At 40.6% G+C, this 47347-nt stretch carries 43 protein-coding genes, 1 tRNA gene, 1 rRNA gene, 5 pseudogenes and 1 other annotated feature; of the genes and pseudogenes, 32 read left to right on the forward strand and 18 right to left on the reverse strand.

Annotation, left to right across the window (positions count from 1 at the left end):
- Both DXB52_RS08080 and DXB52_RS08085 read left to right on the forward strand, forming a co-directional pair.
- Positions 1-95 (forward strand): 23S ribosomal RNA (locus DXB52_RS08080); the annotation flags it as partial.
- A gap of 212 nt (positions 96-307) precedes the next feature.
- A complete protein-coding gene (locus DXB52_RS08085) occupies positions 308-1645 on the forward strand; it encodes a putative ABC transporter permease (RefSeq protein ID WP_238012976.1) in 1338 nt (445 codons plus the stop codon).
- A 62-nt stretch (positions 1646-1707) separates the two neighbouring features.
- Here DXB52_RS08085 and DXB52_RS08090 read toward each other — a convergent pair whose 3' ends face one another.
- Positions 1708-2379 carry a YczE/YyaS/YitT family protein gene (locus tag DXB52_RS08090; RefSeq protein WP_243004766.1) on the reverse strand — a complete coding sequence of 224 codons (672 nt, stop codon included), beginning with the start codon at positions 2377-2379 and terminating at the stop codon, positions 1708-1710.
- A 106-nt stretch (positions 2380-2485) separates the two neighbouring features.
- Complete coding sequence (locus DXB52_RS08095) at positions 2486-2917, reverse strand: MarR family winged helix-turn-helix transcriptional regulator (RefSeq protein ID WP_226871443.1); 432 nt, start codon at positions 2915-2917, stop codon at positions 2486-2488.
- Positions 2918-3217: 300 nt separating this feature from the next.
- On the opposite strand from DXB52_RS08095, the gene DXB52_RS08100 reads away from it, so the two are divergent.
- Positions 3218-4105 carry a YitT family protein gene (locus DXB52_RS08100; RefSeq protein ID WP_117542188.1) on the forward strand — a complete coding sequence of 296 codons (888 nt, stop codon included), beginning with the start codon at positions 3218-3220 and terminating at the stop codon, positions 4103-4105.
- Between the two features lie 142 nt (positions 4106-4247).
- Here the strand turns inward: DXB52_RS08100 and glpK are convergent, their stop codons facing one another.
- Positions 4248-5744, reverse strand: a complete 1497-nt coding sequence (glpK, locus tag DXB52_RS08105; protein WP_117960678.1) for a glycerol kinase GlpK — start codon at positions 5742-5744, stop codon at positions 4248-4250.
- A 307-nt stretch (positions 5745-6051) separates the two neighbouring features.
- Between glpK and DXB52_RS08110 the strand changes: the two genes are divergently transcribed.
- From DXB52_RS08110 to DXB52_RS08155, 11 genes and pseudogenes are all read left to right on the forward strand, one after another.
- Entirely contained in the window at positions 6052-6903 is an 852-nt protein-coding gene (locus tag DXB52_RS08110) for an energy-coupling factor transporter ATPase (protein ID WP_055146362.1), read from the forward strand.
- A pseudogene (locus DXB52_RS08115) lies at positions 6888-7753 on the forward strand (energy-coupling factor transporter ATPase). The gene DXB52_RS08110 and the pseudogene DXB52_RS08115 overlap by 16 nt, the downstream one beginning before the upstream one ends.
- The gene (locus tag DXB52_RS08120; protein ID WP_055146359.1) at positions 7750-8574 is read left to right on the forward strand and encodes an energy-coupling factor transporter transmembrane component T family protein; all 825 of its coding nucleotides are present in this window, start codon (positions 7750-7752) and stop codon (positions 8572-8574) included. The pseudogene DXB52_RS08115 and the gene DXB52_RS08120 overlap by 4 nt, the downstream one beginning before the upstream one ends.
- Before the next feature lie 158 nt (positions 8575-8732).
- Entirely contained in the window at positions 8733-9485 is a 753-nt protein-coding gene (truA, locus tag DXB52_RS08125; protein WP_055146356.1) for a tRNA pseudouridine(38-40) synthase TruA, read from the forward strand.
- Between the two features lie 414 nt (positions 9486-9899).
- Positions 9900-10001, forward strand: a pseudogene (locus tag DXB52_RS16990) (CAT RNA binding domain-containing protein); the annotation flags it as partial.
- A pseudogene (gene licT / locus DXB52_RS08130) lies at positions 9996-10744 on the forward strand (BglG family transcription antiterminator LicT). The pseudogenes DXB52_RS16990 and licT, both read left to right, overlap by 6 nt.
- 212 nt (positions 10745-10956) lie before the next feature.
- Positions 10957-12420, forward strand: a complete 1464-nt coding sequence (locus DXB52_RS08135; protein ID WP_117497704.1) for a PTS transporter subunit EIIC — start codon at positions 10957-10959, stop codon at positions 12418-12420.
- A gap of 203 nt (positions 12421-12623) precedes the next feature.
- Positions 12624-12890 (forward strand) — a binding site (T-box leader).
- A 126-nt stretch (positions 12891-13016) separates the two neighbouring features.
- The gene (gene tyrS, locus DXB52_RS08140; RefSeq protein WP_020436071.1) at positions 13017-14240 is read left to right on the forward strand and encodes a tyrosine--tRNA ligase; all 1224 of its coding nucleotides are present in this window, start codon (positions 13017-13019) and stop codon (positions 14238-14240) included.
- A gap of 83 nt (positions 14241-14323) precedes the next feature.
- Entirely contained in the window at positions 14324-14830 is a 507-nt protein-coding gene (locus DXB52_RS08145) for a flavin reductase family protein (protein ID WP_020436070.1), read from the forward strand.
- Positions 14831-15060: 230 nt separating this feature from the next.
- Positions 15061-15330 carry an STAS-like domain-containing protein gene (locus tag DXB52_RS08150; protein ID WP_015528407.1) on the forward strand — a complete coding sequence of 90 codons (270 nt, stop codon included), beginning with the start codon at positions 15061-15063 and terminating at the stop codon, positions 15328-15330.
- A 94-nt stretch (positions 15331-15424) separates the two neighbouring features.
- Positions 15425-16171: a TSUP family transporter gene (locus DXB52_RS08155; RefSeq protein WP_020436069.1), complete on the forward strand. Its 747-nt coding sequence runs from the start codon at positions 15425-15427 to the stop codon at positions 16169-16171.
- Between the two features lie 59 nt (positions 16172-16230).
- On the opposite strand, the gene DXB52_RS08160 is transcribed toward DXB52_RS08155, so the two are convergent.
- Entirely contained in the window at positions 16231-17013 is a 783-nt protein-coding gene (locus DXB52_RS08160) for a hypothetical protein (protein ID WP_117960676.1), read from the reverse strand.
- Positions 17014-17303: 290 nt separating this feature from the next.
- Between DXB52_RS08160 and DXB52_RS08165 the strand changes: the two genes are divergently transcribed.
- Positions 17304-18017, forward strand: coding sequence for an HAD family hydrolase (locus tag DXB52_RS08165; protein ID WP_117960674.1), 714 nt, complete (start codon positions 17304-17306; stop codon positions 18015-18017).
- Between the two features lie 146 nt (positions 18018-18163).
- On the opposite strand, the gene DXB52_RS08170 is transcribed toward DXB52_RS08165, so the two are convergent.
- From DXB52_RS08170 to DXB52_RS08190, 5 genes and pseudogenes are all read right to left on the reverse strand, one after another.
- Entirely contained in the window at positions 18164-19573 is a 1410-nt protein-coding gene (locus DXB52_RS08170) for a uracil-xanthine permease family protein (protein WP_117542203.1), read from the reverse strand.
- A 237-nt stretch (positions 19574-19810) separates the two neighbouring features.
- The gene (gene xdhC / locus DXB52_RS08175; protein ID WP_020437186.1) at positions 19811-20317 is read right to left on the reverse strand and encodes a xanthine dehydrogenase subunit XdhC; all 507 of its coding nucleotides are present in this window, start codon (positions 20315-20317) and stop codon (positions 19811-19813) included.
- Positions 20310-21196, reverse strand: a pseudogene (gene xdhB, locus DXB52_RS08180) (xanthine dehydrogenase subunit XdhB). Before xdhB ends, xdhC begins: the two are co-directional and overlap by 8 nt.
- Positions 21189-23498 (reverse strand): xanthine dehydrogenase subunit XdhA, encoded by a 2310-nt coding sequence (gene xdhA / locus DXB52_RS08185; protein ID WP_117835380.1) that lies wholly within the window; start codon positions 23496-23498, stop codon positions 21189-21191. The pseudogene xdhB and the gene xdhA overlap by 8 nt, the downstream one beginning before the upstream one ends.
- A gap of 29 nt (positions 23499-23527) precedes the next feature.
- A complete protein-coding gene (locus DXB52_RS08190) occupies positions 23528-24229 on the reverse strand; it encodes a Crp/Fnr family transcriptional regulator (protein WP_117890555.1) in 702 nt (233 codons plus the stop codon).
- Positions 24230-24592: 363 nt separating this feature from the next.
- On the opposite strand from DXB52_RS08190, the gene DXB52_RS08195 reads away from it, so the two are divergent.
- The 3 genes from DXB52_RS08195 to thiD all read left to right on the forward strand — a co-directional run bounded on the left by DXB52_RS08195 (position 24593) and on the right by thiD (position 26822).
- Complete coding sequence (locus tag DXB52_RS08195) at positions 24593-25714, forward strand: PD-(D/E)XK nuclease family transposase (protein WP_020437189.1); 1122 nt, start codon at positions 24593-24595, stop codon at positions 25712-25714.
- Between the two features lie 109 nt (positions 25715-25823).
- Positions 25824-25894, forward strand: a tRNA-Gly gene (locus DXB52_RS08200).
- 118 nt (positions 25895-26012) lie between these two features.
- Positions 26013-26822, forward strand: a complete 810-nt coding sequence (gene thiD / locus DXB52_RS08205) for a bifunctional hydroxymethylpyrimidine kinase/phosphomethylpyrimidine kinase (protein WP_020437190.1) — start codon at positions 26013-26015, stop codon at positions 26820-26822.
- A gap of 38 nt (positions 26823-26860) precedes the next feature.
- On the opposite strand, the gene DXB52_RS08210 is transcribed toward thiD, so the two are convergent.
- Positions 26861-27721, reverse strand: coding sequence for a sensor histidine kinase (locus tag DXB52_RS08210; protein WP_226875726.1), 861 nt, complete (start codon positions 27719-27721; stop codon positions 26861-26863).
- A 49-nt stretch (positions 27722-27770) separates the two neighbouring features.
- On the opposite strand from DXB52_RS08210, the gene DXB52_RS16995 reads away from it, so the two are divergent.
- On the forward strand, positions 27771-27908 hold the full coding sequence (locus tag DXB52_RS16995) for a hypothetical protein (RefSeq protein ID WP_227159267.1): 138 nt from the start codon (positions 27771-27773) through the stop codon (positions 27906-27908).
- 271 nt (positions 27909-28179) lie between these two features.
- Here DXB52_RS16995 and DXB52_RS08215 read toward each other — a convergent pair whose 3' ends face one another.
- Positions 28180-28899: a LytR/AlgR family response regulator transcription factor gene (locus DXB52_RS08215; protein ID WP_118106926.1), complete on the reverse strand. Its 720-nt coding sequence runs from the start codon at positions 28897-28899 to the stop codon at positions 28180-28182.
- A gap of 203 nt (positions 28900-29102) precedes the next feature.
- Here DXB52_RS08215 and DXB52_RS17000 point away from each other — a divergent pair, with 203 nt between their 5' ends.
- The 5 genes from DXB52_RS17000 to DXB52_RS08230 all read left to right on the forward strand — a co-directional run bounded on the left by DXB52_RS17000 (position 29103) and on the right by DXB52_RS08230 (position 35484).
- Positions 29103-29675: an RICIN domain-containing protein gene (locus DXB52_RS17000; protein WP_472520042.1), complete on the forward strand. Its 573-nt coding sequence runs from the start codon at positions 29103-29105 to the stop codon at positions 29673-29675.
- Positions 29676-29818: 143 nt separating this feature from the next.
- Entirely contained in the window at positions 29819-30493 is a 675-nt protein-coding gene (locus DXB52_RS17005; RefSeq protein WP_472520043.1) for an RICIN domain-containing protein, read from the forward strand.
- On the forward strand, positions 30421-33195 hold the full coding sequence (locus DXB52_RS08220) for an MBG domain-containing protein (protein ID WP_270371343.1): 2775 nt from the start codon (positions 30421-30423) through the stop codon (positions 33193-33195). The genes DXB52_RS17005 and DXB52_RS08220 overlap by 73 nt, the downstream gene beginning before the upstream one ends.
- Positions 33196-33391: 196 nt before the next feature.
- The gene (locus DXB52_RS08225; protein WP_055158343.1) at positions 33392-34171 is read left to right on the forward strand and encodes a DUF2238 domain-containing protein; all 780 of its coding nucleotides are present in this window, start codon (positions 33392-33394) and stop codon (positions 34169-34171) included.
- A gap of 20 nt (positions 34172-34191) precedes the next feature.
- Entirely contained in the window at positions 34192-35484 is a 1293-nt protein-coding gene (locus tag DXB52_RS08230; RefSeq protein WP_055146305.1) for a chloride channel protein, read from the forward strand.
- A gap of 4 nt (positions 35485-35488) precedes the next feature.
- Here the strand turns inward: DXB52_RS08230 and DXB52_RS08235 are convergent, their stop codons facing one another.
- Together DXB52_RS08235 and DXB52_RS08240 are read right to left on the reverse strand one after the other, a co-directional pair.
- Positions 35489-35902: a potassium channel family protein gene (locus tag DXB52_RS08235; protein WP_055146302.1), complete on the reverse strand. Its 414-nt coding sequence runs from the start codon at positions 35900-35902 to the stop codon at positions 35489-35491.
- Positions 35899-37265 (reverse strand): annotated as a pseudogene (locus DXB52_RS08240) (MATE family efflux transporter). The gene DXB52_RS08235 and the pseudogene DXB52_RS08240 overlap by 4 nt, the downstream one beginning before the upstream one ends.
- 161 nt (positions 37266-37426) lie before the next feature.
- Between DXB52_RS08240 and DXB52_RS08245 the strand changes: the two are divergent.
- From DXB52_RS08245 to DXB52_RS08270, 6 genes are all read left to right on the forward strand, one after another.
- A complete protein-coding gene (locus DXB52_RS08245; protein ID WP_005341250.1) occupies positions 37427-37633 on the forward strand; it encodes a helix-turn-helix domain-containing protein in 207 nt (68 codons plus the stop codon).
- A gap of 349 nt (positions 37634-37982) precedes the next feature.
- The gene (locus DXB52_RS08250; RefSeq protein ID WP_117497740.1) at positions 37983-38315 is read left to right on the forward strand and encodes a DUF3784 domain-containing protein; all 333 of its coding nucleotides are present in this window, start codon (positions 37983-37985) and stop codon (positions 38313-38315) included.
- Positions 38316-38363: 48 nt separating this feature from the next.
- Positions 38364-38996, forward strand: a complete 633-nt coding sequence (locus tag DXB52_RS08255) for a GyrI-like domain-containing protein (RefSeq protein ID WP_117542213.1) — start codon at positions 38364-38366, stop codon at positions 38994-38996.
- Positions 38997-39089: 93 nt separating this feature from the next.
- Complete coding sequence (locus tag DXB52_RS08260) at positions 39090-39527, forward strand: radical SAM mobile pair system MarR family transcriptional regulator (protein WP_117497744.1); 438 nt, start codon at positions 39090-39092, stop codon at positions 39525-39527.
- On the forward strand, positions 39524-40213 hold the full coding sequence (locus tag DXB52_RS08265) for a radical SAM mobile pair protein A (RefSeq protein WP_117542214.1): 690 nt from the start codon (positions 39524-39526) through the stop codon (positions 40211-40213). Before DXB52_RS08260 ends, DXB52_RS08265 begins: the two co-directional genes overlap by 4 nt.
- Entirely contained in the window at positions 40201-41109 is a 909-nt protein-coding gene (locus DXB52_RS08270) for a radical SAM mobile pair protein B (RefSeq protein WP_117542215.1), read from the forward strand. The genes DXB52_RS08265 and DXB52_RS08270 overlap by 13 nt, the downstream gene beginning before the upstream one ends.
- A gap of 166 nt (positions 41110-41275) precedes the next feature.
- Here the strand turns inward: DXB52_RS08270 and DXB52_RS08275 are convergent, their stop codons facing one another.
- Positions 41276-41629, reverse strand: a complete 354-nt coding sequence (locus DXB52_RS08275) for a cupin domain-containing protein (RefSeq protein ID WP_117495883.1) — start codon at positions 41627-41629, stop codon at positions 41276-41278.
- Positions 41630-41771: 142 nt separating this feature from the next.
- On the opposite strand from DXB52_RS08275, the gene DXB52_RS08280 reads away from it, so the two are divergent.
- Together DXB52_RS08280 and DXB52_RS08285 are read left to right on the forward strand one after the other, a co-directional pair.
- A complete protein-coding gene (locus tag DXB52_RS08280) occupies positions 41772-42104 on the forward strand; it encodes a winged helix-turn-helix transcriptional regulator (protein WP_117497750.1) in 333 nt (110 codons plus the stop codon).
- Between the two features lie 138 nt (positions 42105-42242).
- Complete coding sequence (locus DXB52_RS08285) at positions 42243-42443, forward strand: DUF3990 domain-containing protein (RefSeq protein WP_227159271.1); 201 nt, start codon at positions 42243-42245, stop codon at positions 42441-42443.
- 234 nt (positions 42444-42677) lie between these two features.
- Here DXB52_RS08285 and DXB52_RS08290 read toward each other — a convergent pair whose 3' ends face one another.
- From DXB52_RS08290 to DXB52_RS08305, 4 genes are all read right to left on the reverse strand, one after another.
- Positions 42678-43715 carry a YeiH family protein gene (locus DXB52_RS08290; protein WP_118106927.1) on the reverse strand — a complete coding sequence of 346 codons (1038 nt, stop codon included), beginning with the start codon at positions 43713-43715 and terminating at the stop codon, positions 42678-42680.
- Between the two features lie 122 nt (positions 43716-43837).
- Positions 43838-45424, reverse strand: a complete 1587-nt coding sequence (locus tag DXB52_RS08295) for a response regulator (protein ID WP_118106928.1) — start codon at positions 45422-45424, stop codon at positions 43838-43840.
- Positions 45424-46260: a histidine kinase gene (locus DXB52_RS08300; protein WP_181989183.1), complete on the reverse strand. Its 837-nt coding sequence runs from the start codon at positions 46258-46260 to the stop codon at positions 45424-45426. Before DXB52_RS08300 ends, DXB52_RS08295 begins: the two co-directional genes overlap by 1 nt.
- A 155-nt stretch (positions 46261-46415) precedes the next feature.
- Entirely contained in the window at positions 46416-47222 is an 807-nt protein-coding gene (locus tag DXB52_RS08305) for a cache domain-containing protein (protein ID WP_118106930.1), read from the reverse strand.
- Between the last annotated feature and the right edge of the window lie 125 nt (positions 47223-47347).

Here is a 47347-nt window from a genome sequence, read left to right on the forward strand (position 1 = left end):
AAGACCCCTTGAAGACGACGAGGTAGATAGGGCAGAGGTGGAAGTGTGGTAACACATGGAGCTGACTGTTACTAATAGGTCGAGGGCATAACCAAAGCAGTGATAGGTTTGGATGATGATGTTGGTTTTGACTGTATGTAGTTTTGAAGGTACATGGAATATGGACAGGAATGAGAAGCAGTGCGAAAGCGCTGTTTTTTTTATCAAAATAAAAATCTCTGTAAGTTAGTCTGATCGGAGTATTGATTATTTTTGGATTTATCCCTAGGAAAAAGCACTGATTTGCGTTATACTAAGAAAGATGTGAATGAAAACATGGTACAAAGGAGATGGAGCAATGATTCGTTTTACATGGTATGAACTGCTTTGGCTGTTTTTCATCTATTCTTTCTTAGGATGGGTGTTGGAGACAGCAGCCGCAACAGTAAAACAGAAGAAGTTTGCGAACAGAGGTCTGGTGAATGGACCGTTCTGTGTGATCTACGGTATCGCCGCTCTGTTCATGACATTTGGATTACAGGAGCTAAGAGGAGTCTGGCTTTTTTTATTTGCGGCGATTTATGCGACAGTGATTGAATGGGTTGCAGGGCATTTGATCGAGAAGGCATTTAAAGCCAGATGGTGGGATTACTCCAAGATCAGATGGAATCTGGACGGATATATCTGTATCCCGGCTTCTCTTGTCTGGGGTGCTCTTGGATATCTTGGAATCCGCTGGGGAAACAGATTTGCAATCGTAGTATTTAAAATGTTGCCGCTCTTCCTGATGAAGATCCTTGTGTTGATTCTTCTTGGAATACTTATTGTGGATATCCTTGGATCTTATTTACTTCTGCGTGGAAAAGGAAAGAATCTGGCGCGTTGGGAAGCTACGAATGAGGGACTGGACAGAGTCAGTGATAAGCTTGGTCGTATGATTTCCACTTGGGTTGGAAAACGTATCCAAAAAGCGTATCCAAAGGCAGTCGAACTGATCCGCAAGGAAGAGGAAGCGGAGAAGGGAAAAGTATTTGCCGCAGGCTGTGGGTTCTATAAGATCGTGCTGTTGTTTTTTGTCGGAGCATTTCTTGGAGATATTACAGAGACGATTTTCTGCAGGATCACGGCAGGTGTGTGGATGAGCCGATCCAGTGTAGTCTGGGGACCGTTCAGTATTGTTTGGGGACTGGCGATCGCACTTGTGACAGCAATGCTTTACAAATATAAAGATAAGAGTGACAGTTTCTTATTTATCATCGGTACGTTGCTCGGTGGAGCGTACGAATATCTTTGCAGCGTGTTTACCGAAATTGTATTCGGGAAAGTTTTTTGGGACTATAGCGAGATTCCATTTAACTTAGGAGGCCGAATCAACTTGTTGTACTGCTTCTTTTGGGGAATTGCGGCAGTTGTCTGGTTTAAGAAGATTTATCCGTACATTTCCGCATGGATCGAGAAAATCCCGATGCTGGCAGGGAAGCTGCTTACCTGGTTTTTGATCGTGTTCATGATCTGCAATGTTGCGGTGTCATGTATTGCACTCGTTCGTTATGACGAACGTGGAAAAGGTGTTGTAGCGGAAAATAGTATTCAGAAGTGGGCAGATGAACATTATGATGATGTGAAGATGGAGAAGATTTATCCAAACGCAAAAGCGACAGAATAGAAAAAGTGTTGATGCACAGAAGAGGGTTTGTGTATCAACACTTTTTTGAGTGTATTATAAAATTAGATATTGTCTGTCGTGGAAAGAGAAGCATCTGTCTCAGGAAACAGAAGTGCAGGAACGAAGTAAAACCAGCGACCGAAGAGTCGGGCAATGAATCCAACAAGCAGAGCAGCGATGATAGTTCCTTCACGTACTCCGTTTAATTCTTTTGCAAAGACAAAGGAAAGCAGTGCTGCCATAACAGTCATTGTAACATCGCAAGCAATTTTTGTGCTTCCAAATTCTCGTTCGCATGTCTGTACAACAGCGCGGACGAAGGATTCACCTGGAAGCATTGCAACATCTGCAAGAACTTCGCAGTAGACACCGAATCCGAGAATGATACATCCAATCAGAAGTGCAATGACCTTGAACAGATAGGAATCCGGGTGAACGAAAGATAAGATAAGCATTGTCCAGTCGATAAAGTATCCGAACAAGATTGAAATCGGAATCTGTAATAGGTGTTCTAATTTAAAATCTTTGCGAAGGATCAGAAGCTGCAGTGCGATTAAAAAGAGACTGAAGATAATCGTAAAGTTACCGAGTGTGAGTGAGAAATTCAAGCTCAGTACATAAGGGATAGAGGAAATCGGAGAAGTTCCGAGGTTCGCCTTTGTGACGAGACTAACACCAAGGGAACTGATAAATAATCCGACCAAAAAGATGAGATAGCGTTTAAATTTTTCCATTTGATTCAAGTCCTTTCTTTCACGTGAAGTTTCTACATCTAAGAAATTTCTATATCTAAGAAGTTTTCTGTATTAATAGGTGAGATTAAAGTTTAGACAGATTGTATTACTTGTCGCTGGAATTTTGAGAAGAAAGATTATCCTGTACCTTCTGAAATGTCTTTAGAAAGAAATTCAAATCTTCTTCGGATATTCCTGCAAGAGCAACAGCTTCTATTTCATGAAATTTCTGCTCAACGATCTGCTGCAGCCTGCGTCCGTTTTTTGTGAGAAACACATGAAATGATCTGCGGTTTCCATTTAATATTCGGCGTTCCACCATGTTCTGGTCTTCCATGCGATTCAGGACAGAAGTGAGAGAACCAGCCTCAATATGACAGGCGGCAGCAATCTCTTTCTGATTTGCACCGTCATGATCTTTTAAGTAATCCAAAACCTTTGGCTGTCCAAGGGTCAGACCGTAAGGCTTCAGCTGTTCCATCAGCTGCTTCTGTATCATCATATGGTTTGACATGGAGAGATAGTGAAAGGATTCCATTTTAAATACCTCCAAAATAACTGTTAGAATTCAAACAATTATGATTATAACAATCTGAATGCGAATGTCAAGAGGTTTCATAAAAAGTCCAAGTGATGGTTCCTATAAAACAGGAAAGTAATTCATAAAGTGTGTAAAGAAAGCTTGCTGAAAATGTCAAAAAGTCTTATAGTAGTAGAGGCGAGATAGATAAAAAAGAGCAATCTTTGCTTTTGGGGGATAAAGCATAAGAAAATGCGCAACATTTTAAGGAGTGCTTCAGAATAGTTATCCAAATACATTTACGGAGAGGAAAAAGGTATGATGGAGAATAAAAAAATGCGGGCAGAGCATCCGAAGAGAGAGCTTGCAGTGGATATTTTGTATGATATTATAGGAAGTATTTTGTTTGGTGCCGGAATCTATACATTTGCAGAGGCAGGAAATTTTGCGCCTGGAGGAATCTCAGGTATTGCCTTGATCATGAACAAGTTATGGAATCTTCCGGTCGGTACAATGACGTTGATACTGAATATTCCACTGGTTATCATCAGTTATAAAACAGTAGGAAAGCGGTTTTTGATAAAGACTGCGAGGACGATGATTATTTCAACGATCTTTGTCGATCTTGTATTTCCAATGTTTCCGTTCTATACAGGACAGCGTCTGCTTGCAGCGATTTACTCGGGAGCATTGCTCGGACTTGGAATGGTTCTTTTCTATATGAGAGGTTCTTCTTCGGGTGGAGCGGATTTCCTGACAATGACGATCAAAAAGAAGAGACCGCATATGTCTCTTGGGCGATTGACGCTGCTGATCGACCTGATTATTATCTTGATCGGATGGCCGGTATTCGGTGATGTTGATTCGGTTCTTTATGGATTGATCGCAGTATTTGTCTGCTCTATGGTAATTGACAAGATCCTTTACGGAATCGGTGCAGGATCACTTGCGATTATCGTAACATCGAAAGGAGAGGAAACAGCGGAGGAGATTGGAAGAATCACCGATCGTGGTGTTACTTCTCTGGAAGGAATGGGGACTTATACGAAGAGTAAGAGAAATGTTTTGCTCTGTGCATGTTCTAAGTCAGAAGCGTATCTTGTGAAAAATGCAGTTTACCAGGTAGATGACTCGGCCTTTGTAATGTTTACTGAGACAAGTGAAGTGCTTGGAGAAGGATTCAAGGAAAGTCTGGATGAGTTGTAAATAAAATAGAAGAACAGTTACGAATATGAAATATAAAAAGCTGCTGTCCATCTGTTGTTTACGAGGTTTGTGAACAACAGACGGACAACAGCTTTTCTATATGCTTTATATGTATAGATTTGTTTTCAAAGATTCAAAAATGTTAATCTTCTTTCGCCCAGTCGAAGGAATATTTAACAGCCTTGTGCCAACCCTTCAGTTTCTTTTCACGGATTTCCGGGTCAATTGAAGGTTCAAAGATCTGATCAATCGCCCAGTTCTCTTTGATTTCTTCAAGACTGTTCCAGTAGCCGACTGCAAGTCCGGCCAGATAAGCAGCTCCCATAGCAGTCGTCTCAACGCAGACCGGACGGTGGACAGGTGCGTTGATCAGATCAGCCTGTGTCTGCATCAGGAAGTTATTTGCGCTTGCGCCGCCATCTACTTTCAGGGAAGCGAGATCGATGTCGGAATCTGCCTTCATGGCAGTCAGGACATCATATGCCTGATAAGCGAGAGACTCGAGGGTCGCACGGATGATATGGTATTTATTTACCCCACGTGTCAGGCCTACGATCGTTCCGCGGGCATACTGATCCCAATAGGGAGCACCGAGTCCGGTGAAAGCAGGTACAACATAACAGCCGTTTGTATTTTTCACTTTCTTTGCCATGTATTCGCAATCGTCAGCGGAATCAATCAGACGCAATTCATCACGCAGCCACTGGATCGCTGCACCGGCAACAAAGATAGAACCTTCCAGAGCATATGTAACCTTTCCGTCAAGTCCCCAGGCAATCGTGGTGACAAGGCCGTTGTTGGAAAAGACAGGTTTTTCTCCGGTGTTCATCAGAAGGAAGCATCCGGTTCCGTAAGTATTCTTCGCATCTCCCGGTTTGAAACAGGTCTGACCGAAAAGTGCAGACTGCTGATCTCCGGCAGCACCGGCGATTGGGACCGCTCCGCCAAGGACGGATGGATCTGTCTCTCCGTAAATGCAGCTGGAAGGCTTCGGTGTCGGAAGCATACAGCGTGGGATCTGAAGTTCTTCGAGAATCTCGTCATCCCAGTCTAATGTATTGATATTGAAAAGCATGGTTCGTGATGCGTTGGAGTAGTCTGTAACATGTACTGCGCCTTTCGTCAGTTTCCAGATCAGCCAGGTCTCTACTGTACCAAAGAGCAGTTCTCCGCGCTCGGCACGTTCTCTTGCTTTCGGAACGTTGTCGAGAATCCAGTGGATCTTTGTTCCTGAGAAATAAGCATCAAGTACAAGACCTGTTTTCTGGCGAAACTCTTCTGTCAGTCCTTTTTCTTTCAAAGAATCGCAGAATTCAGCAGTACGACGACACTGCCAGACAATCGCGTGGCAGACCGGATCACCGGTATTCTTATCCCATACGATGGTTGTCTCGCGCTGGTTCGTGATACCGATTGCAGCGATATCAGAAGGTTCCGCGCCGATGATGTTCATAGCCTCCACAGCAACTCCGAGCATGCTTGCCCAGATCTCGTCCGCATCGTGCTCTACCCAGCCTGGTTTTGGAAAATACTGTGTGAATTCTCTCTGCGTGACGCTGCAGATTTCCCCTTTTTTATTAAATAAAATGCAGCGGTTACTTGTGGTTCCGGCATCTAATGCCATAACGTATTTTGACATAATATGTGCCTCCTCATTCTAGTATTACTCAGAACAGTAATCGAGGTTCGTTCTGTTCTATATTCTAATAAGATAAGAATATCATAATCGGAATGGAGGTTCAATGGACGAAAGGTGCTGTAATAACTAAATTTTCGCATTTTACTGTATTTTACTGTATGCATGCTTGCAAATCTTTTTGCGATACCGTAAAATGAATTTTGAATTGCTTTTCAGCAGTTCGCCTTATGCAACTAATAACGATACAGAGACATTAGAAAGTTTTATTTTCTTATGCATTTTTATAATAAGAAAGGCGGTATATTCCATGGGAATGATACGTGCTGAAAAGCTTGTATTTGAGTATGATAAACGAGACGAAGAAGGTAATGTGATCGGATCCCATCGCGCCATTGACGGAGTTGACATTGATGTCCCGCAGGGGTCTTTTGTGGCGATTCTTGGACATAACGGTTCAGGAAAGTCTACCCTGGCGAAGCATATGAATGCGATTCTTGTCCCGACAGGTGGAACGATGTGGGTGGACGGAAGAGATACGAAAGATCCGAATGAGCTTTGGAACATCAGACAGAGCGCCGGAATGGTATTTCAGAATCCGGATAACCAGATTATCGGAACTGTTGTAGAAGAGGAAGTAGGATTCGGTCCGGAGAACTTAGGAGTTCCTACGGACGAGATCTGGAAACGGGTAGAGAACAGTCTGCGTGCAGTCGGTATGCTGGAGCGCAGAAAGGATTCTCCAAATAAACTGTCCGGAGGCCAGAAGCAGAGGGTGGCGATCGCAGGAGTAATCGCGATGGAGCCGAAGTGCATCGTGCTCGATGAGCCGACGGCGATGCTTGATCCGAATGGACGAAAAGAAGTTATTGAAGCGGTAGAGCAGCTTCGAAAAGAGAAGAATGTTACGGTGATCCTGATCACACATTATATGGAAGAAGTGATCGATGCGGATCAGGTATTTGTAATGGATGAAGGGCATGTGGTGATGCATGGTACACCGAAAGAAATCTTCAGCCGGGTAGATGAACTCAAGAAGTACCGTATGGATGTACCACAGGTGACAATGCTGGCAGACGCATTGATTCAAAAAGGAGTTCCGCTGCCGAAAGGAATTCTTAGAAGGGAAGAATTGGTGGATGCCTTATGTCAATTAAATTAGAAAATATCAGTTATGTATATAGCCCGGGAACTGCATATGAGCATCATGCACTGAAGGATGTCAGTCTGGAGATTCCGCAGGGACAGTTTGTGGGAATCATTGGACACACGGGTTCGGGAAAATCAACCTTGATCCAGCATTTGAACGGTCTGATGAAAGCAACATCAGGGAAATTACTTTATGAGGGGCAGAACATTTACGAGGACGGATATGATATGAAGAAACTGCGTACACAGGTAGGACTTGTGTTCCAGTATCCAGAGTATCAGTTGTTTGAAGTTGATGTGTTAAGTGATGTGTGTTTTGGACCGAAGAACCAGGGACTTTCCAAGGAAGAGTGCGAGAAGCAGGCAAGAGAAGCCTTGGAGCTTGTAGGATTTCCGGAGAAATATTATAAGCAGTCCCCATTTGAATTATCCGGAGGTCAGAAGCGTCGTGTGGCAATCGCGGGAATCTTGCAATGCATCCGAAGGTACTTGTTCTGGATGAGCCGACAGCCGGACTGGATCCGAAGGGACGAGATGAGATCTTAGATCAGGTAAAATTGCTTCATGAGAAGACCGGAATGACAGTAATTCTTGTTTCCCATAGTATGGAAGATGTTGCAAAATACGTGGAGCGCCTGATCGTGATGAATGATGGAGAAAAGATGCTTGACGGTACACCGGAAGAAGTGTTCCGCCATTATAAAGAGCTTGAGGCTGTTGGACTGGCAGCACCACAGGTAACATATGTAATGCATGATCTGAAAGAAAAAGGATTTGATGTATCAGCAGATGCGACAACTGTGGAAGAGGCTGCGGACGAGATCTACAACTTCCTGAAGAAGAGACAGGAGGTGCAGTCATGATTAGAGATATTACGATAGGACAGTATTATCCGGCGCAGAGTCCGATCCACAGACTGGATCCGCGTGTGAAGATTGTCTGCACACTGATCTTTTTGGTTTCTTTATTTGTGCAGAACAGTGTGCTTGGATATGCATTGGCATTTGTATTTCTTGCGTGCATGATTCACGTTTCTAAAGTCCCGGCAAAGTTTATTGGAAAAGGACTTAAGCCGATTGTGATCTTGTTATTGTTTACAGTGGCTATGAACTTGTTCCTTACAAGAGGCGGTGCAGTGTTATTCCATTGGGGAATCATTACGATCACAGAGACAGGGCTTCGTACTTCTGTGTTCATGGCAGTCCGTCTTGTACTGCTTGTTGCAGGTTCTTCTTTGATGACATTTACAACGACTCCGAACGGACTGACAGATGGACTGGAGAAGCTGCTTCATCCACTGAACCGAATCCATGTACCGGTACACGAAATTTCGATGATGATGTCTATTGCACTGCGTTTTATTCCGATTCTGCTGGAAGAGACAGACAAGATCATGAAGGCACAGATTGCAAGAGGAGCTGATTTTGAATCAGGAAATATTATCCAGAGAGCAAAGGCAATGATTCCGATTCTTGTTCCGCTTTTCGTGTCTGCATTCCGAAGAGCGAATGATCTGGCGATGGCAATGGAAGCCCGCTGTTATCATGGTGGCGAAGGGCGTACAAAGATGAAGCCTTTGAAATATCATTATCAGGACAGACTTGCTTATGCAATCACATGGGGATATCTGATCGCGATTGTAGTGATCGGAAGATTTGTGCCGTTTAAATTGTGGATTTTTTAGAATAAAATAAATAGAGAAGAGGGACGGAGATTTCTGTCCCTTTTATTTACGCGAGCAACGAGTCAAAGTCCGTGCTTGCACGAGACCTTGGCGACTGCCGCGATAACTTGAGAAACTCGCGGAGCGTGTTTCTCATAGTATTAGGAGAAAGAACAGATATGAGAAGAATCAGATTAAGGGTGGCATATGACGGCACTGCTTATTGTGGATGGCAGGTGCAGCCGGAAGTGCCGACGATTGAAGGTGAATTGAATCAGGCAATCTCTAGACTTACGAAGGAAGAGATTATCGTGATCGGGGCAAGCCGCACAGATGCGGGAGTCCATGCGAAGGGAAACGTTGCTGTATTTGACACAGAGTCTACAATCCCGGCAGACCGATTTGCTTATGCATTGAATCCACTGCTTCCGGAAGATATTGTGGTTGTGGCATCAGATGAGGTGGAAGCAGACTGGCATCCAAGATATTGTGATACGGAGAAAACGTATGAGTACAAGATCTTAAATAGCAAGTTCCCGGATCCGATGAGAAGAAGAGACACGTATCATGTTTCATTTGATCTTGATCTTGAGAAGATGAGAGAAGCAGCAGAATACCTGAAAGGGGAGCATGACTTTAAGAGCTTCTGTAATGTTCATACTCAGGTGGAAGATACGGTTCGCACGATTTATGATCTGGAAGTAGAGAAAGAGGGGGAACTTATTACCATTCGTGTCCGTGGAAATGGATTCCTCTACAATATGGTCCGAATCCTTGCAGGTACGTTGATCGGAGTCGGAAGAGGAGCGATTGCCCCGGAACAGATTCCAGCCATTCTTGAGGCAAAGGACCGACAGGCAGCAGGAATGACAGTTCCTCCACAGGGACTAAGGCTTGTTGAAATTGACTACCTTGAAGAAAAAAGTAAATAATTTTTTGTAAAGGTTGACAATGAACCGTTTCGCTGTTACACTAGACAGTGTGGTGATTGTCAGTAGACAGAACCAAATTTCAGACGGAGACCCGAAGAAAAGAGTATGTCTGAAATTTGTTTTTGTAAAAAATAACGAAAAGAATCGCGGAATACATAAAAATATAAAAAAAGTATAAATATTATTAACAAAATATAAAATATTTGATTGACTTTTATGTGCAGGTTTGTTATACTGAATCACGTAGAAAAGAGATAACATTGACGAACAGTTATCATTAAAGAAGGATTGTTACTGTTAGGCAGGCAAAACCAGATTTTATGAGCGTCACCGGATGAATCAGGGGGATGCCTTAAAGTTTGGCTTTTTTATTTATTAGGGAGATTCTCCCGAAGTTAGAGAAAGGCCAATCGGATGGTTATAGACAAAATAATTAATAACAACATTGTATCTGCATTTGATGAAACAGGCTTAGAAGTTGTTATCATGGGACGGGGAATCGGATTCCAGATGAAGCGGGGGCAGAAAGTTCCGGTGGAGAAGGTTGAGAAGATTTTCCGCATCAAGAGTCAGAGCATAGCAGGGCAGCTCAAGGAATTGCTGGCGAAGATGCCGCTTGAGCAGGTTCAAATCTCCAATGAGATCATTTCTTATGCGAAGAAGACAATGAAGCTGAAATTAAATCAAAGCATCTATGTTACATTGACAGATCATATCAGTTTTGCAATCAGCCGCTGTAAAAGGGGATTCATCTTGAGAATGCGTTGCTGTGGGAGATTAAAAGATTTTATCCACAGGAATTTGAACTCGGAAGATATGCGGTAGAACTTGTGAAAAAGAGACTGGATGTAGAGATGCCTGAGGACGAAGCAGGATTTATTGCATTGCATTTTGTCAACGCAGAGTATGGAACAGATATTCGGGATGCGGTACGATTTCCAAATCAGATGAAAGAGATTCTTGGAATCGTAGCAGATGAACTTGGAATTGAGATGGATGAAGGCTCGCTGCATTATGAGAGATTTCTGACACATGTGAAGTTTCTTCTTCAGAGGATTTATCGTAAGGAATTGCTGGAAGAGGAAGAGAATGAGATCACAGAGATGATGCAGAGAAAGTATCCGAAGGAGTATTCTTGCAGCAGAAAAGTTGCAGATTACATAGAACAGACGGCAGACTGCAAGCTGTCAGGAGAGGAAGTTTTGTATCTGACACTCCATATTCGCCGTGTTGCGATGGCGGATTCGGAGGACGAATAAGGTTGCTTTGAACGGTAACAAAAGTGAAAGGCTGCATTGAGAAATGAACAGCCGCAGATGAACTTGGACTTTAGCGCATTGCGCTTTTGTCATAGATGGTTCTCTGGTTTGTGGAAGACCCGGAGGATCAGAGGTGATTTTGACCGGAGGACTCATTTGCCGGTTAAAATAAAAAGGGATTAAAAATGAGAGATTATTAAGGAGGGAATTCTATGAAATTCGTACAGAAATTAGGAAAAGCTCTTATGCTTCCTGTTGCTTGTCTTCCGATTTGTGGTATCCTGATGGGATTAGGATACGCAATGTGTCCATCTACTATGCAGGGTGGAGATGTAACTGGTGTTGTTGAGCAGATCGGATTTTTCCTTGTAAAAGCTGGTGGTGCCTTGATCGATCATATGGCACTCCTCTTTGCAATCGGTGTTGGTGTTGGTATGTCTGATGACCATGATGGTACAGCAGGTCTTGCTGCACTTGCATCCTGGCTGATGATCACAAACCTTCTTTCTACTGGAGCAGTATCTGTTCTTAGAACACTGGAAGAAGGATCAACAGCATTTATCGCATTCAGCAAAATCGAAAACCCATTTATCGGTATCATCGCCGGTATCATCGGTGCACTTTGCTACAACAGATTCAAATCAACTAAGCTTCCTGACTGGCTGTCATTCTTCAGTGGTAAGCGTTGTGTAGCAATCGTTGCAGGTGTTGTTTCTATTATTGTATCTGCAGTTCTGCTCTTTGTATGGCCGGTACTCTTTGCAGGACTGGTTGCACTTGGAAAAGGAATCGCAGGAATGGGAGCTCTTGGAGCTGGTATCTATGCATTCTTTAACAGATTACTTATCCCGTTCGGTCTGCACCACGCACTGAACAATGTATTCTGGTTTGATACAATCGGACTTGGAGACCTGTCACACTTCTGGAATGGAGAAACATCTGCAGACGTTTCCTGGAGTCTTGGAATGTACATGTCAGGATTCTTCCCATGTATGATGTTTGGTATCCCTGGAGCAGCTCTTGCTATGATTCAGTCTGCAAAGAGCAATAAGAAGAAAGTTGCAATCGGACTTATCGCATCTGCAGCAATTTCCGCATTCGTTTGTGGTGTTACAGAGCCATTCGAGTTCGCATTCATGTTCCTCGCTCCGGCACTTTACGTTGTATACGCATTACTGTATGGTATCTTTACAGTAATCACAGTAGCTCTTGGATTCCGTGCAGGATTCAGCTTCTCAGCAGGACTTACAGACCTTATCTTCTCTGCTCCCCTTCCGGCAGCAGCTAAGACATGGCTTATCATTCCTCTTGGAATCGCAGCTTTCATCGTATTCTACGCTGTATTCCGTTTCGCAATCGTTAAATTCGATCTGAAGACACCAGGTCGTGAAGATGACGATGATGATGAAACAAAAGTTGTTCTTGCAAACGATGACTTCACAACAGTAGCTAAGATCGTTCTTGATGGTGTTGGTGGAAAAGATAACGTAGAGTCTGTCGACAACTGTATCACAAGACTTCGTCTTGTAATCAAAGATTACACAAAGGTTGATGAGAAGAAGATCAAATCTGCAGGTGTTGCAGGCGTTGTTCGTCCATCTCAGAAAGACGTTCAGGTAATCATTGGAACAAAAGTTCAGTTTGTAGCTGACGAGTTCAAGAAACTTTGCAAATAAGTTTAAATGATAATTAGGTTATCCGGGATAATGATGTGAAAGAATACGGATAACACACACATTAATAATCCCTTTTCAAAAGCGGAAGTGGAATCGGCGAAGAGCCGGGGACACTTCCGCTTTTTATATATACAAGACTACTTGACAAAATGTTTACAATAGTCTATCATCAAGGCTACGGGAGTTGCTAGAACTCTTATATATGGAAGGCTGTGAAGGGAACAAGTAACAGACAGAACAGACACACAGAAAGTTGCCGGTTGATGAGAGGCGCGTAGATGACTGACTGCGAATACATCCTGGAGCTTCACACTGAAATCTGAAGATGGGAATTCATAGATCGATATGGGGAACAGATCAGACAGAGAGTAGGCTGTGACGGAGTTGTGCTCGTTATTGCACGAATGAGACTGACAGACATATGTTGTCGGTGAATTAAGGTGGTACCACGGTGATAGATCGTCCTTATTGCATCATGCAGTAAGGTCTTTTTTATACAAAAATCCAGCAAGTTACATTGCCATGATACTTGTATACAAGGCCAGAACTGAATGATGCGTTCGAAAAAATATAACAAAAAGAAAAGGAGAAGAACAATGGGAATTTATGAAGAACTTCAGGCAAGAGGCCTGATCGCCCAGGTAACAGATGAAGAGAGAATCAAAGAACTTGTAAATAATGGAAAGGCTACATTCTATATCGGATTCGACCCGACAGCAGACAGTCTTCATGTAGGACATTTTATGGCACTGTGCCTGATGAAACGTCTGCAGGAAGCAGGAAACAAACCAATCGCACTGATCGGTGGAGGTACTGGATATATCGGAGATCCATCCGGAAGAACTGATATGAGAAGCATGATGACACCGGAGCAGATCCAGCATAACTGCGACTGCTTCAAAGAGCAGATGAGTCGTTTCATCGATTTTTCAGAGGGCAAAGCTCTTATGGTAAACAATGCAGATTGGCTGCTTGACTTGAACTACATCGATGTACTTCGTGAGGTAGGACCTCATTTCTCAGTAAACAGAATGCTGACAGCTGAGTGTTACAAGCAGAGAATGGAGAAGGGACTCAGCTTCCTTGAGTTCAACTACATGATCATGCAGGCATATGACTTCTACGAGTTGTTCCAGAACTATGGATGTAACCTTGAGTTCGGTGGAGATGACCAGTGGAGCAACATGCTCGCAGGTACAGAGCTGATCCGTCGTAAACTTGGTAAAGATGCAAGTGCTATGACAATCACACTGCTTCTGAACTCTGAAGGAAAGAAGATGGGTAAGACACAGTCAGGTGCTGTATGGCTTGATCCAAATAAGACATCCCCATTTGACTTCTACCAGTACTGGAGAAATGTCGGAGATGCTGATGTTCTGAAATGTATCCGTATGCTGACATTCCTTCCGCTTGAAGAGATCGACAAGATGGATGCCTGGGAAGGCGCACAGCTTAACACAGCGAAAGAAATCCTTGCATATGAGCTGACAAAGCTTGTTCACGGTGAGGAAGAAGCACAGAAGGCACAGGAGAGTGCACGTGCACTGTTCAGCCAGGGAAATGCTGACAATATGCCGACAACAGAACTGGAAGAGGCAGATTTCCAGGATGGAAAGATTGATATCCTTGCAGTTCTTGTAAAGAGTGGACAGGCATCTTCCAGATCTGACGCAAGACGTGCCGTAACACAGGGTGGTGTTTCTGTAGACGGAGAGAAAGTAACAGACATTACAACAACATATGCTCCGGCAGACTTTGACGGAGAAGGTAAGATCGTGAAAAAAGGAAAGAAAAACTTCCGTAGAGTTGTTGCAAAATAATGAAATGAATTAAAAATAGTGGCTGTTACTGTAGCATCAGGGTGAATACAGTAACGGCCGCTTCTTATAAGGAGAAAATAAAAATGGCATTTAAAGAAGTAAAGATTGAGGAACTTTCATTTAACCCTTTTACAAAGATCAGCAAGGAATGGATGCTGATCACAGCAGGAGATGAAGAGAAGCATAATACAATGACAGCCAGCTGGGGTGGAGTTGGAATTATGTGGGGGATGAATGTGGCAACAGCATATATTCGTCCACAGAGATATACGAAGGAATTCGTAGATGCAGAAGATATGTTTACACTTTCTTTCTTTAAGGAAGATTACAGAAAAGCATTAAATCTTTGTGGATCCAAGTCAGGACGCGACTGTGATAAGGATAAAGAGGCAGGACTGACACCGTATTACACAGACGGAACAACAGCGTATGAAGAAGCAGATCTGATCTTTGTCTGCAGAAAGCTTTATGCACAGGAGATGAAACCGGAGTGCTTTACAGTAGACGGACCGGATGAGAAATGGTATCCGGGCAAAGATTATCATACAATGTATATGGGGGAGATCGTGAAGGTGCTTGTGAGAGAATAAGTAAAAGATTTCAGCTGGTCAGATTATGAAGTCGAAGAGCCGGAACAATTAAAATAAAGAGTAGTTACACTGCTTGCAAATAATAGGAGAACTCCTTTCAGTTGTGATAAGATGCAGTCTGAGAGGAGTTTTTTGTAGAATAGAGTAAATAAAAATGCTGCAAAACTTGAAAATCTTGATAAAATATGGTAAAAATAGATATAGAAAATACCAGGAAAGCGGGCGGTAGAATGGAAGAAGTAAAAACAATAATACTGAAGGATGTATTGCCTTTTGTGGATCCAGTGGCAAGATCCCATGCAAGAAGAGTTCTGAAAGATGCAGAAGGATACAAGGAGCTTGTGATTGATTTTCGGGGAATTGAATTCATGGGGCGCGGTTTTGCGGATGAAGTGTTCCGTGTGTTTCAGGAAGAGCATCCGGAGATAAAGATTACACCGCTTCATGCGAGTACATCTATGTTAGCGATGATTCGCCATCTCGGAGGAAAACAACAATAAATGATATTTACAGATTCCTTGTAAACCGTTACAATAAGAAGTCGGGGCATTTGTCTCTGATATCTTATTATATAGAAGAAAAGGAACAAGGAAAATGGGGATTTATCTGATTGTATGCCCGCTGGTGTTTCTGGCGGGCTTTGTTGATTCAATTGCAGGAGGCGGTGGACTTATCTCGCTTCCGGCATATATGTTTGCCGGGATTCCGGTGCATAATGCAATCGCGACGAACAAGCTGTCATCTTCAACAGGAACGGTAGTATCGACAGCGAGACTGATTAAGAATAAGAAAGTAGACTGGGGATTTGTACCAGGAACAGTGATCGGAGCGCTGATCGGTTCTGTTGCCGGAGCAAATCTGGCGCTGATCATCAGCGACCATATTTTGAAAATGGTATTGGTTGTTATCCTGCCAATTGTAGCTTTCTGTGTGTTGAAAGACAAGAATATGGATGTGGAAGTTCCGGTCGGAATGACAAAGAACAAGCAGTATCTGATCGCGATTGTATGCTCTTTGGTGATTGGTTGTTATGACGGATTCTACGGTCCGGGAACAGGAACCTTCTTGCTGCTTGTATTTACCAAGCTTGCGAAGATACCATTGGAGAAAGCGACAGGAAATGTGAAGATTGTGAATCTTTCTTCCAATATTTCAGCGCTGATCACATTTATCCTGGCAGGGAAAATCCTGTGGGGACTGGGACTGGCAGCATCCTGTTTTAGCATTGCCGGACATTATGTTGGTGCCGGAATGGTTGTGAATAATGGGGTGAAAGTGATCAAGCCGATTATTCTGATCGTACTGGTGCTATTATTGGTTAAGGTTGTGTCTGGAATATAAAAAGAATAAGGAAATAAAAGAAGCAGAATCATGAGTGGAAAATGATTCTGCTTCTGTGTTTACATTACCAGTCGCAGTATTCTTGTCTTATCCAAAATAAAAATCGAACAGACCATAAACAGATGCGCCAGGAGTGTGCTGACGATCACGCCGTTGGAAGTCAGCAGGAATCCAATGTGGAATCCAAACCAGCAGATAAATCCGGAGTAGCTTGTCATTAAAATCAGAAGTGGAAGTTCTTCCCAAAATCCATGAATCGTGGAAAGAAAATCATCCATCGTAAAGTCAAAGTAAATGAAGCGTCCGACTGCAAGTGTGATGAAATACATCATCAGTGAATCATAATTATCATCATTATAAATGAATTTAATATAAAGCAAAATCAAGATAATATAAAATGAAGACACAAGTCTGATGGAAGCCTTTTGGTTGGAATCTATTTCTTCCAATGGTACAAATACAATATCAAGCCATCCATTTAAGATAACGGAGAAGCAAAGGAAGAGTAAAAGGATAATATCCTGATACTTCTGCCAGTAAACGGATACGCCGGGGATCCTCTCATCAATAATATAGTAAAGAGACAGAAAAATCAGCACGGAGGTGCTGGCGAAGACCATCTCAAAGAAACTTTCGATAATGCTTCTTTTTCGCTCCTGGTGATGGCGGTTGATACGAAGGATTGCTTTGTGAGACAGGGAGTCATCTTGCAGTCGCTGGCGTGTTTTCAATTTGGCTACGCCAAGAACAATACCGATCACAACGGCCAGCCCGATCAGCGAGACGAGCAGGTAGATTCCGATGTATTCAAAGTTAAAATAGTGTGTAACATAAGTTTTCATTAAAATGCCTTCTTTCAAAATCCTTAGCAGATGGTAAATGTTTCTAACCACCTTAATTTTAATTATAGCACGGTGATGCAAGGGATAATCAGGTTTATGGTTAGCGTATACTTATAAGATTTATAAAATAGTGGACAAAATTGAACCTAGTCAAACAAAATAAACTATGTTAGACTATCAATAGATTGATAAAAAGATAACAAGCATGGTATCTGTCAGAATGGATTGCCAGTCGTATGTAGTGCAAGTAGTAACCAAAACAGTTTACCAGGGAGTGGGAAAAGGACAGGATGAGAATAATGAAAGCAATTGTATTCGATGTAGACGACACATTATATGATTTATCAACTCCATTTAAGGAAACATGCAGGGAGGTTTTCCCGGAAGATAAAGATCTGGATCTGGAAGGCGCATTTTTGGCAAGCAGAAGATACAGCGATTCCGTGTATGCACGCTGTTTAAGTGGTGAGATGTCAATGGAAGAGATGTATATCTATCGATTCAAAAATGCATTCCTTGATTATGGGAAGAAGATTGATGCACTCAAGGCATTGGAATTCCAAGCAATTTATGAAGAAAAACAGCATGAAATCAAGATGACAGATGCAATGAGACAGTTGATGCAGAACTTGAAAGAGAAGGTGACTTTGGGAATCGTTACAAATGGTCCGGCGCAGCATCAGTGGGATAAAGTGAACGCACTTGGTGTAACGGAATGGATTCCAGTAGGTCATGTATTTATATCAGGAGCACTCGGGGTAGCAAAACCGGACAAGAGGATTTTCAGTCGTGCGGCGGAAAGAATGGGGATTTTGCCGCAAGAGATCTGCTATGTAGGAGATTCTTTCGAAAATGATATTGTTGGGGCTAAAGCTGCGGGATGGAACGCAGTCTGGTATAATCATCGCGGACATCAGGCAGCAGGTGATGTAAAGCCGGATGCAATGGTAAGAAGTGAGGCAGAATTGATTGCATGTCTGGAGAAGATCAGCACAAAGGAGTGAGTAGAATATGCAGAAGGAAGCCCCAATAATCAAGGTGATGGCTGCTCCGGAAGCTGGATGGTGAAAGAAAACCTTTTAAAAAAAGAAAAATAACAGCTGTAAGAGAAATATTTTTCAATTACAGTTGTTATTTTTCTTCTTATTCGTTATTCTTCTACTTTTTCACTTTTATCTTTCGGCAGGATCAGACTGAGCAGCAGTGATACTACGAACACACCTGCAACAGCATTTCCGTTGAAGATATCTCCCACAGCCTGTGGGAAAGCGCTGAAGAAGTTCGCATCTGTTTGTGTAAGACCAACGCCGACGCAGAAAGCGAGAGATACAATGATCATTGTGCGGTCATTGAACTCACAGTCTTTGAGCATCTTGATTCCTTCGTACAGGATTGAACCAAACATCATAACGGTACATCCACCAAGTACTGACTGCGGCAAGGAGTTAAAGAAAGCTCCAAGCGGCGGGAACAGAGATGCCAGGATCAGGATCAAAGCTCCCATAAGGATCGTGAATCGGTTGATTACGCCTGTCATAGTTACAAGTCCGACATTCTGGCTGAAGGAAGTCAGTGGCAGACATCCGAAACATCCGGAAATTGTACTGGAGAATCCGTCAACTGCAAGAGATCCCTGCAGCTCTTCAATCTTAATGTCACGGTCTAAAGATCCTTTACATACTGCAGTTGTAGCTCCGGTTGTCTCAGCGGCAGAAACCAGGAAGACAATCGCAATTGTAAAGAATGCTCCAAGGTCAAATATCGGTGTGTGACCAGTGAAGAATACAAGTCTTGGAAGGCTGAAAAATCCGACTTCACTGATTGTTTTGCTGATTCCGGAGAAATTGATCATTGGAGCAATACCAGCAACAGTAAAGATTGCGGAAAGGATATAACCGAAGATTAATCCAACAAGAATGTTCAGGTTTTTGTATACACCATGCAGTAAATATCTTGAAACCAGACAGACAATCAGTGTCACAAGACCTACAAGAAGGTGATACCAGGATCCAAATGATTCGGAACCGCTTCCACCGCCCCAGGAATTCATTCCAACCGGGAGAAGAGAAAGTCCGATCGCGATAACAACACAGCTGGATACAACCGGTGTTAAATATTTCTTCCAATACTGGGCACTTAAACCAACAACTCCCTCGAAGATACCACCAAGGATAACGGCACCGACCATGCCTTCATATCCGAGATCCGGATTTGTACAGATCATCAGAAGACTTCCAAGGAAAGTGAAGCTGACACCCATAACGATCGGCAGTTTCGAACCAATCTTCCATATAGGGTAGAGCTGTAAACAAGTACCGATTCCGGCTACGAACATGGCGCACTGAAGAAGTCGAGTGATTTCAACAGCGGTCAGATGATCACCGGTGCCTCTGACAAGAGCGGCACTGCAGACGATTAATACAGGAGCAAGGTTGGCTACGAACATGGCCAGTACATGCTGTAAGCCGAAAGGAATCGCTTTTCCGAGTGGTACGCGGCCGTTCAGGAGATAGATATTTTCTTCGCTGACGGTTGTGATATTTCGTTCTTTATCTTTCATATTTACATACCCGTTCTTTCTAGATATTTCATATAATGGTTCTGTATCTGTTATACAGATCCCCAAACAGAAACCACTATATACTGGTTTGCAGATTGTTGTAAATGAAAATCTGCGAACCTTTTATGTGATTGTAGTTACAACGTTACAATTGAGTGCTGCTTCTGTTACTGGGCACAAAAGCTGTGCCCAGTCATGCTGTCCCCAGGCAGTGTAGAACAGCAACCCAATTCACTTTTAGACAGCGTCTGCTTCTTCATTTTTTCCGAGTCTGCGAAGCATTGTCTTCTTGACTGCACGGAAAATGTTTTCATAACCTGTGCAGCGGCACAGATGACCGGACATCATTTTACGAATCTCATCATCTGAGAATTCTTTGCCGGCATTTAAAAGTTCAGTTGCACTCATGATGAATCCAGGTGTACAGAAGCCACACTGAACAGCTGCTTCGTCAATAAATGCCTGCTGAATATCGGATAACTCACCATTTGGTCCGGCGAGACCTTCAAGAGTAAGGATTTCTTTTCCCTCAGCCCATACACCGAGATAGATACAGGAGTTGAAGCATTCCCCATCAATGATTACATTGCATGCTCCACATTCTCCGACTTCACAGCCTTTCTTTACGCTGGTCAGACGGAAGTCATCTCTTAAAACATCTGTAAGTGATGCACGGACATCGATCATTTTCTCGACTTTCTTACCGTTGATCGTGCAGGTAAGTAATTTGTACTGTTTATTCATCGATCACACCTCCTGCCAATCTGATAGATTCTGTCAGTGCACGCTCTGCAAGAACAGTAGCGATGTGCTGACGGAATGCCTTGGATGCTCTCCAGCTGTCACGTGGATTGATATCTTCCAGAACAGCCTGACCAAATTCATGAACAACAGCTTTTGTAAGCGGTTTGCCCTTTGCTTTTGCCTCAGCAGAAGGTGCACGCATCGGAACAGGTCCTGCAACTCCGTAAGCAATTCTGACATCCTTGATCGTCTTCTTATCTTCAGAGAGTTTTACATTGACAGAACATCCTGTTGTTGCGATATCCATTGCATTACGCATTGCGTATTTAATGTAATGTCCGTGGTAGCCTTCGTATGCTTCCTTCGGATGATGATCGCTGTCTGAATCTCTGCCGGTTTCAGATCAACGACTCCTGCTTTAATATAGAAGTCATGGATCGGGATTCTGCGAACTCCGTCCGGTCCTGTGATCTCAACAATTGCATCCCATGCATGAAGTGTTGAAGCGGAATCAGCGGATGTAACACCATTACATGTGTTTCCACCGATCGTTCCGATGTTACGGATCTGTGGTCCACCAACCATATCAACAGCTTCCCCAAGTACGTTGATATGCTTCTGGATGATCGGATCCTTTGTAATATGAGAGAAGCTGGTCAGAGAGCCAATGCGGATCGCACCGTCTTCTTCATAAGATATGCCTCTCATTTCATCAATTCTATAAATGCTTACAAGTTCTTTTCCTGCGCGACGTCCTTCACGCATCTGTACAAGAACGTCACTTCCGCCGGCAATGATCTGTGCTTCCGGATGTTCCTGTAAAAGCTGTATAGCATGAGCTACGCTTTCAGCTTCATAAAGTGCTTTAAGATCATACATTTGCTTCTCCTCCTTCCTCAAACATATGTTGTTCTTTCATGCTGCGGAACAGATGGTGTGGATTCACTGGTGCATCATTTACATAGACACCTGTTGCCTGATAAACTGCGTTACGGATTGCAGGTGCAATAGAACATGTCGGTGGCTCACCAAGAGATTTTGTTCCGAATGCACTTGTAGGCTCCGCATTTTCTACGAAATAAGCACGTAGTCTCGGGTGATCCATAAATGTGGATAACTTGTAATCGAGCAAGTTATCATTTAATGCTCTTCCGGTCTTCGGATCAAAGAGCAGGTTCTCAGAGAGTCCGAATCCGATTCCCATACTCATACCACCATGTACCTGAGCTTCAGCAAGTGCCGGGTTAATCAGTGTGCCGGCGTCATGTACATTGACGAGATCAAGCAGTTTTACCTTACACATCGGGATGTCAACTTCAACTTCTGCAAATGTACATCCGAAGGAGTAAGCATTGGACTTAATCTGTGCTGTACTTTCAGCTGACAGATGCTCACTGTGTGAAAGGCTGTAAAGTGCTTCTGTTGAAAGATCTCCAAGAGACATCAGAACACGGTTATCTGTGATACGAACAATCTGTCCGTCAATGATATCCAGGTTATATTCAGGCATTCTTGTCAGTTCATGCGCATATTTCAAAATGCGTTCTTTCAGAAGCAGTGCTGTCTGGCGAATTGAGAATCCGGCTGTATAAGTCTGACGGGATGCATAAGCACCTGTTCCGAATGGCGTAACATCTGTATCCTGACAGGAAACAACGTGTACAGCCTCAAGCGGAACGCCAAGAATATCTGCAGTCATCTGTGAATATGCAGTATCAGCACCCTGTCCGATTTCTGTCTCACCAAGCTGAACCTGAAGAGAACCATCCTGATTCAATACCATACGGCAGGAAGATGTCTCAAGTGAGATCGGCCATACAGCTGTGTTGTACCAGAAGACTGCCATACCGATACCTCTGCGGATATCTCCTGTCTGGTTCTGGTATTCTTTGTATTTACGAAGGTAATCAGTAACTTCAATTCCTTTGTCGAGACACTGGTTGAATGTGTCGCTGTATAATTCATTCTTAGAAAATGCATCCTTGTATCCGACCGGCATCAGGTTTTTGCGGCGGAATTCAAGTGGATCCATGTTAAGTTTTGCACAAATGTCTTCTGTATGACATTCTACAGCCCACATTGCCTGTGGAATTCCGTAACCACGCATCGCACCGGCAACGGATTTGTTTGTGAATATTGTATAAGCATCAGCCTCTACGTTATCACAAGGATAAAGCTGCGGGAATGCGCCAACACCTTTTGCACAGATGCTGTGACCATGGGAAGCGTAAGCACCCTGATCGGAAAATGCTTCCAGTTTTCTTGCAGCAAATGTTCCATCCGGTCGAACCCATGAAATGATGTGGCTCTTGATCGCATGACGTACACGAGTAGAAACAAAGGTCTCCTCTCTTGGTACATCAAGTTTAATAAGATGTCCATGAAGCTGCATGGAAAGCCATGCACAAAGTGGTTCATACAAAACATCCTGCTTATTTCCGAAACCACCGCCGATATAAGGCTTAATGATACGGATCTTACCCCATTCAACTCCGAGTGCCTGACCAACAACTCGACGTACGATATGAGGAATCTGAGTAGAACTTACAACCTTGATGCGGTCTCCTTCCATCTCAGCATAGCAGATAAAGTTTTCAATATGACAGTGCTGAACAGTTGGTGTGCTGTACCAGCCTTCTACTTTGATTAGTCCAGGTTCTTTGATAGCTTCTTCATAATTTCCTTTACTGATTGTTGTATGCTTGAGAATATTGTTTGGATATTTATCATGAAGCTGAGGAGCATCCTCTTTCATAGCATCCATAACATCCAGAACAAATGGATATTCTTCATATTCTACTTTGATCGCACGAAGTGCCTGTGCAGCGGAAACCTCATCCTCTGCTACAACCGCAGCGATATCATCCCCATAAAATCTGACGCGGTCTGTAAGTACAAGACGATCGGCAACATCCTGATGTGATTCATCTGTGGACCATGGATGTCCGGCAGTTGGAAAATAATGCTTCTCCTTTAAATCAAAACAGGTAAATACTTTTACAACTCCAGGTATCTTCTCAGCTTCAGATGTGTCAATAGAAAGAACACGTCCGTTGGCAATTGTAGAGTGTAAAATACGTGCAATATAGGCACTCTTATCACAGAGATCATCTGTATATTTTGTACGTCCAATTACTTTATCGTAGGCATCTACACGAGTAACCTTTTTTCCTACATACATGTTATCCCCTCCTTAAACATAAGTTTGGATCAACCGTTTACGTAAAAATCAATATCCTGTTTCATCTGAAGATATTGGGCCTTGGTAATCACGATCTTTCCTTTATTCAGCGTCAGAAGATTCATCTCTTCCAGCTTTCTGATGTTTCTGTCCAGAGTTTTAATAGAAATCCCCACTTCTTCGGAAATGCGCGCTCGTGTCTGGTTGAGTACCAGAATCTCCGGTGCCGGGATCTTTTGTTCATATTTACGGACTAGATGAACCATTAATCGGTCTTTTCCTTCCATAAACAGATATTTCCTGGCTTCCGCAGTTTGCAGAACGAGGCGGCTGATATTTTCCTGTGTTCTCATGAACAGTGCATCAACATCCATATGCATCCACTCCATATAATAAATAGATGGAATGGCAAGCAGCCGGCATTTTGTTGAAGACAGAATGCTGATCCGGTATCTTGGAAGTCCGGCAAAACATTCAATCTCACCAAAGAAGTCACCTGGTCCAAAGTCCTTAAAGAAATAAGATTTCTCATGCATCGGCCATTCGACTCCGGTTACTTTCCCTGATAAAATGATGTATATGTACTTGCATTCTTCTCCGGCTTTGATAAAAGTCTGGTCAGCTTCCACATCAATCACGGACATGTAATACTTGACTTCCTCCGTACAGTTTCTGAAAAGCCGGTTCATATATTCCTGCTTTTTAAGTGGTAAGCTATTAAATAAATCCACGAATCTTCCTCCTCCTTTTTATTCATTATAGAGAGAAAAGGTGATACATTAAAAGGCCATGTGACATTTTTTCTCCGCTTTTTTGAATTATGGCGTTTTGGACAAAAAATGACTATAAATTAACAATATTATAACGTTTATTTGGTGAAAATGACAGTTGGAATTGAAAAAATATTGATTTTTGAAGTTATCTACAGATTATCAACAAAAAAGATGAGTTATAAACAAGAAACACATTGCAATTAAAAGTGAACTGGGATATTCTGAGAACATACCAATTCATGAAGTTGGTGTTGGACATTCTTTATTTTAAACATCGCATCAAAATAAAAGATGAAAAACAAATTACAAAACTATTTTCCAATGATCAGAACCAAAGGACAAGTGCTTGAAGAAATTCGCAATAGCCCGGAAATGTGGAAGACATTTTGTGGATGGGAAGAAAAATACCAACAGGAATATCTTGACATTTGCACTGGGGTGAAAGGTGTAAAACTTCTCTATGATACCTATTTTAAAGTTATTATGAATCCGGACACCAGACCTGAAAGGTTAAATGATTTTCTATCAGAAATATTAGGAAGAAAAATTAGAATCTTAAAAGTACTTCCGAATGAATCGGCGCGTATTGCAGCGGAGAGTTCCTTATTGATTATGGACATTGTTGTTCAGTTTGAAGATGGTAGTATAGCAAATGTTGAAGTACAAAAAATGGGATATTTATTTCCCGGACAGAGAAGTGCCTGTTATTCTTCCGATTTATTGTTACGACAGTATAAACGAGTGCGCGCAGAATTAGGAAATTCATTTACTTATAAGAGAATTCAGAAAGTCTATACAATTGTATTATTTGAAAAGAGCAGTGCTGATTTCCGCAGGTTTTCGAAAGAAATATATATTCATCATTGCGAACAAAAAAGTGATACAGGAGTAGAAGTGAATTTACTGCAAGAATATACTTTTATATGTCTTGACATTTTTGGTGACATCATTCAAAATGAAAACAGAAAGATAAAAAATAGATTGGAAGAGTGGCTCGTATTTCTTAGTCAGGATGATCCGGAGATGATTATTAAACTTTTGAATCAGAATTCGGATTTTCAGAAGATTTATGAAGAAATCTATACACTCTGTCTTAATATGGAAGGAATGATGGAGATGTTTTCGAAAGAACTTGAGATTTTGGATCGCAATACAGTGAAGTTGATGATTGACGAGATGGAAGAAGAATTGGCACAAGTAAAGGCAAGTGTTGCAAAACAGGTCGAAGAACAAGTGGCAGAGAAAGTAGCCGAACAGGTGGCAGAGAAAGTAGCCGAACAGGTGGCTCAAGCGAAGGAGAACATTGCAAGAGAATTAGAAGAAGAGAAGCAGAAGATAGAAGAAGAAAAGCAAAGAACGGAAGAAGAAAAACAAAGAGCTGATAAAGCAGAAGAGGAAAATATGAGATTAAGAAAGAAATTGATGGAATTGCAAAAATTGTAATAAGGTAGATACGAAAAATCTAAAGTATTTAGAAAAATTTAAATTTGTGCTTGCATATCTCTGGCATGTATGATAAGATATAACTCGTGTCAGAGATAACACAAGACACGCGGGTGTAGTTCAATGGTAGAACACCAGCCTTCCAAGCTGGATACGTGGGTTCGATTCCCATCACCCGCTTTTTTTGTACCCATTTTGAACTGTTCAGAGCCAAGCGGATGTTTAGATGAAATGTGCAGCATTTCGGAAAGTGGATCTGGATGGTTTATTTTATTTATAATAGAAGGAGGACGAGAACATGAAAACAGCAATTACAATCGCCGGAAGTGACTCTAGCGGAGGCGCAGGAATCCAGGCTGATATCAAGACAATGATCACCAATGGAGTATATGCAATGAGTGCGATTACTGCATTGACAGCGCAGAATACAACAGGTGTTACTTCTATATTAAATGCAACACCGGAATTTTTAGGACAGGAGCTTGACAGTATCTTTACAGATATCTATCCGGATGCCGTAAAGATCGGGATGGTTTCAGATAAAGAACTGATCAAAGTTATTGCAGCGAAGCTACGTCAGTATGAAGCAAAGAATATTGTAGTAGATCCTGTTATGGTAGCAACAAGCGGAGCGAAGCTGATCAGTGATGATGCGGCGGATACATTGAAGGAAGAATTATTCCCGCTTGCAAGTGTACTGACTCCGAATATTCCGGAGGCAGAGGAGTTGATCGGAAGAAAGATCACAAGTGCAGAAGAGATGATCGATGCGGCGAAAGAAATTTCAGAAAAATATCACTGTGCAGTACTTTGCAAGGGTGGACACAACTTGAATGATGCGAATGATCTGCTGTATGCAGATGGAGTGTATCGCTGGTTTAACGGAAAAAGAATTGATAATCCGAATACTCATGGTACAGGTTGTACATTGTCTTCTGCGATTGCTTCTAATCTTGCAAAAGGATTCTCATTGGAGGAATCTGTAGAGCGTGCGAAAGAGTATATCTCAGGGGCACTTGCAGCAATGCTTAATCTTGGAAAAGGAAGCGGTCCGATGGATCACGGATTTGCAATTAAAAACGAATATATAAAAGAAGCGAAAGACTGATCAAAAGCCCTTCGCTTTACATATTAAAGAGGAGAAACCTAAGGAGTAGCACGAAGCATGATCTTTGCGGTAAAGACTCCATTTTCATAAGTGAAATCACAAGAACCATCGTTCTTTTCTGCTGTTCTGCGGACGGATTGGGTACCAACCCCAAGTCCCGTTCGCTTGGTGGAATGGAATAGATGGTCTTTTTCTTTGATATTTCCATCAAAATTATTCTCAACCCGAATTAAAAGAATAGAAGCAGAATGTTGATAGATTTCCAACGATATCCGCTGCTGCGCAGCGGCAGTTTTGCGACTGGCTTCCAATGCATTTTCTAATAGATTGGAAAGAATAAGACAGAGATCCATTTCATCTACGGAAAGTTCTTTTGGAAGATCAACACGGGCATCAAATGGAATTTCTTCTTTTTGGGCAAGTGCATAATAATATCCGATTACGTTATCAACAGACTGATTTTCACAGAAGTGATAATCAAGGGTGGGAATTTTATCCAATGCATTTTGCAGGTATTTTTTGATCTTTTCTAAATCACCGTCTTTGGCCATAGCAGATAGTTGTATAAAATGATGACGAATATCATGTCGAGCCTGTCTGGCTTCTTCTATCGCACTTCTTAAATTCTCATATCGTTCCTGTTGTACAGAAAGAAAAAGATTTTCCTGCTGAAGTTTTTTGTTTTTATTCAGGATATTAGCCATCATTAAAAACATCGAGTAAAATAATGCAAGGATGAGTAGAAGAGCATAAACAATCACTATGTATCCACGCAGAAAACGCTGTGTGTGCAGGATGGTGTTATATTTTGGAATCAAAGCAAGGTTCAATCCGATGACCAGAACCGGGAGAATCCAGAAAACATACCAGGTCTGAGCAAGATTTTCATCTTCTACCATTTCTTTGACGGAATGGGAGGCTGGATACCATATGAGAAGGACGAAAAGAATGCAGAAAAGATTATACAGGATTCCAAAAGTAGAAAAATCGGAAAATGCAAGGTGTTCAGAACCAAAATTCAACATTGCAGAAGCAGCTCTGGAAAGGCTGTTAAAGCAAGAAAAAACTGCACAGACGGCAAGATAGATGCTGACAGATTTCCAAAGTGAAATTAACAAAGTGCTATGATATAGAATAAATAGAACAAATAAAAGAGGAAGAAGAACAGATCTTGTTGACAAATGAAATCTATGGCATGCAAAACCACAAAAACAAGAACATATAATAAGAAGCGGAAGTATCCAGACAGCCAGCTTCTTAGGTGTTTGCTTCAGAGATGATCTTACCGGCAGATAGGCAAGCAGCATACCAGGAATCAAAACTGTAAATTCTAAAGTCTGGAAAATTAAAGTCCACATCAAAATCCCCCCTTTTGAAATAGATAATCCATAAAGTGTTGTCGTGCAGGTTTGCACAGTTCTCTGCTGACAACAATCTTGCTTCCATCGTCTAAAAGAAACATTGTTCCGTCAAAATCAACAGCATGTTCCATGTTGATGATCGTCCCTCTGTTGCAGATAAAAAAGCGGGAATCTTCTTTTAATGGAGCAGTAAAAGTCCCAAAAGACTGTCGGATGACAAGTTCTTTTTCTTTTGTTGTATGAATATGGATCATATGAGAAAAATGATCCGCGTGAATGATCGTTTTAAATGGTATCTGAAGATCACTTCCATTTACTTTCACTGTCAGTTTTTTCTCCGAAGCCGGAATCCGGGACAGGATTTCATCGATTAAAGAAGCCAGTTCTTCTTCCGTATAAGGTTTTACCAGATAATGCATGGCACGTACTTTAAAACCTTCCAGTGCATGATCCAGAGATGTTGTAGTAAAAATCAACAGACAGTCTTTGTTGGTATTTCTAAATTCACGGGCGATTTCGATTCCATTTGCCCCGTTCATATAAATGTCCAGAAATAAAACTGTGAAGTCATGTTCTTTTGAAGCCTTGAGAAATGCTTCACCATTCTCATATTCATAGCAATGAAACTCTACATTTTTCTGATTTAATATATTTTCTAATCGTGTTCGAAGCAGAATACGCTCTTCGGCAATATCATCAACAATAGCGATTAACATACGAATATCCTCCCTGATTTGTATCTATTCAAAATAAATACAAACGTTTTGACATAGGATTAGTATACCACAGAATAACGATTCGTGCCATTTTCAGACAGTTCATGTCAAAAATATTGAACAATCTGGTATCAAAAATATAATAAGAAGAAATATGATTGCCGATAATATAGCAAAATACAAATGAGGAGGAAAAAACGGATATGAAAACAATAAAAAGGATAATGGCAGCACTCATATGTATGACGATAGCACTTACAGGGATTCCAATCAGTGTAAAAGCGGCGGATTCAAGTGGAAGTATGTCAACAGAGATGGAGACAAATAGTGAATTATTTATTACACTAGAAGAGAACAAAGACTATCGCTGGAACGTAAATGATGATGCAGGGAAAAATAGTGTTGTTCATTTGGATACTTCAGAAGGAAATAATTGTCGTTTCCGTTTAGATCATATAGAAAAGGAATGGTATGGGATTAAACATATTAAAGTAGATGGAACGGATCGTTTTGCAGACGTGGATGGTAAAAGTAAAGACAGCGGTGCAGTACTTCATTTATGGGAGTCTTCAGACAGTGAAGTAAAGGGAAATAATCACCGCCAGTTTGCCTTTTATTATATCGGTAATGATGCAAATGGAAATGCGAGATACTATATTAAGAATAGAAACAGTGGAAAATGGATCGGATATGAAGGAAAACTGAATAATAATAATCCGAAAATCATCCAGACAGATGAGAGCAACAGAAAAGTCTGGCTGATCACAAATCCGTAGTTCCACTCACGGGAAAAGAAAGTCAGGTTTTAAAAGAAGAAGATACAAGTGCTATTTGTGAAATTCATGAAGCAGGAAAACTTGATGCTTTAAATAGAGTAAGCAATCTGTCAGCTCCAGGATCTCATCCAACATTTCAAGTAATGGGAATAACCAGTAAATGGAAATTGAAATGGAAATCAGAGTATCATGCTTATCAAATAGATGCGGTCTCTGATGGTGAAAGCACAACGAATCTATCTTTAGATGTAGAAGGAGAATCAGGAAAACTTAATGCAAGTGTGAACGTCTGGACGACTGAAAAATTTGACAGGAATCAGAATACAAGTCAATTGTGGCGATTTTTTAAGCAGAAAGATGGTACGTATAAAATTCAGAATGCCAGAACTGGATGGTATATCGAAAATAGCGTCCCAACTTTAGTGTTTGGGAAAAAGGGAATGAATGTAGAGTTATCTATTTTAGCAGGTAATACAGCTGCAACAGCTTACAGTTATGCGAATGAATGGATGGCAGGCATTCCAGATGAGGCACTACTGTCTTCTGTTAATATTCCGGCAACACATGATACCGGAACAGCAGGGGTTGTGGATGATTTAGTTCCAAGTGTATCCATTACATCCTGTCAGAATCTTTATTATGATGAACAGTTAAATATGGGAGCACGCAGCTTTGATATCCGTGCAAATGCGACAAAAAATGATGCTTCTGCAGCAGACGTAAAGATTGTACATGGAGGCGAATTATGGCAGTGTCAGGAAAAAATGGAAGTGATCTTACATTACAGTCAATCCTCAATACTTCCCTCGGTTTCTTAGAGAAGCATAAGTCAGAAACAGTCATTCTTACAGTAAAATCAGATGCCGGTTCTACAATTGGATTAGAGCATGCGGTAGCTGAATTTATTGAAAAAAATAAGGACAAGGTCTACAGTGGAGGGGATATCCCATCAATGAAGGAAGCAAGGGGAAAAATCATATTTCTTCGAAGATTTAATCTAACCAAGAACTACGACAGTTCGGTTGAACGTGCGATGGGATTTAACCTTACGAATTGGGATGACATAAAATATAAAGATTATAAATATGCGTACAAGTTATATGATGATGGAAAAAATCATGTGTATATTCAGGATGCATATAATACATATGGAAGTGAGAAGTGGCCGTATATATTAGAAACGATGAAGCAGACAACAGGACAGAATACAAGCCATCCGATCGAGTACAATTCTTGGGTATTTAATTATACTTCTTGCTCACGAGGAGCACCGTTAGGATTGACACAGGAAATTAATCCGAGATTATTTAAAGACGAAGACAATTGTATTGATAACCGATTCCTTGGAACAGTAATGCTTAACTTTATTGATGATCCAATGTCACGGTTGATCTATGAGACAAACAGTAACATGATATTTGAACCAAAACTTCCGACACCGGAGGTAGAAGTTGAATACGGTCAGACATTGGCAGAAGCTACATTGAAAGGGATTGAAAATGCACCGGCAGGAACCTGGAAATTTGAAGATGCAGCTCATGTTGTGACAGATCAGGAAATAGCAGATCAGACCAAATTTGAACTGACCTTCCAGCCGGCAGATAATAAAAAATACAAAACTGTTACTATGTGGGTTCCGGTAAAAACAGTGAATAAGTCAGAAGTGATCACAGCCTATCTCGGATATGAAGAAATTTCCTATGGTGAAATTCCGAAGATGTCATACGTTGTTTCACCAACGGAAACACTGAGCGTAGACGAAGTGGAAGAACTTTTTGCAAATGTTACGGATGAAATGAGAATCCGGGAGACAGGACAGTCATTAAATGAGACAATCGATGCAGGAAGCTATAAGATTGATTGTCCGGAAACAGTAGGCGGATTCAAGGTGAACTGGATTCATTTGAAAGAATATGATCTTAATATCAATCCAGTGAACACAACAGAAGCAACAGGTTCCAAAATCAGTACAGCAGAAAATACGACATTAGAAAATGGCGCAGTTAGTAGTTCACAGAGAATCGTTGTTCGTGCAGAAAAGAAAACAAAGACATATGGAGATGCGTTGACCAGTGCAGATCTTACATTTACGATCAGTGATTCAGAAAGGGCGAAACTTCTTCCGGGAGATACTGTTGAAAGTCTCGGACTGACATTGAAAGCAACAACCATCGAACCGGAAGATATTCTGAGAGGAAGCACAACAGATGCAGATGGAGATGACATTCTTGGCGCATATGGCAATGAAGGAAGATATGTTATCCTGAAAGATAATGTGACAAATACAAATTATGATGTTGTAGTTCTTCCGGCATTCCTTAACGTATCACCAAAGGAAGCGGAGATAGAATGGAATGCAGCGGCACAGTATACATATACAGGAAATGCATGTGGAATAGAAGCAAACGTGAAAGCAGACAGCCTTTTGGAAAATGATAGCTGTGCAATTAAAAAACTGCTGAATGCAGATCATACAGAAGTTGGAAATTACAAGGCGCTTGCAATAGGTCTGACCAATGAAAACTATATCTTTTCCGGCAAAAACCGCGTGCATCTATGGGAATATGAGATTTTGCAGGCAGATCCGGAAGTGACTTTCCCGGCAGCAGAAGTGATTTATGGAGACAGCTTAAAGAAAGCAACACTTTCCGGTCAGTCGGGAGAAGGTGTATTCCGTTTTGCAGACGATACGACAATGCTTACAGTAGCAGAGGATCAAAGTGAACAAGAGATGATCTTCACACCGGCTAATCCGAACTACAAGACAGTTACATCAAATATTCCTGTAACAGTAAAATCAAGAAGCATTACGATCAGACCGGACCGTAAGGAGAAAGAATATGGACAGACGATCACAGAGTATACCTGGTCGATCAGTGATGGAAGTCTGGCAGGGGAAGACTTACTGGATGATCTGAATGTGAATGTATCACTGACAGCAGGAGATGCAGAGAAAGAGAGCTGTGAAGTTGGTACTTATGAAATAACAGAAAAGGCTCCAACAACAGTAGAAAATCAAAACTATGTGGTTATATTTGAACCTGGAATATTGATCGTACAGCCAAAACCGGTAGATGTTGTATGGAATACAGACGGAACTATCATCTATACAGGAAAAGAAGTGAATGTCACAGCAGAATTATCAGGAGTACTGTTTAAAGATGAATGTAAGGCAGTAGTAGAAGATGGAAACGCTGTGGAACCTGGAAAATATACAGCAAGTATTGTCGGATTGACAGGCGAGCAATGTTATAATTATGTGCTTCATGGAGATGATGATGAGTATCAGATGGAGTATCAGATCGTGAAGAAAGAAGAAACAAAGAATCCAACCGATTCAAAGGAAACATCGACAGGTACTGCAGGAAAGAAACCAACAGGAACTTCAGCGTCAGGAAAACAGGTGAAAACAGCAAAGACAGGAGACAGCATCAGCTACCTCTGGATTCTGATGATTGCGGGATCAATTGCAGTGATCGGTGGAATGATTTATGTTATTAGAAGAAGAAAACAGAAGTAAAATTAAAGTGAATCTATAAACGATAGATAGAAAGGTGTCAGGCATATGGGGAAGGTGTTATTTTAAGCTTCGGCCTGACACCTTTTATTGAAAAAAAGGTGAAATTAGTATATTATGAAAACAGATGCCGTATATCCTAAACATGCAATAAAAAGTGCTTTTGACCGCATGCGTTGAGAGAAAAAGGAGGGTGAAAATGAGTGAATTAAGTAAAAAAGCAAGAAATAGAACAAGAGTCCAAATGGTACTGACTATGTTGGTTATTGTCTCCATTATCAGACAATTCTTTCTTGGAAACTATCACAATATGTTTCTTGGAATTTTAACATTGATTTTATTTATGGTACCACAGTTTATTGATAAGAAACTTGGAGTGACAATTCCGGTTGGCTTGGAAACGGTTATTTTGATCTTTATCTTTTCAGCAGAGATACTTGGAGAGATCAATGCATTTTATGTAAAGATTCCGGTATGGGATACTATTTTGCATACAACGAATGGATTCCTGATGGCGGCAATCGGGTTTGCGCTGATTGATTTATTCAACCGAAGTGATCGATTTTCAATTAAGATGTCCCCATACTTTGTGGCATTTTTTGCATTTTGTTTTTCAATGACAGTTGGTGTTTTGTGGGAGTTCTTTGAATTCAGTATGGATTGGTTTTTCGGATTGGATATGCAGAAAGACTGGATCGTTCCGGCAATCAATTCAGTGAAGCTGAATCCGACAGGAGCAAATATCCCAATCCATGTAGATGTCCAGTCCGTTGTGATCAACGGTGAGACTTGGAATCTGGGCGGATATTTAGACATTGGAATCGTAGATACAATGAAAGATCTTATGGTGAATTTTGTCGGAGCTGTTGTATTTTCTGTAATTGGAATTTTATATTTGAAACATCGTGGAAAAGGAAAACTGGCAGCTTCATTAATTCCGCAGGTAAGAGATACGGATGCAGAAACGTCTGAAAAATAGAAAACGTAAAGGACAGATCGATGAACAGTCAAAAAGAAATTAGAAATATAAAGATAAAAAATCAGTTGGAGCTCTGGCTGTTCTGTGCAATTATCGGTGCAGTTGCCGGCGGATTGGTCTGGGCGCTTTTGAAGATCATGGCAGTCGGGATGAATCTTATCTGGGAATGGATTCCGGAACATTTTGTATTTCCATACTATACAATAGCGGTCTGTGTGATCGGTGCATTTCTTATCGGTGTCTTCCGGAAGATGTACGGAGATTATCCGGAAGAAATGGAAACTGTTATGGCAAAAGTGAAAACAGAGAAGCATTATGATTATAAAAATATGCTTGTCATGATGATAGCAGCAGTGCTGCCGCTTTTGATCGGAAGCAGTGTGGGTCCGGAAGCCGGGCTTACCGGAATTATCGTCGGAATGTGTTACTGGGCAGGAGATAATCTGAAGTTTGCCAGACAGCATGCGAAGGAATACTCCCAGATCGGGGTAGCAGCATCCTTAAGCGTTTTATTCCATGCTCCGCTATTTGGTTTGTTTGAAGTGGAAGAAAATACTTTAGAAGAGAGTAATTCAGAACAAACTGTCGTTCCGGCAGGAATTTCATCAAAGATATTTATTTATGGAATCGCAATTGCAGCAGCAACAGGTATTTATGCAGGGCTCTCAGCAGTATTTGGTTCAGGACTTTCCGGCTTTCCAAGTTTTGAGGCAGTTGAGATTGGAAAGATGGATTATGCACTAATACTTCTCTATATTATTGCAGGATGCGTGCTGGCCGTTTTTTATGAAAAGACACACCAGATAACAAAGAAAACTGCAGGAAAGGTACCGGCAGTTTTTCGAGAAGTTCTCGCAGGAATTTGTCTTGGGATTTGTGGAATGTTAATCCCGGCAGTTATGTTTTCGGGAGAAGAACAGATGGGAGTGTTGATGAAAGAGTATAGTCAATACCTTCCGTTAGCACTGATCGGAGTTGCATTTTTGAAAGTGCTTCTCACAAATATTTGTATACAGTTCGGTTTGAAGGGAGGGCATTTCTTCCCGGTTATCTTTGCAGGTGTATGCATGGGATATGGCGTGGGAATGCTGATCTGCGGAAATGCAGAGAGCCATCTGGTTTTCGCATCTGCAATTGTTACAGCAGCACTTTTAGGTGGAACGATGAAAAAGCCGTTGGCGGTTACAATGCTTCTGTTTCTATGCTATCCGGTGAAATTGTTCGTATGGATTTTTGTGGCTGCGGCAGCAGGCAGCAAATGTCTATCCTTATTTGATAAGAAAAAAGTGGAAAATAAAAATTCCGTTGAGTGAGAACTCAGCGGAATTTTTTTACCCTTTTTGAGATGTCTTCCAGTTCTTCTTTGGAAAGCTCCGGGAGACGCTCTAATTTATCCAGGAACATCATTGCCGTTTCACGACGCTGCATCTCTACGATCTGTCCGTAATAATTGACAACAACACCGGTAACGATTGCAACAACAAAAATCGTGTAGATTGTGACGAGTACAGAAACCAGTTTGCCAACGAAAGTCATTGCGACAATATCGCCGAATCCAGCGGTAGAAAGTACCGCATAGCAATACCAGAGGGCATCACCATAGCGGTTGATGTCGGGCTCTACCAGCTGAATGATGGCAGCGGATACAAAGAGAAATACGATATAGCCGGAAAGAATCTGGGTTGCTTTGGTGCGTTTTAGGATCATCCATAAAAGTTTTAGTTTTTTCATACTTTCCCCCTATTCAGAATTCCGTTGAAGCGGCTCATGAATGTGATTGTTGTGATCGCGGCTGCAACAATATCACTGATCGGTTCTGCAAGAAAGACTGCAAATACCTTATCCTGAATAAAGAGTGGCAGGATAAAGATCAGCGGAATCAGCAGGATCAGTTTTCTTAAGCAGGCGAGCAGCAGACTGACCTTTGCCTGTCCCAATGCCATGAAACTTTGCTGACATGCAACCTGGAATCCGAGGGAGAAAATACCCGCCATATAGATTCTCAATGCCCATGCGGTATAAGTGATCAGATCCGTATTATTGGAAAAGATTCCTGCAAACAGCTTAGGAAACAGTAGCATGATCAGCCAGAAACAACTGGTGAAAATCGTACAAACCTTAAACTGTGTAAAGAAGGCTTTTTTTACACGCTCTTTATTGCCGGCACCGAAGTTATAACTCATGATTGGCTGACCACCCTGGCAGATTCCCTGCAGTGGTAATGTAGCAAGCTGGCTGACACTTGTGATGATCGTCATGGCTCCAACAGCAAGGTCTCCACCATATCTTGACAGACTGGAAGTAAAGCTGATGGACAGAATACTTTCTGTGGACAGCATGACAAAAGTGGAAATGCCAAGTCCAAGACAAGGCAGGATAACGTCCTTTTGTAATCTGAAATTTTCTTTTCTAAGATGAAGGATCGTCTTCTTTCCGGATAAGAAGCGAAGAATCCAAATCGCACCGACAGCCTGACTAAAACAGTGGCAAGTGCTGCACCTCTTACACCGAGATGGAATACGAAGATAAAAATCGGATCAAGAATGATATTGATCACAGCTCCGATCACAGTAGTCATCATACTGATCTTGGCAAATCCCTGTGTTGTAATAAATGGATTCATTCCCATTACGATTAAGACAAAGATACTTCCAAGGATATAGATTCTTGCGTATGTTACTCCATACGGCAGTGTCTTCTCGCTGGCACCAAAAAGTGTCAACAGCTGTGGCGCAAATGTAAAGAAGACTACAGTAAGTACGACAGCCATAAGGATGAGAAGTGCAAAACAGTTTCCAAGAATTTTTTCAGCTGTTTTATTATCTTTCTTTCCCATAGATATCGCAGCACGCGGAGCACCACCGGAACCTGCAAGCATAGCAAAAGCGTTGATCAGCATAAGGATCGGTGTAAATAATCCAACGCCGGTTAATGCCGCGGCTCCAACACCGGAAATGTGTCCGATATAGATTCGGTCTACAATGTTATATAGAAGATTGATGATCTGGGCGACAACCGCAGGAATTGCAAGCTGTGCCAGAAGGCGTGGGATCTTTTCAGTCTCCATCGCCTGAGAAGTCGATTTGCTATTCATATCTGTTTACTCCTAAATAGTTTTAAAATCAAAGAAGATTATACATCTCATGTAATGGAAAAATCAATAAGAAATCAAAAATTACAGGCATTCAACCTAACGAAATCGTGATATAATGATATAATCAAAATATATTTGAATGAGAAATATGGAGGTAGCTTATGGGCGTAAGTTATAACAGATTGTGGAAAATGCTCATAGATAAAAATATGAAGCGAATAGAGATGCAGTACCTCACCGGGATCAGTGGAAACATTCTTGCCCGGATGGGAAAAAACCAGTATGTATCAATGGAGACGATTGAGAAGATCTGCAAGAAACTGGACTGTACCGTGGATGAGATGATGGAATTTACAGATGATGAGTAACAGGAGCAGGTATGTCAAATTATTAAAACTGGCAGAATGCGTCAGAAGTCGAAAAAAGAAATTGAAAAAAGATAACACGCCGGATACGGCATAATTCTCTTAGCAAAGCTAAGAGCGCACTTCTATACAGGCAATTACATTTGCCTGTATCGTGCGACCTGCGGTGCTATCCCTGATTTGGGAAAATCTCAATCCGGGAATTAAGCGAAATCAGAGATTTCGTACAAGGGAATCCATTCCCTTGCGGCACAGGTGCCTATCCCTGAAGTTTGTGAGTGAATACCTCAGATACAAACATATGGGGTGAAAGAAAGCGTGAAATCGGAATTTCGTGGGAGGTGTTATACAAATGAAACTGGCAGACTTATCAACTGGACCAGACTGGGTAGTATATGTTGGATTTATAATATTTGCTGTACTTTCCATAGTTTTGATTTCTGGACATGGAAGTTGGTTAATTTCCGGATATAATACAGCTTCAAAAGAAGAAAAGGCAAAATATAATGAAAAAAAGCTATGCAGAACAATGGGAATTGGAATGTCTGTTATAGCAATTCTTCTATTAAGTATGGGAGTGTTTGAAAATATTTTACCAGCATTTTTTGTGTATATTGCATTGGGTATTATTTTAGCTGATGTTGTGATAATTATTGTTTTGGGAAATACAATATGTAGAAGGTGACAAATTTCGACTTGTGGACTTTAACAACTCGGTATTTTGGAGGTTATTATGGCTTTTGATTTTAAGAAAGAATTTAAAGAATTTTATATGCCTAAGAATAAACCAGAGATTGTAAATGTACCTAAGGCAAATTATATTGCAGTTAGAGGAAAAGGCAATCCAAATGAAGAAGGTGGGGCATATCAACACGCAATCAGTATTCTATATGCTGTTGCATACACATTAAAAATGAGTTACAAGACCGATTATAAAATTGAAGGCTTTTTTGAATATGTTGTTCCGCCATTGGAAGGTTTTTGGTGGCAGGATGATGTTGTGGGTGTAGATTATACAAATAAATCTGCTTTCAACTGGATTTCTGTTATTCGTTTGCCTGATTTCATTTCTAAAGCTGATTTTAACTGGGCGGTAGAAACAGCAACGAAAAAGAAGAAACTCGATTGTTCGTCAGCAGAATATCTTACGATTGATGAAGGATTATGCGTTCAAATTATGCACATAGGTTCTTTTGATAATGAGCCAGCAACCGTTGCTCTTATGGATACTTATATAGAACAAAATGGGTATCTCAATGATATTAACAAAGATAGATTGCACCACGAGATTTATATGTCTGATGCAAGAAAGGTTGCTCCAGATAAATGGAAAACTGTAATTAGACATCCGATTAAGAAAGCGTAAAATCGGGATTTACTTCTACTTAGACATACAAACTGTTGACAGTAAAACTCCTATATAGTATTATTTGGTAAAATACTATATAGGAGTTTTTGTATGAAAATGAATGGCGGATTTCTTGTTACCAAAATAAAACAACTTGGAGATCGAATCTTTGAGAAGATTCTCAGCGAAAAGAATATTGATGCGTTTAACGGAGCTCAGGGGCGTATTCTTTACGTACTGTGGCAGGAAGATGGAATCTCAATCAGGTCACTCTCGATTAAATGTGGATTAGCGATAACTTCTCTTACTACGATGCTGGAAAGAATGGAAAATCAAGGGCTGATAAGACGCGTTCAGTCTGAAACGGACAAAAGGAAAACACTTCTGTTTCTGACTGAAAAAGCACATGCCTTAAAGGACGAATACGATTCTGTATCTGATAAAATGGGCAGTATTTACTACAAAGGTTTTTCGGAGGAAGAAATTACCCAGTTTGAGGAATGCCTCGACCGTATCAGAAAGAATCTTGAGGAGTGGCAGAAATCATGAGTATTTGTATCAAAGATCAGATTCAAAACATGAATATCGTTATCGGATGTACAGTGGGGTGTGCATATTGCTACGCCCGCAATAATGTGAAACGCTGGCATATGATTGATGACTTTGCTGACCCTGAATTCTTTCCGGGTAAGCTCAAGATGATGGAAAAGAAACGTCCGCAGAACTTTCTTCTTACCGGCATGAGCGATCTTTCCGGCTGGAAGTCAGAATGGAGAGGCGAGGTATTTGAAAAAATCCGTGAAAATCCACAGCATCAGTTCCTGTTCCTTACAAAGAGACCAGATCTGCTGGATTTTGATACAGATTTGGAAAACGCATGGTTTGGTGTTACGGTGACGAGAAAAGCAGAACTGTGGCGTATTGACGCACTACGGGAAAATGTCAGAGCAAAACACTATCATGTTACCTTTGAGCCGCTATTCGACAATCCAGGTTCAGTTGATCTTTCCGGGATCAACTGGATCGTTGTCGGCACCATGACTGGAGTTCAGAGCAGGAAGGTTCATACGGAGCCGGAGTGGGCATGGTCTCTGACAAATCAGGCGCATGTGCTTGACATTCCGGTATTTATGAAGGAAGATCTTGTCCCTATCATAGGGAATGAAAATATGATTCAGGAAATGCCAGATGAATTCAATAAAGTGTTGGAGGTACAGAGATCATGGCAGAAGTAATAAATGGAATCCTCATTAATGAGGCGGAAACAAAGAACATCATGACCAAGTCCAGTCTGCCTGTAGGCGGTTACTCGGTCAATCCATATGTAGGCTGTACACACGCCTGCAAGTATTGCTATGCCTCTTTTATGAAGCGCTTTACCGGACACAAGGAGGAATGGGGCACTTTCCTTGATGTGAAGCATTGGCCGGAAATTAAGAATCCGAAGAAATATGCCGGACAGCGGGTGGTCATCGGTTCTGTGACAGATGGCTACAATCCACAGGAGGAGCAATTCGGGAATACCAGAAAACTTCTGGAGCAGCTGATCGGCAGTGACGCAGATATTCTGATCTGCACAAAGTCGGATCTTGTGGTACGGGATATTGATCTGCTGAAGAAGCTTGGACGAGTAACCGTTTCATGGTCAATCAACACACTAGAGGAAAATTTCAAGAACGATATGGACTCTGCTTCTAGCATTGAGCGCCGTATCGCTGCTATGAAGCAGGTATATGAAGCAGGTATCCGTACAGTCTGTTTCGTATCCCCGGTATTCCCCGGTATCACAGATTTTGAAGCAATCTTTGAGCAGGTAAAGGATCAGTGCGATCTGTTCTGGCTCGAAAATCTCAATCTTCGAGGCGGTTTCAAAAAGACAATTATGGATTATATCGCTGGAAAATATCCTGATCTTGTACCACTTTATGACGAGATCTATAACAAGCATAACCGCAGCTACTTTGAAGCACTTGAAGTAAAAGCTGAGGAAATGGCTAAGAAGTATGATTGTCCCTTTGTGGATAATGAAATGCCTTATGGCAGAGTCCCGCAGGGACATCCGGTGATCGTAGATTATTTCTATCATGAGGAAATCCGAGGGACAGAGAATACAGGAAAAAGAAATCGTTAATCTAAACGAAAATTAAACTGATGATGGTGGAGAGATTTATTTATCGCCATTTGAAATCGAGAAGTTCTTGTTTGAAAAATAGAGAAATTGTAAAATTGAAGAAAAAAGAAATGCACAGTTCTTAGCTTATCGGGAGCTGTGCATTTTTGTAAATAAATACTTTTAATTAGCCGATTACGGCGTCCTCTGCTGTAAAATGTTCCAGAGAATTTTCTTTTACCTGAATGCAGATATAAGTAATTCCGGAAATATCGGATGCAAAAAACTGACGCTTTGCAGCAGGTGCGATTTTTAGCCAGTCTCCAGTTGAAAGGCTGATTTCTTCTCCATCAATTATGGCTTTGCCGTTACCTGAAAGAATTCCATAGATTTCTTCATTTTCTTTATGAGAATGAACAAATGGGACATTTGCTCCTGCAGGTAGTTCGTTTAAACTGATTTCTGCACCTGTTAAAGACAACTTTTCATGCAGCTCAATTCGGTTTTCCTTTCCAATAGTTGTTTTTGTGTAATTTGTCATAATAATACCTCCATAGTTGATTTGTAGTTTCTAATTACATGGCATTAGTATAGTGTGAGACACATACAAAAACAAGTACGCACCTTTTTGTAACTGTACACTCAAAATTGAATGTGTTACAATCGACTTGGAGGTGAGAATTATGCGAGCAAAAGAAGAATTACCGGAATGCCCAGTTGCAACAGCAGTATCTCTCATCGGAGGAAAATGGAAACTGCTGATTTTGCGTAACTTGAAAGAGCGTCCATGGAGATTCAATGAGCTACAACGAAGTATAGATGGTATTTCACAAAAGGTTTTGACGGATAGTTTAAGGCAAATGATGAGTGATGGACTGGCATATCGCCACGATTACCATGAACAGCCACCGAGAGTTGAATACGGATTAACGGAACTCGGAACAAAAATGCTTCCAATTGTTAATTCACTTGCTGACTTTGGTAACTACTATAAATCACTTATTGAACAGAAATAAGTACGTTAGTATTTGAAAAGCTCGAACAATTGGGATTTGAAAGTGAGATGTATTTTATGAAAAAGAAGATTATATTAACAATAGCATTTGTTATTAGTTTATTACCAATGTTATTAAACCAATATGGTGGAATGAAAGGTGTACAAGAGATTAGTGCTTAAGTTAAAAGACGGATTTGTTCTCTATCATGGAAGTTATTGTGAAGTAAAAGAGCCAGATCTTGCCAAATGTGCAAAGAGAAAAGATTTTGGGCAGGGATTTTATTTAACTACATCCAAGGATCAGGCGATAAGGAAGCAGACGATTTCTGCATCAGACAGTTGCTGCCCAATAAACTAAAAGATCAATATTGCTTCAAAACAGAAGCCGCTATTAAGTGTCTGAAATTTGTGAAAGGACGGAACAGAGAATTATCGCCGCACTCCTGAAACGGTCACAATGGAAATTCATTTCAATTTAAAACCAATACCGGAGCTTGGAACCATCGAAAGAGGTTCCGGCTCCCATAAATTAGAAAATCTATCAAAATTTAATCTATTTTAACCTTTTCAAGGCTCATTTCGAGCCAATATTTTACCATATATGCATTACATGCTGCATTGCAAGGCTGACTACTGTAATACCAACCCAGCAGGAAGCACCGAGAAGGATTGGCTTTCCACCAGATTTGATTAGTTTCACAACATTGCTGTTCAGACCGATCGCAGCCATAGCCATGATAATGAAGAATTTAGACAGTTCTTTCAGCGGAGCAAATACATCCGCACTTACCCCAAGACTCATGCATACAGTTGTAATGACAGCCGCAATGATAAAGTACAGGATGAACATTGGAAATGCTCTTTTTAAGCTGAACTTACCGGATGCTTTGCCGTCTTTTGCGGCTGATTTTGCACGAACCAGTGAGAGCACAAGTGTGATCGGAATGATGGCAAGCGTACGTGTCAGTTTAACTGTGACAGCAGTATTAAGTGTCTCACTTCCAAGACTCCACATGCTGTCCCAGGTAGAGGCGGCAGCAGTTACGGATGAAGTATCATTGATCGCAGTTCCGGCAAAGACACCGAAAGCATTTCCGCTAGTTGTGTCGAAGCCGAGTGCATTTCCAAGCACCGGGAAAAGTACAGCAGCGATAACATTGAAGAAAAAGATAACAGAAATCGCCTGTGCGACTTCTGTGTCATCGGCGTCAATGACAGGCGCTGTAGCAGCAATCGCAGAACCACCGCAGATGGAAGAACCGACACCAACAAGGATAGATGTGTTGGAAGGAACGTTCAGTACCTTGCGGAGCAGCCATGCAATGATCAAAGAGGTAGAAAGTGTACTGATGATAATAGGAAGAGACTGCTTTCCTGTCTGTAAGATAACTCCGAGATTCATGCCAAATCCAAGCAGAACAACAGCAGTCTGTAAAATAATTTTAGATGTCCATTTAATTCCTGATTCGGCTGTTCCTTTTTCAGTCCAAAAGCAGGTGATCACCATTCCGGCGAGAATCGCAATGACAGGTCCGCCGATTACCGGGAATGCTTTTCCAATCAGCCAGGATGGAATCGCAATCAGAAAGCAGACCAGAATTCCTTTGAAATTTTTTTGAATAAAATTCATGATAGTTTCCTCTCTTAAGTTTTTTGTTACTGTCGGCACTATGGGCGTCAGCAACTGTATTTTTATGAAACAATTATAGATTATAACACTGATAAACAATAAAAAAAAGTATATAAATTCTACTATCTATAGGATGAAGGTGTCTGTCCGGTTTTCTTTTTAAAACAAGAACTGAAGTAGTATTGATTTGAATATCCTACTTTCGCACTTATTTCTTTTAGTGAGAGGTTCGTATTTTTCAATAGATTACAGGCCGTTTCAATCCGAATATCTGTGATTACATCCGAAATATTTTGCTGGCGTTGTTTTTTAAACAGAGCACTAAGATGAGCCGGACTAATATGAACATTGTTAGCAATTTCATTTAGACATAAGGTGTTGTCTTGATAATGTTGGTGTATATAATTGATAGTAGCAGTACAAACATGTTCTTGACGACTCTGTGCTGAAAGATTAATTTTATCAGATATTGTCTGGCATAAACTAGAAAGCCATTGGAAGATCTCAGTACTTGTTGAAAAAGAGTCAAGGTGTTGATAGGTTTTAATAATGTCTTTTTCCATGTCATTGTTTCTAATGCCCATATCGCAGAGAAATTTTAGTAAATGCCCCAAAAGCTGATAGATACGTATAAATATAAACTGTTTGTTTTTGTAGTTTTGTGTTAATTCTTCTGAAAATGAAAGAATCCACTTTTCTATTCCGTCCAGGTCATTTTCGCATAAAAGCTGTATTAACTTTTCGTGACCGGAAACTTCATATAATTCAGCAGAGTAATCGTTGTCTATAGTATCACCAAGTGTAAATATGTTTTTCTGTGGAAAGAAAAAACGGTATTCCAGTGATTTTAATGCATTGGAATACGAAACAGATAAAGTCCACAAGTATTTGACGATGTTTCCTATTCCGATATTTAATTCGAAAAAGCTGTTTTTATAAAGTTGCAATAATTCTGTTAACAGATCATAAGACGTATTATAGAAGTATTTCTGATTAGAATAATTGTGAGCGATTACCAATACGATTTCGTCAAAACTTGTTAAAGTATGAATCAGTGAAAAGTGCTCATTGAAAAGTTCTTTTATGGTATCAGACATACTCATTAGTTTTATGTGATACTCTTCAATGCCTTTTTTTTCTTTGATGTCTGTTGCATTTTGTATTTGAATTACAATGGCCTGATAATAATGATAGTCAAGATTCAACTGAAGATAATCGGCATAATTTGAAAGTGTATATCGAGCTTCATCACTTGAAGATTGTATTAATTTATGAAAAAAATTATCGATCATTATAGGGCGGCTTTGTTTTAATATTTCAAGATTCCTCTGTTCTTTATTAAGCATACTAAGAGCATTGCGAATGATTTTCTTTAGATAAGAATAATCAAGCGGTTTTTCTATATAGTCAAATGCACCGAGTCGTATAGCTTGTTTGGCATATTCAAATTTATCAAATGCACTGATAAGTATTATTTTTATAGATGAATTAATCTTTAGTGCATTTTGTGCAAGAGATAAACCGTCTAATTGTGGCATTTCTATATCGGAAATAATTAAATCAACCATATTATTTTGCAGATAATCAAGAGCCTGCTGTCCATCATAGGCTTTGCAAGCGACTTCTGCATTTAAATCAGACCAGTCAATGTTGTGGCAAATACCATCAACAGATATATGGTTGTCATCTATAATCATAATTTTGTACATTAGTAGTCCTCCAGTAATTGCGGAATTCTTATATAAATTGTGGTTCCAGTATCTTTGTTGCTTTCAACTCTGAGTGTACCATGTCCCTGTAAAGAGGAACATATACGTGAATTAATGTTACTTATACCGAAATGTTTTTCGTAGTGAATTTGTTTGGAAACAATACCTTCACGGAGTTCATTTAGTTTCTCAGGAGACATACCAATTCCATTATCAGAAATCATGATTTCTATCATATCATCATCATATCTAATAGAAATATCGATATGCATATGGATTCCATTTCCTTTAAAACCATGTTGAATCGAATTTTCCAATATAGGCTGTAGTGTGAACTTACAAATAAGAAAGTTTTCTATTCCTTCTTCCATATCTATATTCCAATCAAATAAATTATCTTTACATAATGCTTCCATTTCCATATATAATTGTGCAATTTCTAATTCTTTTTTAATAGGAATCAGATCATTGGAGGTGCGTAACAATCCTTTATAAAAAAGCGATAAATCAGCAAGCATTTTATTCGCTTTCGTGATTTCACCAAATGACAACAAATTTTGAACAGATGCTAAAATATTATATAGGAAATGAGGATTGATTTGTGATTGCAGCAACTGATAATTTAGTTTTTCCTCTTGTATTTTTAATTGAAGGTTATTCTCAAAGCTTGAATTCAATTCTGAAATCATGTTAGCACAGGTGACGGTTAGTGAATCTATTTCATCCAAGTGAGTTGAAGAAGATGGAACTAACTTGTCGATCTGCGTCGAATCTATGACATCGTCCATTTTGATTTCCGACATAGAATGAGACAAATGATTGATTTTATTTGTCATTTGATCAGCCACCCAGATAATTGAGAGCATAGTCAGAGGGACAATAATCATGAAACAAATGAAAATCATTTTTACGAGAAAGGATGAACTTTGGCGTATATAATAATCAGGAGTTTCAGTAACAAGAAAGAGCTGGTTATGTACCGGTGTGGAAATTATCTCACATTTATCATATGAGAATGTGAGAGTCTCAAGTTTTGTGTGATTGCATGAAGTTTTTCATTGGATAAAGAACCCCCAATTTGTTTCTTATCTGTGCTTGATAATACAACACCCTCGGAATTTATTATATAAGAAAGAGAAGGATTGCCTTCAGAAAATGTGTTTAAGTAGTTGCTTAATTCTTCACTTGTTATGTGAACAGCCAAACAAGTTTTTTGTGAATTGATTTTTGCATACCTATAGCAGGAGAGTACTCCGGAAGGTTCTTCACCTTTGCTGACCATATAAGGGAAGTTAATGTCTTTGCGAAAAATCCAATTAGGAGTAAGCCCCTGTTTTGAAAAATCGCTCAACTGTACCTTATATTTTTTAAGATCTGATAAAGAACAGAAAGTAAGCCCTTCTTTTGAAGCAAAAGTATCATCAGGTAAAAAGATATTTACATGATAAATATTAAAAGAATCAGCTATTGAAGCAATATTATTCCGAACCGCAGAAAGTTTGTCGAGATAATTTGACATAGGTTGCTCTGCTGTTGTACATAACATACATAAATTAAAATGAATAGAATCTTCTAAATTTTCTATTTGAGTCATTCGATTTTCAAGCAGGTGCTGATTTTTTTCACAAGAAATTGCTGTTTCTTTCAGAATCTTGTCTTTAGCTATATTATAAGATATTTTATAAGATATTGTTCCCAATATAAGAAGGGGAAGTATGGCGCAAAGAATAAAGCAAATGATTAGTTTTAAGCGAAAGTGTTCTTTTATAGTATTGATTAGTGACGTAAATAGCTTCATATTATGGAACCGCTCCTTTCAGCTTCATTCTAATAAAAGAAATAATAAAACGCAATAATTTGATTTGAAAAAATAAAAAAATTATAAAGTATGCGCAAAATAATATATTTATTTTTAAAGCATTA

It is taken from the genome of Ruminococcus sp. OM04-4AA (assembly GCF_003462585.1).
Lineage (GTDB): Bacteria > Bacillota > Clostridia > Lachnospirales > Lachnospiraceae > Mediterraneibacter > Mediterraneibacter faecis.

Excerpts from the sequence above, each read along its gene's own strand:
- DXB52_RS08170 (WP_117542203.1), bottom strand. The coding sequence starts at position 19,573 with ATGAAAGATAAAGAACGAAATATCACAACCGTCAGCGAAGAAAATATC.
- xdhC (WP_020437186.1), bottom strand. The coding sequence starts at position 20,317 with ATGAATAAACAGTACAAATTACTTACCTGCACGATCAACGGTAAGAAA.
- DXB52_RS08135 (WP_117497704.1), top strand. The coding sequence starts at position 10,957 with ATGAAATTCGTACAGAAATTAGGAAAAGCTCTTATGCTTCCTGTTGCT.
- DXB52_RS08250 (WP_117497740.1), top strand. The coding sequence starts at position 37,983 with ATGAAACTGGCAGACTTATCAACTGGACCAGACTGGGTAGTATATGTT.
- DXB52_RS08155 (WP_020436069.1), top strand. The coding sequence starts at position 15,425 with ATGGGGATTTATCTGATTGTATGCCCGCTGGTGTTTCTGGCGGGCTTT.
- DXB52_RS08215 (WP_118106926.1), bottom strand. The coding sequence starts at position 28,899 with ATGTTAATCGCTATTGTTGATGATATTGCCGAAGAGCGTATTCTGCTT.
- DXB52_RS08220 (WP_270371343.1), top strand. The coding sequence starts at position 30,421 with ATGGCAGTGTCAGGAAAAAATGGAAGTGATCTTACATTACAGTCAATC.
- DXB52_RS16995 (WP_227159267.1), top strand. The coding sequence starts at position 27,771 with ATGCAGAAAAGATTATACAGGATTCCAAAAGTAGAAAAATCGGAAAAT.
- DXB52_RS08090 (WP_243004766.1), bottom strand. The coding sequence starts at position 2,379 with ATGGAAAAATTTAAACGCTATCTCATCTTTTTGGTCGGATTATTTATC.
- DXB52_RS08260 (WP_117497744.1), top strand. The coding sequence starts at position 39,090 with ATGAAAATGAATGGCGGATTTCTTGTTACCAAAATAAAACAACTTGGA.
- DXB52_RS08245 (WP_005341250.1), top strand. The coding sequence starts at position 37,427 with ATGGGCGTAAGTTATAACAGATTGTGGAAAATGCTCATAGATAAAAAT.
- DXB52_RS08165 (WP_117960674.1), top strand. The coding sequence starts at position 17,304 with ATGAGAATAATGAAAGCAATTGTATTCGATGTAGACGACACATTATAT.
- DXB52_RS08120 (WP_055146359.1), top strand. The coding sequence starts at position 7,750 with ATGATTAGAGATATTACGATAGGACAGTATTATCCGGCGCAGAGTCCG.
- DXB52_RS08280 (WP_117497750.1), top strand. The coding sequence starts at position 41,772 with ATGCGAGCAAAAGAAGAATTACCGGAATGCCCAGTTGCAACAGCAGTA.
- DXB52_RS08265 (WP_117542214.1), top strand. The coding sequence starts at position 39,524 with ATGAGTATTTGTATCAAAGATCAGATTCAAAACATGAATATCGTTATC.
- DXB52_RS08305 (WP_118106930.1), bottom strand. The coding sequence starts at position 47,222 with ATGAAGCTATTTACGTCACTAATCAATACTATAAAAGAACACTTTCGC.
- DXB52_RS08100 (WP_117542188.1), top strand. The coding sequence starts at position 3,218 with ATGATGGAGAATAAAAAAATGCGGGCAGAGCATCCGAAGAGAGAGCTT.
- DXB52_RS08255 (WP_117542213.1), top strand. The coding sequence starts at position 38,364 with ATGGCTTTTGATTTTAAGAAAGAATTTAAAGAATTTTATATGCCTAAG.
- DXB52_RS08195 (WP_020437189.1), top strand. The coding sequence starts at position 24,593 with ATGATCAGAACCAAAGGACAAGTGCTTGAAGAAATTCGCAATAGCCCG.
- glpK (WP_117960678.1), bottom strand. The coding sequence starts at position 5,744 with ATGTCAAAATACGTTATGGCATTAGATGCCGGAACCACAAGTAACCGC.
- DXB52_RS08145 (WP_020436070.1), top strand. The coding sequence starts at position 14,324 with ATGGCATTTAAAGAAGTAAAGATTGAGGAACTTTCATTTAACCCTTTT.
- DXB52_RS08235 (WP_055146302.1), bottom strand. The coding sequence starts at position 35,902 with ATGAAAAAACTAAAACTTTTATGGATGATCCTAAAACGCACCAAAGCA.
- DXB52_RS08110 (WP_055146362.1), top strand. The coding sequence starts at position 6,052 with ATGGGAATGATACGTGCTGAAAAGCTTGTATTTGAGTATGATAAACGA.
- DXB52_RS08300 (WP_181989183.1), bottom strand. The coding sequence starts at position 46,260 with ATGACAAATAAAATCAATCATTTGTCTCATTCTATGTCGGAAATCAAA.
- DXB52_RS08160 (WP_117960676.1), bottom strand. The coding sequence starts at position 17,013 with ATGAAAACTTATGTTACACACTATTTTAACTTTGAATACATCGGAATC.
- DXB52_RS08210 (WP_226875726.1), bottom strand. The coding sequence starts at position 27,721 with ATGGTAGAAGATGAAAATCTTGCTCAGACCTGGTATGTTTTCTGGATT.
- DXB52_RS08225 (WP_055158343.1), top strand. The coding sequence starts at position 33,392 with ATGAGTGAATTAAGTAAAAAAGCAAGAAATAGAACAAGAGTCCAAATG.
- thiD (WP_020437190.1), top strand. The coding sequence starts at position 26,013 with ATGAAAACAGCAATTACAATCGCCGGAAGTGACTCTAGCGGAGGCGCA.
- DXB52_RS08290 (WP_118106927.1), bottom strand. The coding sequence starts at position 43,715 with ATGAATTTTATTCAAAAAAATTTCAAAGGAATTCTGGTCTGCTTTCTG.
- DXB52_RS08275 (WP_117495883.1), bottom strand. The coding sequence starts at position 41,629 with ATGACAAATTACACAAAAACAACTATTGGAAAGGAAAACCGAATTGAG.
- DXB52_RS08150 (WP_015528407.1), top strand. The coding sequence starts at position 15,061 with ATGGAAGAAGTAAAAACAATAATACTGAAGGATGTATTGCCTTTTGTG.
- DXB52_RS17005 (WP_472520043.1), top strand. The coding sequence starts at position 29,819 with ATGGGAATAACCAGTAAATGGAAATTGAAATGGAAATCAGAGTATCAT.
- xdhA (WP_117835380.1), bottom strand. The coding sequence starts at position 23,498 with ATGTATGTAGGAAAAAAGGTTACTCGTGTAGATGCCTACGATAAAGTA.
- DXB52_RS08095 (WP_226871443.1), bottom strand. The coding sequence starts at position 2,917 with ATGGAATCCTTTCACTATCTCTCCATGTCAAACCATATGATGATACAG.
- DXB52_RS08085 (WP_238012976.1), top strand. The coding sequence starts at position 308 with ATGAAAACATGGTACAAAGGAGATGGAGCAATGATTCGTTTTACATGG.
- DXB52_RS08295 (WP_118106928.1), bottom strand. The coding sequence starts at position 45,424 with ATGTACAAAATTATGATTATAGATGACAACCATATATCTGTTGATGGT.
- tyrS (WP_020436071.1), top strand. The coding sequence starts at position 13,017 with ATGGGAATTTATGAAGAACTTCAGGCAAGAGGCCTGATCGCCCAGGTA.
- truA (WP_055146356.1), top strand. The coding sequence starts at position 8,733 with ATGAGAAGAATCAGATTAAGGGTGGCATATGACGGCACTGCTTATTGT.
- DXB52_RS17000 (WP_472520042.1), top strand. The coding sequence starts at position 29,103 with ATGAAAACAATAAAAAGGATAATGGCAGCACTCATATGTATGACGATA.
- DXB52_RS08270 (WP_117542215.1), top strand. The coding sequence starts at position 40,201 with ATGGCAGAAGTAATAAATGGAATCCTCATTAATGAGGCGGAAACAAAG.
- DXB52_RS08230 (WP_055146305.1), top strand. The coding sequence starts at position 34,192 with ATGAACAGTCAAAAAGAAATTAGAAATATAAAGATAAAAAATCAGTTG.